The sequence below is a fragment of the Pseudomonas sp. LBUM1646 genome (assembly GCF_059716165.1).
In genome coordinates, this window is record NZ_CP166810.1 from 5,536,029 (window position 1) to 5,593,699 (window position 57,671).

Sequence of the window (57,671 nt, forward strand, 5' to 3'; positions counted from 1 at the left end):
GCGGAAATCAAAAGCCGTTTTCCGCAGTTGCCGGTGATCGTCATGACCGCCTACAGCACGGTAAAAAACGCCGTGCAATCGATGCGCAACGGCGCTTTCGACTACATCGCCAAACCGTTCGATATCGACGAACTGGACATCACCGTCAGCAAGGCCTTGCAATTTCGCGACATCCTCAAAGACAACCAGCGCATGCGCGCCGAACTCGACGAACACCAGCAAATCGACAGCCTGGTGGGCGACAGCCCGAGTTTCCGACGGGTGCTGCAAGCGATCGATTCGGTGCGCGAAAGCAACGCGACCATTTTGCTGACCGGCGAAAGCGGCACTGGCAAGGAAATGGTCGCCCGGGCGATCCACAAACACGGCAATCGCGCCGACAAACCGTTCGTGGCGGTCAACTGCGCGGCGATCCCCGATGGCTTGCTGGAAAGCGAAATGTTCGGCCACCGTAAAGGCGCGTTTACCGGCGCCGTGGCTGATCGGGTCGGGCGCTTCCAGCAGGCGGACAAGGGCACGCTGTTTCTCGATGAGATCGGCGAAATGCCCTTGGCGTTGCAGGCGAAGATTCTGCGGGCCTTGCAGGAACGGGTGATCGAACCAGTGGGCGATCCACGCGAGCGCAAGGTCGATGTACGGGTGATCGCGGCCACCAACAAGAACCTGCTGGACGCGGTGGCCAACAAGGAGTTTCGCGAAGACCTGTATTACCGCCTCAACGTGTTCCCGATTCCACTGCCGGCCCTGCGCGAGCGGGTCGAAGACATTGCCCCGCTGGCCCGGCATTTTGCCAATACGTTGGGTGCGGCGGCGGGCAAGCGCTTTAGCGGTTTCAGCGGGTCGGCGTTGCAGGCGATGGCCAATTATTCGTGGCCAGGGAATATTCGTGAACTGCAGAACTGTGTGGAGCGCGCGACGATTGTGGCTTCGCAGTCCGTGATTGAAGAGGAAGACTTGCCCGCTTATTTGTTTGCCTCACGGCCTGCCGACAGTGGCGTGCCGTTGCTTGAGAACAACGGCGTGCCGGCGGATCTGGAAGCGGCGTTGGCCGAAGTTGAAAAGGCCTACATTCTGGCGGCGCTGCAACAGAGCAACGGCGTGCAGGCTGCGGCGGCGCAGTTGATCGGGATTTCCGAGCGCAGCTTCTGGTATCGACTGAAAAAGTTAGGGATTCATGTGGACAAGATCGTCCGCTAGCCCCCCGCTGATCGTTCCCATGCTCCGCGTGGGAATGCAGACCGTGACGCTCCGCGTCACTGGACGCGGAGCGTCCCTAGAGGCATTCCCACGCAGAGCGTGGGAACGATCCGGTGTCAGTTGTTGACAGTCCCGCCCTTGGCTTCGCTCATGATCTGCCGGATTGCCCCGACAAAGGTTTCCACCGGTTGCCCGCCCGTCACCGCGTATTGCCCGTTGAACACCACTGTCGGCACCGAGCTCACGCCGCGGGTCAGCCACAACTGTTCTTCCTCTTTCACCTCTTTGACGTATTCATCGGACGCCAGAATCGCCACGGCCCGCGCCTTGTCCAACCCCACGCTTTCGGCAATCTGCGCCAATTGAGCGTGGTCCGACGGGTTACCGCCATCAGTGAAATACGCCTTGAACAGCGCCTCTTTCAGATTGAATTGCAGCCCTTCCAGCCCGGCCCAGTAAAGCAGGCGATGGGCGTCGAAAGTGTTGTAGATGCGGCTGTTGCCGTCGGTGCGAAAGGCAAACCCGACCTCGGCGCCACGGGCGCGGATCATCTCGCGGTTTTTCTGCGACTGCTCGGCGGTGGAGCCGTACTTTTCGCTGATGTGTTCGGTGATGTTCTGGCCGTCGGGGCCCATGTTCGGGTTCAGTTCGAACGGCTGAAAGCGGATCTCGGCCTGCACCTCATCGCGCAGCACTTCCAGCGCTTTGGTCAGGGCATACAGACCGACGACGCACCAGGGGCAGGACACGTCGCTGACAAAATCAATTTTCAGGGAATTACTCATCGCCTACCTCGCAGACTGCATCGCACCGGAAAACCTGAACGATACACCCGACGGGCCCGAGCCTGCAGCAGCTCCCTGAACCCACGTCCCCTGTAGGAGCAAAGCTTGCTTGCGAAAGCGGTGTGTCAGTCAGCATTGATTGGCAGGCAGACCGTAATTGCGAGCAAGCTTCGCTCATACACGGGATTGGGGACTACAGGAGGTTCGGCGCCGCCACCGGCTCAATCTGCGCCCAATGCGACGTGTCTTCGCGGTGGGTCTGCAAGTACGGCAACACCGCCGCCAGCAACGGTGCTTTGAACGCTTCCTGGAAACGATGGGCCATCCCGGGAATCAGCTTCAGCTGACTGCCACGAATATGCGCCGCCAGGTGTACACCGTGCATCACCGGCAACAGCGGATCCGCCGTACCGTGGACCACCAACGTCGGCACCCGCAATTGGTTGAGCAGCGCCACCCGGCTCGGCTCGGCGAGGATCGCCATAATCTGACGCTTGACGCCTTCGGGGTTGAACGCCCGGTCGTAGGAGGCCGCCGCCTGCTGCAACAACACCTGCCGATCATCACTCACCGACGGGCTGCTCAGGGCCGCGAGCAAATCGGCTTGTTGCTCCAGCGCCACTTCGCGGTTCGGTGCCCCCCGTCGAGACAATAACTGCACCAGCGCCGCACTCGGCGCCGGCAAGCCTTCGGCCCCGGAACTGGTCATGATCAGCGTCAGGCTCTCGACCCGTTGCGGCGCCATCGCCGCCATATGCTGGGCGATCATCCCGCCCATGCTCGCGCCCAGCACGTGGAATTGCTCGACGTGCAACGCATCCATCAGCCCCAGCGCGTCCTCGGCCATGTCCGTCAACGTGTACGGCGCCGCCACCGGCAAACCGAGTTTGTAGCGCAGCACTTCGAACGTCAGGTTGGCGTCGGCCGGGGCCTGGCGCCAGGTCGACAGCCCGACATCGCGGTTGTCGTAGCGAATCACCCGAAAGCCCTGCTGACACAACGCAACCACCACTTCGTCCGGCCAGTGGATCAGTTGCCCACCCAAGCCCATCACCAGCAGCAACGCCGGATCGGACGCACGACCGATGCTCTGGTACGCCAGGCTGACCTGATCCAGATCGACATGTTCGGTGGGAACATTGACGTCGCAACGTGAGGCAGCAAGGGACGGCAGGCTGAATAACAGCGCCGCCAGGAATAGAAATACACGCATGAAAAACACCGAAACGCAGAACCCCAGTAGAGCGCGAGTCTGATGAAGTTTGTTCAAGCGCGCTGCCACAGTTGCGTGACAGTTTGATGAAGATTGCCGAGCGGTCGTTTCCCTGACCGAAGATCGTTCCTTCGCTCTGCGTGGGAATGCCCAAACGGACGCTCCGCGTTCGGCTTTGGATGGGACGCAGAGCGTCCCGAGCTGCATTCCCACGCAGAGCGTGGGAACGATCAACGCAGAGCGTCGGGACGTTCAGGTCAGGCCAACTGACTGCGCAACTGCCGCGCCGCCGCCACCATATTCACCAACGCCGCTTCTGTCTCTGGCCAGGCGCGGGTTTTCAGGCCGCAATCCGGGTTGACCCACAAGCGCTCAGCCGGAATGCGCTTCACCGCTTTGCTCATCAACTTGACCATCTCGGCCGTGTCCGGCACCCGTGGCGAATGGATGTCGTAGACGCCCGGCCCGATGTCGTTCGGATAGTCGAAGGCTTCGAAGGCTTCCAGCAACTCCATGTCCGACCGCGAGGTTTCGATGGTAATGACGTCGGCGTCCATCGCCGCGATGGACTTGATCACGTCATTGAATTCGCTGTAGCACATGTGGGTATGAATCTGCGTTTCATCCCGCACACCGGAGGCGCTCAGGCGGAACGCTTCCACCGCCCAGTCGAGGTATTCCTGCCATTGTGCCCGGCGCAGCGGCAAGCCTTCGCGGAACGCCGCTTCGTCAATCTGGACGATCTTGATGCCGGCGTTTTCCAGATCGACCACTTCGTCACGCAGGGCCAGCGCCAACTGCTGAGCCTGGATTTTGCGCGACACGTCTTCCCGCGGAAACGACCACATCAGCATGGTCACAGGACCGGTGAGCATGCCCTTCATGACCTTGTCGGTCAGGCTTTGTGCGTAGGTGATCCAGTCGACGGTCATGGCGTTCGGGCGGCTGAGGTCGCCGTAAATGATCGCCGGTTTCACACAACGGGAACCGTAGCTCTGGACCCAGCCGAAACGGGTGAACCAGTAGCCGTCCAGTTGCTCGGCGAAGTACTCGACCATGTCGTTGCGCTCGGCTTCACCGTGCACCAGCACGTCCAGGCCCAGGCGTTCCTGGACTTGCACGGCGTGACGGATTTCGCTGTGCATGGCGTCGGTGTAATCGTTGGCCGACAGCTTGCCTTGCTTGAAGGCTTGGCGAGCAAGACGGATGGAACCGGTCTGCGGGAACGAGCCGATGGTGGTGGTCGGGAACGCCGGCAGTTGCAAGCGAGCGCGTTGTTGTTCGATGCGCTTGGCGAATGGCGAGTGGCGTTGGCTGTCTTTGGCGCCGATGGCATTGATGCGGGCCTGGACTTCAGCTTTATGGATGCGCGGCGACTGGGCGCGGCTGGCTTGAATCTCACGGCTCTGGGCCAATGCGGCTTGCACCTTGGGCGATTGCGGGTCGTTGAGGGCATCACGCAGCACGGCGATTTCACCGCACTTCTGCACGGCGAAGGCCAGCCAGGATTTCAGTTCCGGGTCGAGTTTGTCTTCACGCTCCAGGTCCACCGGGCTGTGCAGCAACGAGCAGGAACTGCTGACCCACAGGTTGTCGCCGAAGCGCTCTTGCGCCGGTTGCAGTTGCGCGAGGACTTGCTCCAGCTCGCAGCGCCAGACGTTGCGACCGTTGACCAGACCGACCGAGAGAATCTTGTAGGTCGGCAGGCGATCCAGCACCTGACCGAGTTGATCCGGCGCCCGCACCGCGTCGATGTGCAGACCTTGCACTGGCAGGCTGACGGCCAGGCCGAGGTTGTCTTCCAGGCCGCTGAAGTAGGTCGCCACCAGTTTTTTCAGCGGCGAGTATTGAAGGATGTGATAAGCGCGTTCGAAGGCACTTTTCCAGGCTTGTGGCAGGTCGAGGGTCAGGATTGGTTCGTCGATCTGCACCCATTCCACGCCTTGCTCGGCGAGGCGACCAAGGATTTCGTTGTAAACAGGCAGCAGGCGTTCCAGCAGTTCGAGTTTGTCGAAGTCGTTGCCTTTGGCCTTGCCCAGCCACAGGTAGGTCAGCGGGCCGATGATCACCGGTTTGACGCTGTGGCCCAGAGCCTTGGCTTCGGCGACTTCGTCGAACAGCTGTTCCCAGCTCAACTTGAACTGTTGATCAGCGGTGAACTCCGGGACCAGGTAGTGGTAGTTAGTGTCGAACCACTTGGTCAGCTCTTGAGCGTATTGCGCTTTCGTGTGTTCACCGCCGCAGCAGGCAGTGGTGGCGCCACGAGCCATGGCGAACAGGGTGTCGAGGGTCGGCAGGCCTTGTGCATTCCTGGTGCTGTCGAAACGCTCGGGCACCACGCCGAAGGCCAGGGAATGGCTCAGCACCTGGTCGTACCAGGCAAAGTCGCCGACCGGCAGCAGGTCGATGCCGGCGTCTTTCTGCAATTGCCAGTGGGTGGCACGCAGTTGGCGGCCGACGGCTTGCAAAGCGTCCTGATCGAGATCGCCCTTCCAGTAGGATTCGAGGGCTTTTTTCAGTTCGCGGTCAGCGCCGATGCGCGGAAAACCAAGTGTGTGGGCCAGAGCCATGGTGTGTTTCTTCCTATGAAAGAGGGTGTGAAAACATGGCGCTATTGTCGACAGGCAACCCAACATGAGACAAACTCAACCTTTTCGTGTTGATCACAAGTTTTCCTCATGGAGCCCCCGGTGCTTGAAATCCGTCACCTGAAGACCCTGCACGCCTTGCGCGAAGCCGATAGCCTGGTGGATGCGGCCGACCGCCTGCACCTGACCCAATCGGCCCTGTCCCACCAGTTCAAGGAGCTTGAGGAACGGCTGGGGATGCCGTTGTTCGTGCGCAAAACTAAACCGGTGCGTTTCACCAGCGCCGGTTTGCGCCTGCTGCAACTGGCCGACGCCACCCTGCCGCTGCTGCGCGGCGCCGAGCGCGACATCGCGCGGTTGGCCGGCGGCACCGCTGGGCGCTTGCACATGGCGATTGAGTGCCACAGTTGCTTCCAGTGGCTGATGCCGACCATCGATCAGTTCCGCGATGCCTGGCCGGAAGTCGAACTGGATCTGGCGTCGGGCTTCTCCTTCGCCCCGCTGCCGGCCCTGGCTCGCGGCGATCTGGATTTGGTGGTGACCTCCGATCCGCTGGAACTGGCCGGGATCACCTACGTGCCGTTGTTCACCTATGAAGCGATGCTCGCGGTGGCCAATCAGCACCGTTTGGCCGGCAAGGCGTACATCGTGCCGGAAGACTTGCTCACCGAAACCTTGATCACTTACCCGGTGGAGCGGGATCGGCTGGACATCTTCACCCGCTTCCTGGAACCGGCTGACGTCGAACCGGCCCAGGTCCGCACCTCGGAACTGACGGTGATGATGATGCAACTGGTGGCCAGCGGTCGCGGCGTGTGCGGCATGCCGCATTGGGCGCTGCATGAATACAGCTCACGGGGTTATGTGAAGGCCAAGCGGCTGGGCGAGAAAGGCTTGTTTGCGACGCTGTATGCGGGGATTCGCGCGGACATGCTGGATGCGCCGTATATGCGCGATTTCTTGCTGACGGCGAAGGACACCTCGTTCTCGACCCTGGATGGCGTCAGCGCCGTTCGCTAACACCGTACGACTGATCGTTCCCACGCTCCGCGTGGGAATGCAGCCCGGGACGCTCTGCGTCCCATCTAGGCCGAACGCGGAGCGTCCGAAGAGGCATTCCCACGCCGAGCGTGGGAACGATCAGGACTGGGTGATTTCACGCCACATGTGGATTTTGTCGAAGTAGTCCTCGCCAACCCGCACGGCCAAAGGCTCCAGACCGTACTGAATGAAGCCGCAGCGCTGGTACAGCTTGAACGCTGCGTCGTTGCCGGCAGTGACGGTCAGCTGGATCAGCCTCAGCCCCGGATGGTCTTGCGCGTCAGCCAACGCCGCTTGCACCAGTTGATAACCCATACCACGCTGGCGAACCTTGCCGGACACGTACATGCCAAACAGCGTGGCCTTGTGCCGGGCCTTTTCCCGGGGCTCGAAGGCCAGGCCGACGATGCCGGACAACTGGCCGTCCTCGAATGCGCCAAACACCACGTCCAGCTTGCTGGTCAAGCGTGATTCCCACCAACTCAGCGGCATCACGGCGCGTTCACGCACGCTGGAGGTGAACGCCTGCGGATGCAAGTCGTAGGCTTCGAGCATCAGCGCCCGATAGTCCAGGGCATGGCTGGCATCCAGTCGTTCAATCCACATGCTCATGCCGTCCTGCGTTGCTCAAGCATCAGCCGCACCGCCAGCGCCGCCAATACGAAGCCCATGAAATAACGCTGCACCGCCAGCCAGGTCGGGTTGTTGACGAACCACGACGCGATGCCCGCCGCGAACACGGCGATCAGCAAGTTGACGCAAAAACTCACGCTGATCTGGGTCAGGCCCAGGATGATGCTCTGGGTAAACACCGAGCCGTGTTCCGGGCTGATGAATTGTGGAAACACCGACAGGTAGAACACCGCGATCTTCGGGTTCAAGGCGCTGGTAAGAAAGCCCATGGTGATCAGTTTGCGCGACGAATCCGGTGGCAACTGCTGGGCTTCGAACGGCGAACGTGCGCCAGGTTTGACCGCCTGCCAGGCCAGCCACACCAGGTACAGGGCACCGGCCCATTTCAGCACTTCATAAGCCATCGGCACCGCCAGGAACACCGCCGTCAAACCCGCTGCGGCGGCGAACAAATGCACGAAGAACCCTGCCACCACGCCGAGTAACGAAGTTACCCCGGCCTTGCGCCCCTGGCAGATCGAACGGGAAATCAGGTAGATCATGTTCGGCCCCGGCGTCAGTACCATCAGCAACGCGGCGGCGGCGAAGATCAGCAAATCTTGAAGCGGGATCATGGGGCAGTCCTTGGTCTTGTTTTGGTCAGGCGATCGCGGTCAACGAGGCTCGATAAAACGGCAGGATCACGTCCCGTGTCAATGGCGCCAGCGTGAGTTGGCCGTCGGTGGCCGGGTCGATCCAGCGTACCTCTTCGATCTCGGCCGCCGGGCATACGTCCGAGTCGATGGTCAGCAGAAAGAGTTCGGCCTGAACGACAAAACCTGGTTCGTTGGCGGCCGGTGCCGAAAACTGCCCCAGAAAAGTCGCCTGCGCCGGTTCGATGACCAGGCCCAGTTCCTCTTCCAGCTCGCGGGCCAGGGCGTGGGCCGGTTGCTCATGGGCTTCGATCTTGCCGCCCGGTTGCATGAACGCTTCGGTGCCGCGTTTGCGCACCAGCAATGTGCGACCGTCGGGGCCAATCAACAGGGCGGCGGCGATATGGATGATGCGGGGGGCAGTTGACATGGATCGAGGTTGGCCTTGATTAAAAGGCGCAAGAATAACCTGTAGGAGCATGGCTTGCCCGCGATGGCGTCCATAAAATCGCCATCGCGGGCAAGCCTTGCTCCTACAGGTTTGCGTCGCGGCGTTTACGAAGTTTCGCGCTCCAACAGCGCTTCGACTTCCTCGGGGATTTTCACAAAGACGCTGTACTTGGCGCCTTCCATGGTTTCGAAGGCGATCAGTTTGTCCACCAGCGGCCCGTTCAGCACTTTACCGGCATTGAGCAACAGCATGCCGTTGTCGGCGTTGAGGTTGCGCGCCAGGATCATGCCCGACGCCAGGTCCCGGGTGGTCAGCACTTTGACCGACGGGTCGGCCAGTGTCACATCACTGAGGTACGCAGAGCAGACCTGAATAAAATCCTCCACCAGTTCGGGATCGTAGAGCCGCCCGGCGTAGCTGCGGATATACACCAGCGCTTCGTCACTGTTCATCTGCCGTTCGAGGATCAACCCGCGCTGCAATTCGATGAAGTCCACCGCCAGTTTCAGCAACCGCGCGCCAAACGGAATCGCCTCGCCCTTGAGTCGGTCCGGGAAGCCGCTGCCGTCCCAGCGTTCCTGGTGATGCAGGATCAGGCGGGCGGCATCCTTCATCGGGTCGAGGGTCATCAGCAGCGACTCGCTCTGCTTCGGGTACTCGCGATAACGGTCGCGATCAATGTGATGCAGCATGTCCGACGGCGTAATCATCATGCTGTCGGTCCAGCTCAACTTCCCTATGTTGTAGAGCGCGGCGGCCATGGTCAGGTCGCGGCTGGTGCCCTCGTCCAGCCCGTGGAGTTTGCAGTACACCCGCACCAGTTCGATGATCTGGCGGTTGGTCTGCTTGGCCGGCGGCAGGCGCAGGTTCGCCAGCAACGAAAACACCTCGGTGCCGGTGACATAGCTGCGTTTGAGCTCTTCATAAGCAAGGTCGAGCATGTCGGCGGTCTGTTGCAACTCGGAAGTGCGCGCCGCGACGTGTTTTTCCAGGGTGGTATTGAGGGTCTTCAGTTGATCGTTCTGCTGCCGGGTCAGTTGCACCAGGCGCCGGCGTTCGCGCTCGGAATGCTGGTGTTCCAGGGCCTGGCGCAAGGTCAGGAGCATTTCCTCGTCGTTCCAGGGTTTGCTGATGTAGCGATGAATCTGTCCGTCGTTGATGGCCTTGATGATGGTCGGCAGGTCCGCGTAACCGGTGAGCAGGATGCGCGTGGTGGTCGGGTAGAGTTGGTGGATGTGGGCCAGCAACGTGGCGCCATCCATATTGGGCATGCGCGCGTCAGTCATCACCAAGTCGATGCTGTGCAGCGCCATGATCTCCAGGGCCTGGGCACCGCTGGTGGCCAGCAGCACGTCGAAGGGCTGGCCGCGTAACAGGCGCCGCAGGCTGTTGAGGATTGATTCCTCGTCGTCGACCAGCAACACCTTGGGTTTATCGGTCAAAGTCGTAGGGAGTTGCTCTTCCATGGCGTCACCTCGAGTGAAACGGGTCTATCGCTGTGTCAGGCCACGACAAACATCCACTCTTGCCGGAGCCTGAGCTACAGGCTAGATGATTTTGCGCAGATGCCGGCAAATCATTCGCCAAATACACCCAAGCGAACTCCAGACAAAGGACTATGCTCTGCTGACTCGGATCCACAATCTGTAACCGTTCGGCCAGGTGATCAGGGAAAGGATGCCCCTATGAACAGACCGTTTCGAACCGCTGTCAGCCAGAGTGCATGCCTATGAATGCGCTGCTGGCACGGACCAACCGGCGAATCCTCATCGTCGACGATACTGCTTCGATCCATCAGGATTTCACAAAGATCCTCAGCCCGCAGTCGATTGAAGACGACGACCTGGACAGCACCGAACGGGCGCTTTTCGGATCAACGGCGGCCATCACACTGCAAAGCTTCACGCTCGAGTCCGCGTTTCAGGGGCTTGAAGCGCTGGACAAGGTCGAAACGGCGCTGGCCAACGATATGCCCTACGCCATGGCCTTTATCGACATGCGCATGCCGCCGGGCTGGGACGGTCTGGAAACCATCGAACGGCTGTGGCAGGTCGATCCCAAGCTGCAAGTGGCGCTGTGCACGGCCTATTCCGACTATTCCTGGGAAGACATCGACGAACGGCTAGAGCTGGGCGATCGCCTGCTAATCCTGAAAAAACCCTTCGATGCCATCGAAATTCGCCAAATGGCCAGCGCGCTCACCGCCAAATGGCAAATGACCGAAGACGCTGCATTAAAAATGTCGCTGCTCGAACAAGCGGTCGAAGAGCGCACCCTGGAGCTGTCCGACGCCAACATCATCGTGCAAAACAGCCCGACCATTCTGTATCGGCTGCGTGGCGAGCCGTCGTTCCCGCTGATGTACATCTCCCACAACATCACCAAATACGGTCACATCGCGGCCAAACTGGTGGCGTCGGCCAATTGGTCGAAGGAGCTGATTCACCCGGACGATCTGCCCAAAGTCGACATCGCCATGGAGCGCGTGCTGGACCGGCATGCCGAGGGCGCTTCCATCGAGTTCCGCATGCGTACCGGCGACGGCGCCTGGCGCTGGGTCGAAAACCGCTATATCCCGGTGCGTGACGCTGAAGGACGGTTACTGGAAGTCGAAGGGATCATCCTCGATATCACTGAACGCCGGCTCGCCGAAGAGAAAATCGCCCTGCTGGCCCGCACCGACGGGCTGACCGGGCTGGCCAACCGCGCGACCCTGATCGAACGGCTGCACCAGGCGTTCGCCGCCAATCGGCGTGGCGCCACTGCGTTTGCGATTTTTTACCTGGACCTGGACCACTTCAAGCGCATCAACGACACCCTCGGCCACCCGGTGGGCGACCTGTTGCTGCAAGAAGTCGCCCGGCGGATCAAGGCCTGTGTGCGCGAAAACGATGTGGTCGCGCGCCTTGGTGGTGACGAGTTCGCGATCTTGCAGCTCGATGTCAGCGACCCGACCCAGTCTGCCGCGCTGGCGGTCAAGGTCCGCGATGCGCTGGTGCAGCCCTACTCCCTGAACGGCAACGATGTCCGGGCCTCGGTCAGCATCGGCATCAGCAGTTGCACCCCGGACATCCTCAGTGCCGACAGCCTGCTGACCCAGGCCGACATGGCGCTCTATCGTTCCAAGGAGAAGGGCCGCAACCAGTACCACTTCCATTCCGAGGAGATCAATCAGGAAGTGGTCGAGCGCATGACCATCGCCAGCGAACTGAAAACCGCCATCGAAAACGAAGAACTCGAGCTGCATTACTGGCCGGAAGTGGACTTGAGCACCGGCAAGATCCTCGGCATGGAAGCCCAGGTCACCTGGAACCACCCCTCGCGCGGGATACTCGAAGGTCCGGCGTTCCTGCCGGCCGCCGAAAAAACCGGGACCATTGTCGCCCTTGGCCACTGGGTGCTGGATCAAGCCTGCCGGCAGATGCGCCAGTGGCGCGACGAAGGCATGGCGCCGCCGGTGATTGCGATCAAGCTTTCGCTGGCCCAGCTCAAGAGCGGCCCGGAACTGATCTATGACGTGCTGCGTACCACCGCGCGCTGGGAACTGTGCCCGTGGGACCTGCGCTTCGACGTCACCGAAGCGACCCTGGCCCAGACCAAGTGGACCCACAACGATGTGCTGCCGCGCCTGCGGGAACTGGGGGTGAAGATCGCCATCGACGACTTCGGCACCGAGTACTCCTCATTCGATTACCTCAAGACCTACCAGGTCAATCACCTGAAACTCGCCCAGGCCTTTATCGACACCGCTGCCCAGGATCCGGCCAGCGCGAACACCTTGCGCGCCATCATCAACTTTGCCCGTGACGTGGGGATCGGCATCATCGCCGAGGGCGTCGAAACCCAGGAGCAACGCAGTTCGCTGATGGCCACCGGTTCGCCGATGAACGCCCAGGGGTATTTCTTCAGCAAAGCGGTCAGCAGCGAACAGGCCGCCGAACTGCTGAAGGCCGGAAGCATCGTACCCTCGGGCAGCGAGCTCGGTCCGGCACTGGACAATCCGTCGCGCTCCACGGAGGACAACGGATGAAAACACCCTTCGTGCGGACCAACCGGCGCATCCTGATCATCGACGACACGCCCTCGATACATCTGGATTTTCGCAAAATCCTCGACCCCGACGCGGAAGAGGAACAGACCCTGGCCGGCACCGAAGAAGCGCTGTTCGGCACCCTGCAACCGGACCGGCTGACCTTTCAGCTCGACTCCGCCTACCAGGGCCAGGAAGCCCTGGAACTGGTCAAGCGCGCCCGGGCCGAAGGTCGCCCTTATGCCCTGGCCTTCACCGACATGCGCATGCCACCGGGCTGGGACGGTTTGGAAACCATCGAAGAACTGTGGAAGGCCGATCCCAGCCTGCAAATCGCGCTGTGCACCGCGTATTCGGATTACAGCTGGGAAGCCATGGCCGAACGGCTCGAATTTGGCGACCAACTGCTGGTGCTGAAAAAACCCTTCGATAGTCTGGAAATCCGCCAGATGGCCAGCGCCCTGACCTGGAAATGGCAGATGGCCCAGGACGCGGCGATGAAAGTCCTGAGCCTGGAACAGACCATCGAAGCCCGGGTTCATGAGCTGCTCAAAGTCTCGCACCTGTTGCAGTACGACATCCTCACCGAGTTGCCCAACAGCACCTTGCTCGGCGATCGCCTGAACCAGTCCCTGGCCCTGTCCCGCCGTCATGACAAACAACTGGCAGTGATGTTTCTCGGGCTCGACCGCTTCAAGCGCATCAACAATGCCCTGGGGCACCCGGCCGGCGACGAAATGCTCAAACGCGTCGGCCAGAGCCTGGTGGCCACGGTGCGTGAATCCGACTCGGTGTTTCGCTATGGCTCCGATGAATTCGTGGTGATCCTGGCCGATATTCGCCACCCGCAGCAAACCAAGGGCATCGCCGAAAAACTCTTGAATGCCATCCGCGCGCCGCAACACATCGCCGGCCACGACCTGAGCGTGACCGCCAGCCTGGGGATCAGCATCTACCCCGAGGACGGCCTCGACGCCATCGTACTGATCAAGAAAGCCGAAACCGCGATGCGCAACGTCAAGGAAAACGGCCCGAACGATTTCAGCTTTTTCATCGACGAAATGAACCAGCGCGCTCGCGAGCAGCAGAGCATTGAGTCGGGGATTCGCCTGGCGCTGGAACGCAATGAATTTGTGCTGCACTACCAGCCGAAAATGGACCTGAGCAGCGGCCAGGTAGTCGGCGCCGAAGCACTGATCCGCTGGAAAAAACCGGGACAAGGCTGGGTCTATCCATCGGACTTTATCGCGGTGGCTGAAGACAGCGGCTTGATTGTGCCGCTGACCAAATGGGTGATGGCCCAGGCTTGTCGTCAGGCGTGTATCTGGAAGACCGCCGGGCTGCCGAAAATCTGCATCTCGGTGAACGTGTCGGCCATCGATTTCCGCCAGCGCGACTTTGTCGAGAGCATCGAGCTGATCCTTAAGCAGACCGGAATGGACCCGACCTTGCTCGAACTGGAGATCACCGAAGGCGTATTGATGCAGAACGTCGATGCCACCGTGACCGCCCTGAACCGGATCAAGGCCTTGGGCGTGCGCCTGGCCATCGATGACTTTGGCACCGGTTATTCCAGCCTGAGTTACCTGCGCCGGTTTCCCATCGATGTGCTGAAAATCGACCAGTCGTTCATCCGCGGCTTGAGCCGTGACAGCAGCGACGCCGCCCTGGTCAGCGCCATCATCAGCCTGGGCAAGAGCCTCAAGCTGACCGTCATCGCCGAAGGGATCGAAACCCTCGAACAGCTGGATTTCCTCAAGGCCCATCACTGCGAGGAAGGCCAGGGTTACTACTTCAGCAAAGCCGTGGCGCCGGATGCTTTTGCGCATTATCTGATGTTAGTGAAGCCGTTGCCTTCAGCCCAGACATGAGCACCTCGCAACGACACGCAGGCCAACCGCCAAGGAATCATCCGATGTCGCCCACCCCTGCCTTTGCATTTGCGGTGTTAGTGTCGGCGATCTGCCTGACCGCCAGCGGCGCACCGCTGGACGAACCGCTCAAACCGTTACCCGCCGTGCCGCAGCAGAACCCCTTGCGGGTCGAACTCGGTCGCCAGTTGTTCAATGAACCACGCTTGTCGGTCAACAACAGCCTGTCCTGCGCCAGTTGTCATCAACTGGAAAACGGGGGCGCCGACAACAAGCCATTTTCCATCGGTTTCAACGGCCAGCCGGTGGCCGTCAATACCCCCAGCGTGTTCAACGCCACCCTGAACTTCCGGCAGTTCTGGAATGGCCGAGTCGGCACCCTGGAAAACCAGGTCCACGAAGTGGTGCAAAGCCCCGCCGAAATGGGCAGCAACTGGGAACACGTGGTGCAGACGCTGAGCGCCGACCCGACCTATAAAGCCGCCTTCGCCAAGGCCTACCCGAACGGCGTGACCATGGGCAATGTGCAAAATGCCCTGGCCAGCTACGAGCGCACGCTGCTCAGCAGTAACTCGCGCTTCGATCAATACCTGCAAGGCAATACCGACATTCTCACCCTCGATGAAAAGTACGGTTATCAGCGCTTCAAGGAATACGGCTGCATTACCTGCCATCAAGGGGTGAACATCGGCGGCAACATGTTCCAGAAATTCGGGGTCATGGGTGATTACTTCCTGACGCGGGGCAACCCCATCGAATCGGACCTGGGGCGCTATCTGGTGACGAAGGATGAAGAGGACCGCAACGTGTTCAAGGTTCCGAGCCTGCGTAACGTCGCCGTGACTGCACCGTATTTTCACGACGCCTCGGCAAAAACCCTCGAAGAGGCGGTGGATGTGATGTTCAAGTTCCAGCTCGGCCGTGTGCCCTCGGACGACGACACGGCCCTGATCATCCTGTTCCTCAAGACCCTGACCGGTGAATGGGAGGGCAAGCCGTTATGAAAATGTCCCGCCGTCGCAGCATGGCGCTGCTCAGCCTGGTGGCGCTGGTCCTGGCCTCGACACTGCTGTTCCTGTACCTCAAATCCAGCTCCGACCAGACCTCGACCTACACCGAATCCCGGGACGTGATTGCCCGGATGAAACAACTCAACGCGCAGTGGGAAACCGAGATCCTCAAGGCAAGGGTCGCCATCAGCCACAACTACGATCCGCTGGTCTCGCCCCTGACCGAGATGACCCAGCTGTGGGAGCGGTTCGACAGTATGGAGTCGAACCATGGCCGTAACGACTCGCCCGCCTGGAACAACAGCCATGATGCGTACCTGGCCGCCATCCAGGAAAAAACCCGCCTGGTGGAGCAGTTCAAGTCCCACAACGCGGTGCTGCGTAACTCGTTGGCGTTTTTGCCGACCGCCGAGGACGACATCCAGCAACCCCTGACCCAAGTGGTGGATGGCGACCAACTGCAACTGCACAACATCGCCACCGACACCTACGACTTGCTGCTCAGCGCCCTGGAGTTCGCCCAGGTCACCTCGGACGACAAGGCCGCCGACATCCTGTTGGGCCTGAACAAACTGGGGGTGAACAAGCTGCGGCTACCGGACCCGTTCCACAGTCCCATCGACATTCTGAGCAACCACGTTGCGCTGATCCTTCGTGAACAACCGATCGTCAACCGCCTGCTGGAAAACATCGAAGCCATCCCCGTGGCCGAACGCCTGGACGACATCACCAGCCTGCTGAACGAGGATCAGCAGCAGTCCGATGCGGTCTACCAGCGCTACCACTTCTATATGCTGGTGTTTTCGGTGCTGCTGGTCCTGGTGCTGGTGTATCTGGCAATTCGGCTGATGCGCAGTTACTCCGAGATCAGCCGCGTCAACAAAGCCCTGCAAACGGCTAACGACGACCTGGAATTGCGGGTCGAAGAGCGCACCCGGGAACTGCGCGACACCCAGAGCGAACTGCTCGACACGGCGCGTCAAGCCGGCATGGCCGAGATCGCCACCAATGTGCTGCACAACGTCGGCAACGTGCTCAACAGCGTGAACATCTCCGCCGACCTGGTCACCCGCAAACTGCGCAGCAGCAAGGCCTTGGGCCTGGGCAAGGCGATGCAGTTGATCAACGAACATACCGAGGATCTGGGTAGTTTTCTGAGCGAGGACACCAAAGGCAAATTGCTGCCCGGCTACCTCAATCAACTGGTGGACGCTATTGCCCTTGAGCAACAGGGCATGACCGACGAGTTGGCGCAACTGACCAAAAGCGTGGACCACATCAAGGACATCGTCGCCACCCAGCAATCCTACGCGGGTGCCAACAGCCTGATGGAACCGGTGCACATCAGCGAACTGCTGGAGGACGCCCTGCGCATGAACTCCGGCGCCCTGACCCGGCACCACGTCACGGTGGTCAAGGAGTACGGCGAAGTACCACGGGTCATGGGCGACAAGCACCGCTTGCTGCTGATTCTGATCAACCTGATCAGCAACGCCAAATATGCGATGTCCGATCTCAGCGACCGTCCACGACAGATGACCCTGGGGGTGAAAATCGTCGACGAGACGATTCTGCAAGTCAGCGTCAAGGATGACGGCGAAGGCATCCCCGAGGAAAACATGACGCGAATCTTTGCCCACGGTTTTACCACCCGCAAGGAAGGCCATGGTTTCGGCCTGCACAGTTGTGCCCTGGCCGCCATCGAGATGAACGGCCACCTCACTGCCCATAGCGACGGGCCGGGCAAAGGTGCACAGTTCACGCTACAGATCCCCCTGAAAACCGTAGCAGGTGACGCATGAGCGAACTTTCGAATCGACGCATTTTGTTGATCGATGACACACCGTCCATTCATGTCGACTTTCGCAAGATCCTCACCCCGAACCCGGTGCAACACGTGGAACTGGATGAGATGGAGGCCGCGCTGTTCGGTGCCGAAGCGAAATCCGCCAGCGCGCTGTTCGAGCTGGACTCGGCTTTCGGTGGCCAGGAAGGCCTGGGCAAACTCAAATTCGCCATGAAGGAAAACCGTCCCTACGCCATGGCCTTCGTCGACATGCGCATGCCCGATGGCTGGGACGGCGCGCAGACCATCGAACACCTGTGGCAGGAAGACCCGCGCCTGCAAGTGGTGGTGTGCACCGCTTATTCCGACTACTCGTGGGATGAACTGCTCGACCGTTTGCAGGCCCATGACCGGCTGCTGATCCTGAAAAAGCCATTCGACAATATTGAAGTGCAGCAGATGGCCAATACCCTGCTGACCAAATGGGACATGACCGAACGCGCCTCGGTACAAATGCACCACCTGGAGCACCTGGTGGACCAGCGCACGACTCAGTTCAAACAGGCCAGCGAAGCCTTGCAGCGGGAAATCGACGAGCGCAAACAGCTTGAATCGCAACTGGTGCAATCGGAAAAACTCGCCTCCTTGGGGCAACTGGCGGCCGGCGTCGCCCATGAAATCAACAACCCCATCGGCTTTATTTCGTCCAACCTCGGTTGTCTGGAAGGCTACTTCAAGCAACTGCAGGAAATGCTCGACGCCTATCGCAGTGCCGAAGAGGCGATTACCTCAACCGAGGTGATGGAGCGACTGGGCGTGCTGCGCGAACGCATCGAGCTGGAGTTCCTGCGCGAGGACATTCCACTGCTGATCAAGGAGTCCAAGGACGGCATCAGCCGCGTCGGGCAGATCGTCAAGGATCTGAAGGATTTCTCGCGGGTCGACTCCAACCAGGAATGGCAGTGGGCCAATCTGCAACAGGGCATCGAATCGACCCTGAACATCGTCGCCAACGAACTCAAGTACAAGGCCGACGTGGTGAAGGCCTATCAAGTGCTACCGGAAATCGAGTGCCTGCCGTCGCAAATCAACCAAGTGATCATGAACCTGATCGTCAACGCCTCCCAGGCCATCGGGGCGGAACGGGGCACCATCACCCTGAGCACCGGGCTGGCGGGTGAAACGGTGTGGATCGAAGTCGCCGACACCGGCTCGGGCATTGAACCGCAGACGTTGCAGAAAATATTCGACCCCTTTTTCACCACCAAACCGATTGGCCAGGGCACCGGGCTGGGGCTGTCACTGTCGTACGGGATTGTGAAAAAGCATCACGGGGATATTTCGGTGCGCAGCGTCGTCGGGAGCGGCACGACCTTCAGGGTTGAGTTGCCGGTGCGCCAGACCAAGTTGGCAGGCTGAACACTCACCCTCCTGCATTGAGACGGCATAACGGGTGTGGCGACGAAACAGAAAAGAAGAATTAACCACTTACAAATCCGGAAAATTCCCACGCGCGAGTTTGGTAGTTTGCCCGGCACCGCGGTTCAGCGGTCACTTGGCAACCCAGCCCCTCATTGGAAAACCGGAATGTCCGACATCTCTGCACTTAAAGAAAGAAACAACCTCAAGACGCTTCATCTCTTCCTGTTGGCGCTGATCACGCTAGGCCTTTACTTCATTGTTTGGATGCATAAAACCCAGGCATCTCTGGAGGAAGTCACAAAGATCAAAACCATGAGCCCCTGCTATTTCATCTGGTACTTGTCCTTGATGGCAATCGGTGGACTTTTCGTGGATACGGGCCATTTGTCCGTGATGCTATTGGGTAGCGTCATGCTGATTACTTCAAACATACTCGTGATTATCTGGGCTTTTCGTGCACGTAACGCATTGAGAGCTTATGCGCTGGCCGAACACAATTTCGAGCTGCGAATGAAGGGCGTTTATACCCTGCTTTTTATAAATTATTACGTTAATTACTGCATCAACGACTTGCCTGACGCCAAACAAAAAAGCCAAGGAAAAATGCAGTCGGTCGACAATACTATTCAAGCCTGAAATATAAAAAGGTAGAGAACCTGAGTTCGCTACCTTTTGCCTGCCTTCCAAATTAGAAGCCCTGCTCATCACACGTTCGGCTGCTTGTTCCCGAACGAAGCAAAGCGCTTGTTGAAACCGGCGATCCGGCCTTCGGATTGCGTCTTGCGTTGCTGGCCGGTGTACACCGGGTGGGAAGCACTGGAAACGTCCAGGGCCACGTACGGGTAAGTGTTGCCGTCGCTGTGCTTGTGCTCGCGATCGGAGTCCACTGTGGACCCGATCAGGAAGAACGTATCGGCCGCAGTGTCGTGGAAAAGCACGGTGCGGTAGGCGGGATGGATGTTCGGTTTCATGTTGCCTCCGGGGTTTGGGTGAGAACTTAAGCGTTATACAGTAACACTTAATTCGCACCCAAACGAGAACCGATTGCAATAAGAACAGAAGCAGATCGTCTATCTTGAACCCCTGTAGGGTTTACGCGGGCTACGTGGTTTCCTGGAAATCCATCTCCGGCGGCTGACGACGGAACCCGCCCGTCAACACCGCCAGGTACACAACGCCAATCGCCAGCCAGCTCAGGCCCAGGTAAATCGCCAGGTGATCGAGGCTGACCATCAGCCACAAATCAGCGACCAGGCCAATAAACGGGAACACCAGGAACAGCACCAGTTCCCGTAGGCCTTTCTTCTCGCCGCCGATCCAGTAATGGAAGATCACCGACAGGTTCACCAGGCTGAACGCGAGGAACGCGCCGAAGTTGATGAACGAGGTCGAGGTGGTCACGTCCAGTTTCAGGGCGAGCAAGGCCACCACCGCGCACAGCAGGATGCTGTTGACCGGCGTGCCGAACTTCTCATGCAAGGTGCCGAAGAACGACTTGGGCAGCACGCCGTCGCGGCCCATGGCAAACAGCAACCGCGAACCACTGGCCTGAGCCGACAACCCCGAGGCGAACTGGCCGACGATCAGACCGATGAGGACGATCGACACGAACAGGTCGCCACCGATATTGCGGGCAATCTCATAAGCCGCCGAGTCGACACTGTCGAACTGGAACGACGGGTGGGCGATCTGCACGAAGTACGACACACCGACAAAAATCAAACCGCCGATCAGGGTAATCAACATGATCGCCCGTGGGATGGTGCGGCGTGGGTCGCGGGTTTCTTCGGTCAGGGTGCTGACCGCGTCAAAGCCCAGGAACGAGTAACAGGCGATGGCCGCGCCGCTCATGATCAGCGGCATTTGCATGTCGCCATTGAAGAACGGTTTGACCGTCCACAATGGTGTACTCGCATCGCCGCCGATGTAGTGGATGCACAGCGCGACGAAGGCGATCAGCACCAAAGCTTGCACCAGCATCAGCAAGGCGTTGATGCCGTTGGCCAGTTTCAGGCCGACGATGTTGATCGCGCTGGTGATGCCGATGAACGCCAGGACCCAGATCCACTGCGGCACGGCCGGGAATGCGGAGTTGAGGTAAGCGGCACCGATAAGCCAGATCGCCATGGGCAAGAACAGGTAATCGAGCAACACCGCCCAACCGGCGATGAACCCGAGTTTCGGGCTGATGGCTTTGCGCACATAGCTGTAGGCCGAACCGGCGACCGGGAACGCGGCGGCCATGCGCCCGTAGCTCATGGCGGTGAAGAACATCGCCACCAGCGCCGCCAGGTAAGCGGCCGGGACCATGCCGGCGGTGGATTGCGCGAGGATGCCAAAGGTGCCGAGCACAATGATCGGCGTCATGTAGGCGATGCCGAACAGCACCACCGAACCCAATGACAGGGTGCGTTGTAAACGAGCCATGAGCGACTACTCCGAATTTATTAGATTTATGGCAGAGCCGAGTTCGGCGCAAGGTACGGGTGTTGCGTGATCGTTCCCACGCTCTGCGTGGGAATGCCTCAATGGACGCTCTGCGTCCGCTCGTGGGACGCGGAGCGTCCCGGGCTGCATTCCCACGCAGAGCGTGGGAACGATCGGTACAGCGCAATCGCTGTTCGGCGTAGAAGCTGCCGAAGGCTGCGATCTTTTGATCTTCAGTTTTTAGGGATCAGTAACTCCCGCAGTCCATTGGCATGCTCGACAATCTTCCCCGGCAACTTCAGCCGCTGATCATCCAGGTACCGATAATCCTGCCGCGCCGCCGTCAGCTGGTTCAGGTCCAGCTCAACCGCAAACTGCCCCTCCTCCCGCCCGGCTTCGAACAGCAACGTGCCCAGCGGATCCACCAGCGCACTGCCGCCGGCAAACAACAAGCCGCCATCGCCCGCTTCCACCCGGTTGACCATCAGCGCGAACGCCTGGTTTTCCTGGGCGCGGGCCATGATCGCGGTGCGGTGCGTCGGACCGTACGGGTCCATGTTGCCGTTGGTGACCAGCAGCACTTCGGCGCCCAGTTGCGCCAGGGCGCGGGCGGTTTCGGGGAATTCGATGTCGTAGCAAATCAGCAGACCGACCCGCACTCCGTTCCACAGGCAGGTGGCATAGCGATCACCGGGCTCGTAGACGCCGCGATCCGACGCCCACAAATGCGTCTTGCGATAGCGCAGGGCAATGCCTTCGGGAGTAATCAGCAGCGTGGTGTTGTAGAAACGGCCGTTGTCGTTCTCGGCCATGCCGACGACCACCGCAATATTGCGTTCACGCGCCGCATCAATCACCGCGCTGACGGTCGGACCGTCCAGCGGCTCGGCGACCTGGGCCACGGTCTCTTCCGACGCAAAGCCCATCAAGTGGCCTTCCGGGAACATGATCAGCTGGGTGTCAGCGGCGCAGCCGGCAATCGCGACCAGGGCGCGTTCGAGGTTGTAAGCCGTGTCGTTGTCACGGCCTGCCAATTGGGCGAGTTCGACCTTCATGGGTATTCCTTGTTAAGAGCGCCGGGGATGCAGAAAGATTGCCCGGTCGGTGTCTGTGCGCCAGTATGCGCAGCAAGCAACCGGCCAGGGAATTACGCGGCTGGGGTAACCCGATAGGGGTAGATGCATGACACTCTCGCTGGATGACATCGCCTGGCACCGCTCGGTGGGGCAACTGATCGATGCCCTGGACAAGCCGAACTTCTGGACGCAACTGGTCCGATTATTGGATCAGTACGTGGATTTCGACAGCTGGGTGGCGCTGCTATTCAGTGCCGATCAGCATCCACTGGTGTTCGCCGAATGCCCTGGCGAGGACGGCAGCCCCGATCAACTGTTCCAGGATTACCTGCGCGGCTTGTACCTGCTCGACCCGTTCTACATCGCCTGCCGCGAACAGTCGCGCACCGGGCTCTATCGCCTGTCGGAAGTGGCGCCCGAGCATTTCGAGCTGACCGAGTATTACCAGCGCTACTTTCGTCTGAATGTGGTGGCTGACGAAATCCAGTTCAATTGTCAGCTCGAAGGCGACCGCACGCTGTGCCTGTCACTGGGCAGCAAGCAGCGTTTCAGTGGCCAGCAGATTGCCTTGCTGTCGCTGATCCAGCCGTGGGTGCTCGGCCTGTTGCGCCAGCGCCTGCCTTATGAAATCAACGAAGTCGTAGCCCTGGCCCCCGCACCACCGCAGGTCGACTGGCGCGTGCAGCTGGAAGCGTCGGTGCAGCAACTCAAAGGCGCGCAATTGACCGCCCGGGAGCTGGACGTCGGGCGGTTGATGCTTAGCGGTTGCTCCAGTAAAGAAATCGCCCGTAAGCTGGAAATCTCCGTAGAAACCGTGAAAGTCCATAAGAAACACATGTACAGCAAGCTGGGGATCAAGTCCCAGTCCGAGCTGTTTTCGATATTTCTGCAGGCGCAAAACGCCTGACACACCGCTTTCCTGTAGGAGCGAAGCTTGCTCGCGAAGGGGCCATCCAATTCAACATTGATGCTGGCTGACACACCGCTTTCGCGAGCAAACGTCGCGCCTACAGGGATAGCGTGTTGCACATAACCGAGTCCGAACCCAGGGAAACCGTATGAGCCTGTCACTCCTGAGCCGCTACGCCTTCTTTGCCGTCTGCGTGATATTCACCCTCGCCAGCCTGCCCTTTCTGGAGCACGACTGGCTCTGGCCGATCACCGCTGTCACCGGGGTGCTTAGCCTCGTAGGTCTGTTTGACCTGCTGCAAAGCCCCCACGCCGTGCGCCGCAACTACCCGATCCTCGGCAACATTCGTTATCTGGTGGAAGGTATTCGCCCGGAAATCCGCCAATACCTGCTCGAATCCGACAGCGATGCCCTGCCCTTCTCCCGGGCCCAGCGTTCGCTGGTCTATTCCCGAGCCAAGAACGAAAGCGCCGACAAGCCATTCGGCACGCTGATCGACGTGTATCAATCGGGCTTCGAATTCATCGGCCACTCCATGCGCCCGGCGCCATTAAGCGACCCGAGCAGTTTTCGCGTCATGGTCGGCGGCCCGCAGTGCATCCAGCCGTACTCGGCGTCGGTGTTCAACATCTCGGCCATGAGCTTCGGCTCCCTTAGTGCCAACGCCATTCGCGCGTTGAACCAGGGTGCCAAGCTCGGCAACTTCGCCCACGACACCGGTGAAGGCAGTATCAGCGCCTATCACCGGGAAAACGGCGGCGACCTGACCTGGGAACTCGGCAGCGGCTACTTCGGTTGCCGCACCGCCGACGGTCGTTTCGACCCGGAACGCTTCGCCGCCCAGGCGCAAACGCCGCAAGTGCGGATGATCGAAATCAAGATGAGCCAGGGCGCCAAACCCGGTCATGGCGGGATCCTGCCCAAGCACAAGGTCACCAAGGAAATCGCCGAAACACGCGGCATCATGATGGGCGAAGACTGCATCTCGCCGTCACGCCACAGCGCATTTTCCACCCCCATCGAACTGATGCACTTCATCCAGCAACTGCGTGAGCTGTCAGGCGGCAAACCGGTGGGTTTCAAGTTCTGCCTGGGTCACCCGTGGGAATTCATGGGCATCGCCAAAGCCATGCTGGAAACCGGGATTCTCCCGGATTTCATCGTCGTCGACGGCAAGGAAGGCGGCACCGGCGCCGCGCCCGTGGAATTCACCGACCACATCGGCGTGCCGATGCGTGAAGGTTTGCTGTTCGTGCACAACACGCTGGTCGGCCTGAACCTGCGCGACAAAATCAAACTCGGCGCCAGTGGCAAAATCGTCAGCGCCTTCGACATCGCCAGCGTCCTGGCCATCGGCGCCGACTGGGCCAACTCGGCGCGCGGCTTCATGTTCGCTATCGGCTGCATCCAGTCGCAAAGCTGCCACACCAACAAATGCCCGACCGGCGTTGCGACCCAGGACACGCTGCGCCAACGCGCCTTGGTCGTCCCGGACAAAGCCCAACGCGTGTTCAACTTCCATCGCAATACATTGAAGGCTCTGGCCGAAATGCTTGCGGCTGCCGGGCTGGAACATCCTTCACAGTTGTCGGCCAAACATCTGGTACGACGGATGTCGGCGACCGAAATCAAATTGTTCTCGCAGTTGCATGTGTTTTTGAAGCCGGGGGAATTGCTCACCGGGGAAGTGAATGGCGAGTTTTACTCGCGGATGTGGCAGATGGCGCGGGCGGACAGTTTTGAGCCGAGCGAAGTGGCGGCTGCATAAGGAATGTTTGAGCGCCAGCCTCATGGAGAGGCTGGCGAATATCAAGGAAGAACACCATGCTGAAAGTGATCGCCGAAGACTTCATCCAACCCGAACACATTGAAACCGTTCGACCGTGGTACGCCGAACTGGTCGAGAAAACCCGGCTGGAGCCTGACTGTATCGCCTACGACCTGTTCGTCGATCAGAAAAACCCCGGGCACTTCATCTTCGTCGAACAATGGCCGAACCGGGCAGCGCTGGATGCTCATTGCCAGACCGAGCACTTCCGACGCCTGGTGCCGCAGATCAACCATTTCCAGGCCAGGGATTGCATTGTCTTGCTAATGGATGCCTTCTGACACACCCACAATGTTCAACACGCCATAGCGGACCACCGACGGCAAACAAACACTGCAAGGAGCCGCAGCATGCCGTTATTGTCTTTCGATTCACTGGCCCGCCAACTTCCGACCACCTGGAAATCATCGGTGGTCGGTCATATAGGCCCATCCCGCATTAAGGTTTTGCGCATGGACGAGCAAGCCTATGAGCAAGAGTCCCACGACTACAACGAAGGATTACTGGTCATTTCCGGATGCTTGCACCTGGACGTTGCCGGGCAAGCCGTAAAGGTTCAGAGCGGTGAAATGTACCTGGTGGAAGCCGGGGTCGCTCACTCGGTGCTGCCGGGTAGTCACGGAACGCTGATGATTATTGACGTATAACGATGGAACACGAGCGCCCTATTCAAGCCTCACGGCCACGAAACAACACGAACTTCGAAAAGAAAAACCCGCACACCAGGCTCAATAACGAAAACGACGTCACTGTCACCAAACCTTGTAGCCGCCACACATCGCCCAGACGCCCGATGCCGTAGCTCGTGATCCCCATAAAACCAATGAACAGCAGATAGCCGAACACCGATACCTTGCCATCGAAGGTATAAAGCGCGTTCACGTAAAAGGAAAAGGACGCAGCAACACAAAACGCCGCGAAGTTGCTCGCAGCCTGCGTGAGTTCAGCGCCGGAGTTGAGTACAAAAAAAATCTGCCAATGAATGATCGCATTGGCCACCCCGACCACTGTGTAAGTGGAGAATTCCTTCCAAAAGGCTTTCATCCCGGCTCCTTCCTGCGTCGCCGCTTCAGGTGCCTGTCAAACTAAAATCATGTCCGGGTACCGTCTACTGTCAGAAATTACAGGTTGGCCACTATTCTCGACGAACGGCCAAGTCTCACCATTGGAGTTCAGTCACCGGCCTTGGCTCTTTCATGACAATAAAACCGTAATCGCCCAGCAGATAAATGCGGTAGTACTGGCTATCAACCAATGGCACAAACCCTTGGTAACCGACCCGGGTCGCGTTGCGTCGCTCCCTCTCTGCGACCACATTGGTGATGCCTGCCTTCGGCAGGTTTTCGGCCAGCATGTAGTAGTCGGTGTTGAGCAAGTAGTGCAGCACCGGCAGGTGTTTGAAAGAACCGGCTGCACCGCTCAGCCAGTGATCGGAGTAGGTCACCGACAGGTAGATGCGTTTGGCATCGCGCAAGGCAGGACGCGATGCAATGTCGTAGCTCAAGGCATTCAGCGCGGAGTTGGCGAAGGTCTTCTGCACCACCAGCACCCGGCCATAGGCGAAGGACAGCGAGAGCATGGCCAGCAGCGGAATCAGCAACAACAAGGGCAGTCGCTCATGCACATCCGCCAGCGCCAAATGACTGAGGTAGAACAGCAGCACCAGCAGCACGGAAAAACCCATCAAGGTCCGGGCGCCTTCATTGAAGTCGCGAAAAAACAGCGCGGCGCCGGGCACCAGCAGCGCCGCGATCGGTAAGGTCAGTAAGCACAGAAGGCCGACCAGCGCTTTCTTCGGCCCGACCTCACGTCGTTCATGGATGCGTCGTCCCACCTCGACGCTACCGGCAACGGCACATAGCAACAACGCCGCAAACACCCAACCGAATCCGCCGTGAAACAGCAGCACGACCTTTTCCAGCACTCTGCCGACATTGGTTTGGACTTGCAGCAGTGGATCCGCCGCCCAGTTCAAAAACAGGGTGCGGCTCTGATTCATGTAGGCATAAGCCGTGGCGCCGTAGATCAGCCAGGCCAGCACCATCTGCGCTACTTTCCAACCGACCAACCGACACCACTCGGGCCAGGGTAGCCGATCCTTTGCCCACCGCAGCAGCTCCAGACAACACAGCCCCAGAAACACATTGATGCTGACCTGATACAGCCCCAGGCCCAGGGCAATCAGCACCGCGGGAACAACCAGTTGCTGGACGCGAGAGGCGCTGCGAAAGGTGATCGCAAAGATGACCGCTACCAGGCTCAGCGCCATGGCCGGCCCGTCATATTGATAGGACAGGTTTTGCAGCAGGAACGGGTTGTACCAAAGCGCGAGCACCACCAGACAGTGGGATAACCTTGGCTCGGCAAAATAATGGAAAGTCAGGCGGGTCAACGCCCAAGCCATGGCTAGCGTGGCAAGCAACAATGGCAGCGGGAAGATGTTCGGCGCAGCACCGGTGAAGGTCAGCCAGTTGTAAAACAGCTGCGTGAATAAACGGCCCTCCCCGGCCCAACCCATGCCAGCGGCCAATGAACGCCAGTTGTCATCGATGTACGGATAGTCGGCAAGGATCAGCGGCAGGACATAGGCAAAGGTCGCAATGAGAAACCACAGCCAGATCCGCCGACCGCCGAGCTCTCTGTCGAGCCAATCGCCCATCCGCATGTCGGTGCCCCTTGGGGTTACTACGTTCAACCCATGAAGCTTTGAACCTGTCGCGGGGCATAATTCCCCCGGTTTTAGACAAACGGCGATCACGGGCAATATCCCGTAATATCCCGACTTTGCAATTACCGGCCAATCACGCCACCCTGCGCGCCGCCGAAGTGCGGCATGCACCTTTTGCGCAGCGCACCGCTCCTTACTCAATACCGTTCAAGAGCCCTCAGTCATGACGTCTGAACGCGATCACCGAATCGACTTTTTTCGAGGCCTGGCCCTGATCTTCATTTTCTGGGATCACGTGCCTCACAACCCCCTCGGCCAAATCACCCCGCGTAACTTCGGTTTCAGCGACGCCGCCGAAATCTTCGTATTTCTCGCAGGCTACGCAGCTGTTCTGGCCTACGGAAAAATCCTTGCGCGCGACGGTTATCTGGTCGCCTGCGTGAAAATCCTGCGCCGCACCTGGGTGCTCTATGTGGTGCATATCTTTCTGCTGGCGATGCTGATGGGCATCGTGTTCTTCGCCAACAGCCATGTGGAAACCCGTGACTTGGTGGAAGAAATGGGCATGCACCACTTCATCACCAATCCCCAGCAAGCGTTGACGGATGAGTTGTTGTTGCGCTTCAAACCGAACCTCATGGATCCGCTGCCGCTGTACATCGTGTTGCTGGCGGGCCTGCCGCTGGTGCTGCCGCTGCTGGTGCGCGCGCCATGGGCGGTGGTGGCGGTGTCGTTGACGGTCTACTTGCTGGCGCCGTGGTTTGGCTGGAACCTCGCCGCGATCAAGGACGGCGTCTGGTACTTCAACCCGGTCGTCTGGCAGCTGCTGTTTGTGCTCGGTGGTGCGACGGCGATTCACGGGCAGCGGCCACGATTGCCCGACACTCGATCACTGATGCGCCAGCCGCTGTTTGTCAGTGCCGCGGTGTACGTGGTGCTGGCCGGGGTGATTACGATCTCCTGGCGCTGGCCGGAAATACACGACGCGGTGATGCCAGCCTGGCTGAGTAACCTTCTGTACCCGATCAGCAAGACTGACCTGTCGCCAGTGCGCCTGCTGCACTTCCTCGCGCTGGCCTATGTCACCGCCAAGTTGTTGCCCGACAGCGGCTGGACGCACAACTGGCTGGCGCAGCAAAGCTGCCGCATGGGGCGTTATTCGCTGGAAATCTTCTGCCTGGGCGTGTTGTTGGCGCCTTTGGCGGACATGGTCAATGCCATGACCGACGATGTGTTTGCCATGCAGATTTTCACCGCGCTGGTGGGTGCCGGGTTGATGGCGTTGTTGGGGGCCTGGCTGGATTTCAATAAGCGCCTGACCCAACCCATCAACAGATCGCAGCCTTCGGCAGCGCCTACAAAAGCAGACCGCGTTCCCCTGTAGGAGCTGCCGCAGGCTGCGATCTGTTGATCTTCAAAATGCAAAAGCCCCGGCCAATTGACCGGGGCTTTTTCATTTCAGGCGTTACGACTCAGGAAGCCGAACGCACCGCACCTTGCGCAACATTGGTCGGTTGCAGCTTGAACACGTAGAACAACACCGTCAGCAGCACCAAAAATGCTGGGCCGACATACAACGCCACGCGGGTATCCGGGAAGTACGCCATCAGCCCAACCACCAGCACCAAAAATGCCAGCGCCAGGTAAGAGCTGACCGGGTACAGCCACATCTTGTATTTCAGCCCGGCCCGTTCGCTGGCGCTCAGGCCTTTGCGGAATTTCAGCTGGGCCAGCAGGATCATCACCCAGGTCCAGATCGCGCCGAAGGTGGCAATCGCGGTGACCCAGACGAAGACTTTTTCCGGAACCATGTAGTTGAGCAGCACGCCCAACAACAGCACGAAGATCGACAGCAGCAACGCGCGACGCGGTACGCCGTTGCTTGAAGTCGTGGCGAAACCGGCCGGGGCCTGGCCGTTCTGCGCCAGACTGTAAAGCATACGGCCGGTGCTGAAGATGCCGCCGTTGCACGACGATAGCGCGGCGGTAATCACCACGAAGTTGATGATGCCGGCGGCGGTCTTGATGCCCAGACGCTCGAAAGTCATCACGAACGGGCTGCCCTGGGTGCCGATTTCGTTCCATGGGTAGATCGACAGGATCACGAACAACGCGCCGACGTAGAACAACAGGATCCGCCAGAACACCGAGCCGATCGCATTGGGAATGGTCTTCTGCGGGTTCTTCGCTTCACCGGCGGTCAGGCCGATCATCTCGACGCCGAGGTAGGCGAACATCACCATTTGCAGGGACATCAACACGCCTTGCACGCCGTTGGGCATGAAGCCGCCGTGAGCCCACAGGTTGGAAATCCCCAGTGCCACGCCGTCGTTACCAAAGCCGAATGCGATCACGCCGATACCGCCGATCACCATCGCAATGATGGTGACGATCTTGATCAGGGCGAACCAGAATTCGAATTCACCGAAGGCTTTCACCGCGATCAGGTTGATGGTGCCCATGCTGATCAACGCCGACAGCGCCCAGATCCAGCGCGGCACCTCGGGGAACCAGACGCCCATGTACACCGCCACCGCGGTGATTTCCGCGACGCAGGTCACCAGCCACAGGAACCAATAGTTCCAGCCGGTCAGGAAGCCTGCCAGTGGGCCGAGATAGTCTTGAGCGTAACGACTGAAGGAGCCGGCGACCGGGTTGTGCACGGCCATTTCGCCGAGGGCGCGCATGATCACCAGGATCGCCAGACCGCCGATGATGTAGGACAGCATGATCGCCGGGCCCGCCATTTCGATGGCCTTGGCCGAACCGAGGAACAGGCCGACGCCGATACAGGCACCGAGTGCCATCAAGCGAATATGCCGTTCGCCCAGTTCGCGTTTAAGCGGGCCGCCCTGAGCGGTCTCGCCTTGGGGCAGATGATTGCCTGCTGGCATAGGGGTACAACCTCGTCTTGTTATTGGATGTGACCACCGAGCATCGAAGCGTCGACCGATAAGCCGTTGCTTGCCTGAAACCGGGTCTGCCTTTTGGGCAAACCCGTCTTGTAGGACAAAACCTGCAAGATCAGCGGGGCGTGCAGTATAAAAAGCTTCCGACAGGGTTTTTCACTCTATAAACCACAACATTCAGCGAGAATCCCCGCTAAAAGCCCGGTTTACGGAGTGCATTTATCGGCCTTAATAGAATTATTCACTGTTAAAACGCCGGCGAGTATTGCACAGCAATGGTGCACCGTCATGTTCACCCGGTACGGGTGACCGGTTGAACTGGGCGACTCGGTGTTCTCTTTTCTCAGGACAATCGCGATCACGCTTCCAGGCTTACAGCGCAGCCACCGTCTTCTCGGTCTGAGTTGGGCGGGCACGATTCACACCTACACCTGTGTCGACCGTGACAACTTGTTTGGCCATGCTCTTTCTGACTATTGATGTTTCATACGCTTTTATGTACGAGTCGGGTTGTCCAAAAAAACCCGGTTTGGCTGTGGAATACTTACTGATGGACGGAGCCCCTTGAATAGACTGGTAGTGAATATTCCATACCCGGGTTTTTCGGTCGTATTTCATATAGGCAAAGCCTGCCAACAGCGAGTCGACATTGCCGTTTTGATCAACATCGACTCCATAATCCAGGAACTCCATGGCAGCAGCGAGGCCCCACCCATGTTCGTGAGCGGGTAATTTATTGTATTGGGCGTCTTCCTTACCGCCCTCGACATGCCGGACCCGCAATACATTGTCCTCAAGCTGATCCACCAGCAGCGAGCAGCCACTGAAACCGGGGGTAAAAACGTGGTCGGGGTCCGTCCACTCGGGGTGAACCGGTATATCGACGTAGCCACCCTGAGCCGCCCAGTAACCGGAAACGGCATTGGATTGGTCAGGCACTTCACCGGCATCAATATCGACGACTTTAATGGCATTGAACTCACCTTTCACCACACCGGAATAGCTCATCCGCTGCATGGAATAGATAAAGCTACTTCCCCCCCCTTCACTGTTGCGCAGTTGCGCAGAAACGCTTGCTGAATAACGAGCCTTTACTGGATCAAACAGATTAGTGTCGATTATTACTCGACTGAATTCGGGTACCGACAGTGCTTTACGGATGTCGATAGGCCCGGCTGTAAACGGCACGTTATGGTGATACTCGCCCCATTCGAAACCTACATCCGAGAAGTTTCGCTGCTCACCCACCGCTATCACGGGCTCCCACAAACCATTCGGTAGTTTTTTGCGCGTAATGCCCGGGCCGGTCATTGCCGGGTCGGCAGTGGCTTCAAACAACAGCTGACCGAGTCCGGAAGATGTAAAGGGTGCCTCCTCGTTGATCAGCTCCTTTGCCGTCGAGCCAAGCGTGCCATCCTGATTCACATAGTTCATGAAATCCGCGGCATCGAGCCTGTGCCTGTTGGCAAACCCTTCACGCGTCAATTCATGACGCTCGCGCGCCGACAGACGCTCCCACTCCACAAGATGTTCTGCCTTGATGCTTTGGCGCGGGGTTTTATCGATTTCAAGAAACTCGAAGCCTTCGGCAGTCAGGGATCCGTCTGCCCGCACGTATCGTTGCAATGTCGAAAGGAAAAGCCCGCGATCCGTGGCAAATTTACGCAACGTGTAGGTTTCAGGCACTTGGGATGACAAGCGATTCCAGTCCAGAAGATCCCTTGCAGAAATAAGGCTGCTGTTTCTGAAGCCCCCCTTCAAGGAAAGCGGATGCCATTGATCAGGCTTGATCTGCCATAACCTCAATTCCGTAGCTCGATTGTTTGCGGGGTCAACGATGTTGACGTCCACGAGGTCTGCATTGAAATTGAATGAATCTCTGACCTGGTACACCGCAACCGTCCCGGTCTCATCGATGTTACGGATGTAAAACCGCTGCCCTTCAATGCTTCGATAAATCCCTTTCGAGGAACTCAGCCCCTCTATAGACGATTCAGCGACGGCATACCGGTTATTGGCGACGTTGCTGATTCCCTTCGTGGACACCGGCAATGGATGTACAGATACAACATCGCGCTCACCGTTCACATTGCCGGAAGCGCTTTGGTCAGTCACCTCATCAGGTATCTGATTGATGGACGAACCCACCGAAGGCTTACTCAACGAACGATCCAGAGTGTGACGCCATTGGCCGTCAATGGAATCTTCCAGGATCGGTTGATACGCCTGCGGGGTTTTCGGGTGCTGGATTCGCCACTTGCCGATCACCGGATCAAAACGCTTCTCGAAGACGTCACCCGCCACGCGAACATAGTGCCGATCCGCGATTTGATACTGCCCACGGGCATTGGGCTGGATGCTTTCCAGTGACACTTCACTGCGGTAAGCGCGAAGGTCAGGCTTCCACAATCGCGCCTGTCCGTCAGCCAGTTCTATCGGTGTGAAGTCCGTGTGAAGAACGCCAAATACTGCAACGGTCGCAGCACCCGTACTGAGGTTCTCCACCACATCGACGATATGTCGCCAGCCAACTTCTTTATCTCCCAAACTCAGATCCTCGACACCCTCCAATACCTCGTACATCAACTGCACTGCGGTGACGCTCAGCATCACCAAGCCCACTGCCGGTACCAGGAAAGAGGCCACATTCAGCAATACAAAGGCGTCCTCGAACAGCTCTGCGATTAACCCACGGCGACCTTTTGCATCGGCCTCCTCGGAGGGAACAGCCTGGCTGCGGGCGTCGAGCAATAGTCGCGTTTTGTGTTCCTTGTAAAGCGTTGTCCAGATATCAAACTCTTGAAGCCATGGCTTTCCTGAAGGATCCAGCACCCGCAACTGAAGCAAAAAGTCAGGCGCCTGCTTTTGGCGACGCTTGGGTTCCCTGCGCCGGTCCTCCAACAACTCTCGGGGAACCTGTTCCGTGAAGCTGGTGAAATACTTTGCAAGGTCTTTGCATTTCACAAAGCGACTGAAGAATTTCTGGTAGTCAGTGGCCGCCTCCAACGAGCGAAGGGCACTTGGATTTTTCCGCACCAACTGGCTGATCAGTCGAGCCTTGAGTGCGGCCAGTGATGCGTAATATTTAACGGGATGATCGGGGTCGTCCGGAATGTAGGCGATAAGGCCGCTCTGTGAACCGACATTCACGGATGTCAAAAATTTATCCAGTAAGCTTTCGTCTGGCTCGGCAATCTCAAAAATGACGCATCCGTGCAACGCCATCCCCATGAAACTCAGGCTGCGGTGCCAGATGGCCTTACCGTCAACCCGTGCGGTTTTTTGGCCGCTTATGATGTCCAACAGTGCGTTGTGGTGCTTCGACTCAATATTGCCCTTGATCAAGGCAATAGTACTCGCCGCCTTTAATGCCGCTTTTTGATAGCCCACGAAGACTTCGTTCAATCGGGCCTGGGCAGCAACATCATCCCACTTCAACATCTTTTTTATATGGGCTTGATACTGTTGCCCCAGATCGAGTTCCCGGCACATATTGATGAAACGCTCTGCGCTGAGTGAAACTCGTTTGCGGATTCCTTTCTTTGGCCCATAGGTGAAAATTTCAGCACCGAAAAAATGTCCTCGGTCGGTTTCCTTTTCCTCGAAGTTATTCAGGGCCGCCTGCAGCAGCGTAAAGTATTCGATTTTTTCTGTGGTGCCTATTAATGAAGCGTGGGGTGTTAGCTCGATCCATGTTTCATTTACATTGAGATCCAAAGCAAATACTTCACTGATTTTTTGTTTCAATAACGGTTCAGCAAACGCCTGCAGTGGCTTGACTCCGGCCATGACATCAGTCAATTGCGTGTGTGCGATTACACTCGATTCAACGACTCGCCTTGCTTCAGCGCGCTGTTCCTGCGAAGCACTTGTTAGCCAGCCGGGGAGGGTCGGCACAAAACTTTTCAACATATCCAGATTCTGTTTTGACATATTCAACAGGTACGCAGGAACTGCCGTTTTTACGATCTCAAAATATTTATCAACTTGGCTTTCCTCTTTGTTATCGACAGCCTTTTCAGAATTCGTAACCGTATTTTTAAGTTCAATCATCACATCATCCCTGATATAAAAAAGCGAGAGCGCAATAAATATCAGAGCGGCCAAAACAAACAACTCAGGAGTTATTACCAATCATTCGCAACACCCTTCCCTCTATTAAGACAAGCGCCCCTATTCCAAGTCAGATGTTAAGAAACGTTCCCAAAGGCAGGTCGAACCCATCGTCATCCAGTCATTGCTATACGAAAAATGTCCTGCCGAGTGCCCCGCCGCTTCCACGGACACCCCAAAGCCCCCCCCCGACTCGATCGACCGCTAAAGACGTTCACAATTTTTTCACCATCGCCAACCACCGTCTAAGCTTCAGACAAGTCCGATCAATCTGCGTGAATGGATCAGTCGACTATGGGCGCGTTATGGCAAAGCGATTCGAGTAAAACCGTGGTTCCGACTGAACGTGTGGATGATGCGCCTTTACCTGAAAAATCCCGTCGTACCAAACACGGCTGGAAGGCGTTCTGGCTGTTGCTGCTGATTATCCTGATCGTGCTGGGCCTGGCCGCCGCCAAGGAAATGCGCACGTCAAAGTTTCAGGCCCGGGAAGTCAGCAAATTTGCCGCGTCCCTGAGTTATGAGGTGCAACCCGGCCCGAGCGATGCGATTCGTTACCCCGGTGCCGGTCCGTTCGATTTGCGTTTGGGCTACAGCGCCATGGGGGATTTTCTTCCGCGGCTGCTCAAGCGCAATTATGTGATTGCCTCGCAAACCCGCTTTTCACCGGCGCTGATGAGCTACAGCGACAAGGGCTTTTTCGTACCGTATTCGGAGAAAATCCAGGCCGGGCTGTCGATCACCGATTGCCGCGCGGCGCCGCTGTATCGGTTCAATTACCCGCAGCAGCTCTATTCAAGCTTCGAGTCGATCCCGCCCGTGGTGGTCAACAGTCTGTTGTTCATCGAAAACCGTTTCCTGCTGGATCCCAAACAGCCCCTGGCCAACCCGGCCGTGGACTGGCCGCGATTCGGTATGGCCGCGTGGTCCCAAGTGGCGAAGCTGATGCACCTGCCGGGGCAGTCGGCGGGCGGCAGTACGTTGGCGACGCAACTTGAGAAATACCGCCACTCCCCCGATGGCTTGACCGTGTCGGGCGCGGAGAAGATCCGGCAGATGATTTCCGCCAGCGTGCGTGCCTATCAGCCCGGCCCGCAAACCTTGCAGGTGCGGCAAAATGTGGTGCGCGACTACCTCAACAGCGTGCCGCTGTCGGCGGTCCCCGGCCACGGTGAAGTGCATGGCATGGCCGAAGGTTTGCGCGTCTGGTACGGCGCCGATTTCAACAAGGCCAATGAAACGTTGGCCAGTACCGCCACGGATCCAAAAACCATGGCCGCAAAAGGCCTGGCCCTGCGTGAAATGCTGTCCTTGATGATCGCCCAGCGCCGCCCTTCCCACTACCTGACCAAGGGTCACGAAGAACTGGCTGATCTCACCGACAGCCATGTTCGATTGCTCGCCCTGAACAACGTCATCGATGCACCACTGGCCGCCGCCACACTGGCCAGTAAAGTGACGTACCGCGACTGGCAGACCCAGCCGACCATTCAGCCGATCGAAACCAACAAGGGCATCAGCACCGCCCGCAGTCGCTTGGCGTCCATGCTTAACCGTCCGCTGTATGACCTTGACCGCCTCGACCTGTCGGCCACCAGCACGTTGCAAAGTGACTTGCAGGCCCAGGCCACCGAGTACCTCAAGCATCTGGCCGACCCAGTGTTTGCCGGGCAGATCGGCCTGATCGGCGAACGCCTGCTGACCCCCACCAGCACCACGGCGGTGCGCTACAGCTTCACCCTGTTCGAACTGACCCCGGACGGCTCCCGCGTGCGGGTGCAGACCGACAGCACCGATCAACCCTTCGACATCAATGAAGGCAGCAAACTGGAGCTCGGCTCCACCGCCAAGATGCGGGTGCTGACCACGTACCTGCAGATCATCTCCGAGCTGCACGATCAATACGGCGACAAGACCGTGGCCGAGCTGAAGAAAACCGAGGTCCCCGACCAGGATCGCCTGAGTCGCTGGGTCGTCGATTACCTGATCCAGAACACTGACCGCAGCCTCCCGAAAATGCTTGGCGCAGCCCTTGATCGCAAATACTCGGCCAGCCCCGGCGAGGCGTTTTTCACCGGTGGCGGCCTGCACGTATTCCACAACTTCCGCAACGAAGACAACGGCCGCATACCAACCCTGCGCGATGCCATCCGTGAGTCGATCAACCTGCCGTTCATTCGGCTGATGCGTGACATCGTGCGCTACACCACCTATTCCGGCCCCAACAACAGTGCCGAATTGCTCAAGGACGACCGCGACCCTCGGCGTCAGGAGTACCTGGCGTCGTTCGCCGACAAAGAAGGCACATCGTTCCTGCTGAAGTTCTGGAAAAAGTACAAAAACAAGGACACCGACGCGCGCCTCGAAACCTTCCTCGACAGCATGCGCCCGACCCCGATTCGCATGGCCGCCGTGCATCGTTATCTCTACCCGGACGCCGAGCAGGCCGCTTTCAACACCTTCGTGCGCGCGCACCTCAAAGGCGCCAAGCTCACCGAAAAACTCACCGACGAACGCCTTGAGCGCCTCTACCTGAGCTACGGCCCCGGCTCTTATGATCTGCCGGACCAAGGCTTTATCGCCAAGGTCCACCCACTGGACCTGTGGCTGATCGGCTACTTGCTGACCCACCCCGATGCCAAGTGGAGCGAGATCGTCAAAGCCAGCCAGTTCGAACGCCAGGAAGTCTACAGCTGGCTATTCAAGAGCAAGCACAAGGGCGCCCGCGACAGCCGCATCCGCACCATGCTGGAGATCGAGGCGTTCCTCGACATTCATCAGCGCTGGCAGAAAGTCGGCTACCCGTTCGACCACCTCGTGCCTTCGCTGGCCACGGCCATCGGCAGCTCCGGCGACCGCCCCGCCGCACTGGCCGAACTGATCGGCACCATCCTTAATGATGGCGTGCGCATGCCCACCCTGCGCATCGACAGCCTGCATTTCGCCGCCAATACGCCATATGAAACCCAGGTGATCAACGACCCCAATGTCGGCAAACGCGTCATGCCTTCCGAAGTCGCCTCAGCCATGCGCGAAGCCTTGTCGCACGTGGTGGACGCCGGCACCGCCAAACGAGTATCCGGCAGTTTCAAAACGCCGGACGGCACACCGTTGGCCATGGGCGGCAAGACCGGCACCGGGGATAACCGCATCGAAGCCATTGGCGCCGGTGGGCGGATCCTCAGTTCCAAATCGATCAACCGCACCGCGACCTTCGTGTTCTACATCGGCGATCACCACTTCGGCACTTTGACCGCCTTCGTGCCGGGCCGCTCCGCCGAAACCTTCAAGTTCACCTCGGCGTTGCCGGTGCAGGTGCTCAAGGGCATGGCGCCGATCTTGACGCCGTATTTGCAGCCGGGGCGTAACACGGAGTGTCTGGCGCCGGTGGTCGTGCAGCAATGATGACTACGGCTCACCGGGGAATTTCCTACAACGCAAACAGCAATAGTTACAACGGTGGTAGATACCTATTTTCGACATTTCAATTTTCAATTGTTAACCCGTCAATACGGGGTTTCGGGGCCAGTCATTTCGGCTTTTTTTATTGACGTTCGTGGGTAGCCTGATGCTCTCCAACTCACGTTAAGAACCGTCAAATGTCGCCGTTTCAGCCAGTCATAAACCCGCACCACTCCCATGACGCTCCCGATAGCAAGGGCCGGCATTACGCCCTGATCAAGGACAGTATCGGGACACGTTTTACCGGCATGTCTTTAACCCGAATGCAAACCCTAAGCAATGCCAGCCTGCGGCGGGAAGCTTGGTACACGTCAGTCGACAAAACGCTTGAAAACGCCAATGTAAAGGCCTGGAACTCGCAAAACGATGTCGACCGAATGCTCAATGAAATTCGGGACATCTCTACGTTTGCCGAACCGTTGCTCAAAGCCGCATTGAAAAAACAATACCGCATCGACCTTGATGTAAAGGCGACTTATCTACGGCTCTACATACCGAAGGAACTTCCTTGGTATGCGATTGATACCTCGAGAGGCGTGATCACCCGAACGGTGTCAATACTGGACGCTGCACTGCATAACTTCGCACGCTCCGAAACATTCGAAGCGGAGTCCGATTTCATTACCCGGCCCGATGACCGTGGGCACTTCGATGTTGTGCCGATCAAACAAAAAATGAGCATCGGCCAGTTCCAGATACTGTGTCGCGAACTGGATATCGGTGCCCGTTACAAACGCCACCTTGAAAACATCCTGCTGCCTGCCAGTCCAGAGGCTGCCGGCATCCTGCGTAAAAAGGTTACCGTCAATCAGAAGGCCGCGTTCAAAGCTGCCGCGCACCTGGCTCTTGCGAAAAAAGACATCAGTCGCGCGGCCCATGACGTGGTGATGGGCATGGTGATCGGGCAGCGGGGCCTGACCCTGGACGGCAAGGTCATGCAGGCGTGTGACTTGACCATGATGGATGCCACTCTCACCGGCATCGTGATGTTCACTACCGTCGAACAGCAAAGTCGCGGCACCGACAAGGTGATTGTGTACGTCCCTCATGATCCCGAGCACCCACTGAGGGAATACTCGTCGACCAGCGAATTCATGACAGAGATCTCTCGCCAACTGCGCGAAAACAGCACACTGCCATCGACCGGAATCACTTATCAGCAATTCTTCAGCCAGTTCGTCGACCAGCAACAACGCGGGCATTTTTTCGTCGGTTTGGCACAGCGCCTCAGCATCGTGAAATGGCATGAGAAGCAGCCGCTGGACCCGCGCCCGACATGGCGCGAAACACCGGTGGAAAACCCCAAACTACTGTTTTGCGTGTCGGTCATCACCCGTCCGTTATGGGAGCATCTTTATCAACAAACGCTCAACAAGGTGCTCAATGACGCCCGAGAAATCGCCGTCTCCACCGCCGATACGGACAGCAAGGCACGCTGGGCCTGGTGGGACAACTTCAAGAAAATCATCTCGGATATTTTCAATGTCGCACTGATGGTGGTGACGCCATTCGTGCCGGGCCTTGGCGAACTGATGCTGGCTTATACCGCGTATCAACTGACCACTGACGTGGTGGAGGGTGTGGTAGATCTGGCAGAAGGCCTTTGGGCCGAAGCGGCTGAACACGTGATCGGTGTGGTGACGGACGTGATTCAACTGGCGGTGTTCGCTGCCGGCGCCGCTATCGGTAAAGAGTTTCGCCTCAAGCTCTCCCCCGTCATCGAGGGGATGAAACTGGTGCAACTGCCCAACGGTGAAACCCGCTTATGGAACCCTGACCTTGCTCCCTATGCGCAACAAAACGTCTCACTGGCCAAGGACTCCACGTCGGATGCAACAGGGCTGCATCGTCACGGTGACGGTTACATCCTGCCGTTGGGCGAACATCTTTACGCGGTAAAAAAAGACCCCGACACCGGTGAATATCGCCTCCAGCATCCACAACGAGCTGACGCCTACGCCCCGAAGCTGAGCCATAACGGTCGCGGCGCCTGGGTGTATGAAGGCGAAAACCCGCGGCTCTGGGACACCGCGACACTGATGAAGCGAATCGGCCACAGCACCGACGGTTTCAGCCCTGAAAAACTGGAAAACATCCGGGTGATCAGCGGTGTCGATGAAGGCTCGCTGCGCCGGATGCACGTCGAACATGCGCCACCGCCGTTACTCCTGGAAGATACCCTCAAGCGCTTCAGGGCGCCCGGCGAACAAACCCACAGCACCGATCCAAACGCCCGACGACTACAGAGCCGCTATCCGATCTTGTCCAGCAACATCGCCGAAGCCTTGCTGACCCTGTCAAATAAGACCGAGCTGGAGGTGTTTTCCAAACAACAGCGTCTCCCCCTGCACCTGGAAGTCCAGGCCCGCGAATGCGTTTTTGAAATTCGCCTGATGCGCGCGTTCGAAGGTGTCTACGAAAACAATCGGCTGACCGTCGATACCGAACGCTTGGTGCTGAACGTGCTGCGTTTGCATACCGACACCTATAACAATCTGCGCATCGAAATACGCGGACGCTCGTTCGAGGGCGAATTGCGTTGCAGTGTCGGGCCGGACGATGCTTCGACCATCAGGGTGCTGGTGCGCGACGAACAGGGCCGCTACGAAATACGCGATACCGACAACCGACAACGCCACGAAGCGGCTGATCTGTATGAGTCGATCCTGCGCGCCATGCCTGCCGCCGTGCGCTGGGAAATCGGCTATCAAACAGGCCAGGGTGAGTGGTTCAAGGAATGGCTGATCGCCAAGGCCGAACCGCCCGCCGAACGCCGGACAGCACTGTTGGAGCCGCCGATCCGGCCTGTCATTGAGCCGCAACTGGCGTTGCTATTGCGGGGGCCGGCGCTAACCCGGGAAGGGTTGAGCCTGCACGAACGCGTATCGGATCTTTACCCCCACATGGGCGAACGGGAAGTCGACGCGTTTGTGCAGTCGCTGAATGCCAGACCCGACCCTTTGCAGGCGATCAAGGTGCTCGAAGATGAGCTCGATCAATTACGCAATACGCTGCAATGGTGGCAGGAAACCATCAGCCAAACCTTGCCCGATGAGCCGGTGATTCCCCACGGGGCAGCCGTGCATATCGCCGACCGGCTGCTGGAGTGTTTCGAGAGAAAGTCGCGGGTGTTTGGCGAGCGCAGCAGCCTGGAGGACGGTTATGTGTTGGACCTGTCCTCAGAGTTGCTGCACCGCACTATTGATCGGGAGTGGCAAGCGCTGCCCGATATCAAAAGCTATCTCGATCAGGTCAGCACCCTGTCCCTGGATAATCTGAGCGTTGCCGAAGGCTCCGATGGCCTGTTGAAAGACTTCCGTCAGTTGCGCCAGTTCAGCGCAAGGCATTGTGGTCTCACGCACCTGCCCGAGGTCGTGGGCAAGATGCATTTACTGGAGACCCTGCGCCTGACCGACAACCGCATCGAGCTGACGACCGAGGCCGTGGAGCACTTGCGCAACCTGACTCGGCTGGAAATCCTGCGGCTCGACAACAATCCGCTGGGACGCGTGCCGAACGTCGAACGCATGCCGCGCCTGAAAGTGCTGAGCCTGATCAACACCGGCATCGACACCTGGCCGGACGGCCTTTTCAGCAAGCCTCGCCCGCGAGGTTTTCTCCTGGATTTGCAGGACAATCCGATCGCCAATGTCCCCAACGTAGTGCCCGGTTCGCAGAGCGCGAAAGTCATTGCCCGCACGCGCCTGTCCGCAGCGCACCTGTCGGAAACCCACCAATCCATCATTTACCAATACCGGCAATCGGTGGGAATGCCCCCCCGAACCCCATACGTCCCAGCCGCAGAAAACGCGCGACAAAAATGGCCGGTCGTCAACGATTCAAGCCTGTGGAGTTCGGCACCGGGGCTAGGGACATTCAGGGCGGAGGCCTGGGACCGACTGATTATGGAACCGAACGCCGAAGGCTTTTTCAGCGTCATCGACAATCTAACCCAGTCGTCCGACTTCATGGCTGGCGGCGAGTGGCGTAAACAGCTTTCCCGGCGCGTCTGGGACATGATCGATGCGATCGACCTCGACACCCCGCTTCGCGAAGAACTGTTCACCATGGCGACAGCGCCTACCAACTGTGCCGATGCGGGGGCGCAGTTGTTCAACAACATGGGGGTCAAGGTGCTCGCCTCGCGGGCGTACTCCTACTCGACTTATCGGGCACCCTTGGAGAAAGCGCTGGTCACCTTGGCCAAAGGTGCCTCGCGCCTTGATCGCGTCGACGAAATCGCCAGCGCCGATGTCATGGAGCGCGGCGGCAATCCGGATGTGGTCGAGGTATACCTCGCTTACGAGACCGCGCTGGCGGATCGTCTGCAATTGCCCTGGCAATCAGAAAGCATGCTCTTCCGACCGGTTGCCGGCGTCAGTGACAGCGCTATCGACCAGGCTTTCGACACGGTGATTGCCCGGGAGGAAGGCGATGGACTGGTCAACGCCATGCTTGAGCAGCCGTTCTGGGACAAGTACCTGCATGAAACGTGGCCCAGTGAGTTTCACGCCAACGCGCAGCGCTTTGAAAACCGATCAGCACAGATTGAAGCGTTACGCGAGGCTCAATCGGCCTGGGCACATGCAGGGGATTTGCCTGAAGCACAAAAAAATCAACTGAGGGAACCGCTGCGGGACCTGGCGCAACAGCTGTCCGTTCCCGAAAGCCAGGTCTTTACCGGGAAAGAAATGACCGACCAACGCTATGCAGATTTGTATAGCGATCAGGGTTACCAAAAGCAGGAACTGGCCCGGCAAAAAACCCGTGAGGCATTGGAACAGGCCGGGGCTTGAAACGCGGGTGTCAGGACCCTGGCGCCCTGGCATTGAACAATAAAAGCACATTGCCGTAATAATCCCCGGCCCGATATCCCCCGGCAGGTGGTAGCGGTTCTATCTCCAATAGCACCCGCGAACCCACCGCTGCGTCGGCGGCCGATACCACTAGCCGGGGCTCGACGGCATGACTCAACTCGACACCGTTGAAGCTGACCCGCAACGCAATATCGTCTGCCGGGCGGCCATTGGACAGGTAGGCCTGCGTGTCGAGGCGCGCCTCGATCGCGCTGGTATCGTGCCGCACATCAAAATATTTGCGCAGATTACCTAGCTTTGAGGTCGCAACAATCCAGGGCAGTATCTGCTCGCGGTGAATCCAGCCAGGGTCCGCCGGCAGAATGTAAAAAGAGCGTGTCGGAACCGTCACGGACACTTCAAAAGCGTGCTCCTCGCGAGCCCCGAAGACCGTCAGGCTTGCCAACCCCGTTGCAGCCAACAGCGTGGCGACAGTGCATTGCTTGATCATGTTTGTTACCCACTGCGTCAATTAAAAGCAGCCACTATCGACTCGCTATCTTCAGCACTTTCTTGCTGTCGCCCTCAATCACAATGAAGCGGTGTTCACGGCCCTTTTCCTTGTCGAAACCAAAGGTTTTCCCGGCCAGCAGATGGTGTTTGGTGGTCGGCCGACAATCGCTTTCATCGCTGAGCGAGCAGCTTTTGAACTCATCGACCACCACGACCGTGTTGCCGTTATTGTGAAGTTCATACCGGGTGGCGGTGTCATTGATAACCGTATCGAAACGGGCGTTTTTGGGACGGACAAAAAAGATCGTGCCAAACCCGGTCATTACGTTGACCCCCGCAGACAGACTCTTTTTATAGTCTTCACGCTCTTCGCTGGAGAGCACGAATTCATCTTCCTTTTCCGGTACTACCGGCACGAAACGCACACGAAAATAACGCTCGGTATCGCGCTCGCCCATGTACAGCAAACGCGTGCCCTGCATACCCTTGGCCGGTACGATCAATCGGGCCGGACTGGCCATGATGCCCTTGCGCGAAGCGCCGTCCACCGTGCTCTCGATCGGCACTTCCCGGGAAGTACCGTCGGTGTCATAGAGGATTTCCAATACATTGATTTTGACGAAAGCGGTGCTGTCGCCACTGTTAAATACCCGTTTGAGGTACGTACTTTTATCGCCATCCAGATAGTCGTACACCGTGCCGACATTAATCTGCGGACCGGCCTGCGCCGTCAGACAAAACACGCTGGCAACCCACATCAACAACAGATGTTTCATTGTCTTCAACCTCAAAAAATAGCGAGTGTTCGTACGGTCAGACTTCCGAATCCCAGACCACCGTCATGGTGCCCACGTAATTACCCGGAACACCTGGCTGGAGCATGGCGTCGGTCCAGAACTGCCCGATTTCGAAATGCAGGATTCCCTGCCCGCGGTCCACATAGAAGTTCGGAGCGAAGCGCAGGGCCGCCGAGTTACCGATCTTCAGCGGCAGCCGGTTGACCGGTCGCCCGTATTGATCCGTCAGCCCATTGGGCAGCGTCACACTCAGATCCACCCTGCTATAACGGCCCGTGGCCAAGTCGTTAATGACGCAGCTGTCGCTTATGCTGCTCGAGCAAAACAAGGTCATCTTGAACCTCGATGAGGCCGAGATATGGAACATCTGGTCGCGAAACAATCGATTGGGTTTGCGGCCTTCGTTGATCCAGCTCTGCCAGCCACCTTGCGGTACCAACTCGACTTTGTTGCCGCCCGGCGGCAGAGTCACTTTGAGGGTGTGTTGCACGTCGAGGACGAAGTCCAGGGTCAGGTTGCTGTCATTCGCATTCAGCCCCCCGATATCGAAATCCCGGCCCGGGCCAAGCAAATAGTTGATCGAACCGGTGTAAAGCCCGCTCGACATTCCCAAGGGGTCGGGCGTGCGTAGCTCATAGGCAAAGTCCAGAGTGTCCCAAGACATGTGCGGAATCTGGAAATGCGCCACTTTGGTACAGGGCGCTTCTACCGGGGTTTTCCAGAAAAACCGATAGGTGGTGCCTAAATAGGCTCCTACGCCGCTGTACACACAGGGAGGCGCCGCATACACCCAGGATTGACCGCCCCAAAGCTTTGTATGGCCTTCAAGTAGATCGTTTACCCCTACCAGATTGGCGGCGGTATCGCTGAGGATGTAGTTGGAGCCAATACCGGTTATGCGAACTTCAACGATTTCCGATTCCCGGGTTTCGCGATTCGTCACCGTCAGTTGTCGCCAATTGGCCGGTACCTTTACCGAAATGCTGGTTCCAGGCTGAATCGGGGAACTCGGCCCGAAACGAACCGGCAGCCGAATACTGAACATGTTTTGTTGCTTGCAAATCTCGGGATAAGTACCGCAATAACCACTGTTCAGGGTCTTGTTGAGAAATACATTTTTTTGCGGCTGAGCCGGATCAGGTGTGAACAGCGCCCTGATTTCCTGATTCACCGCTTGCGCTGAAGGCACCACCAACGCCATCACCAGCCCCAGCCCCAGCCCCAGCCAACACGTGGACATTTTCATACGCTTAACCTGCCTTCAGATCAGTAGGGGTGACGTCGGCCAGCGTGTCCGGCGTGCACCGCAGGTCACCGATCATCAACACGTTGTTTTCACTGCGATGTCGACTCGCATCGAGGCGGAACTGGCAGAGCAACTGATCGCCTCGCCGCACCTCCAGCGTGGGTGAACCGGCGTTCATTTCCATAGAGAAGAACCCATCCACTTCAGTCACCCCGCGACTGGCGTGGTTGATCACGTGATGGCCCTTGAGCGGCCGGCCTTGCGGGTCGACCAGACGGCCCAGCACGGTCAGGGTTTTCATCACCCTGACCTTGCGATACTCCACGCCGCCCTTGTTCAGGTGATAGCGGGTGCGTGGTGGGTCGATGCTGGCGGCAGGCACGTGATTGCCTTCGAAGTCGAAACTCACCGAGCTGTTCTGGTACGCGGTAATCGGTATGAAGTTGCGCCCCGGTTTCAACGCTGCGCTGCCGCCGCTGAAGTCGTCGGCGCGCAAAGCGATACCGTCAATATCGGATTCCACATCGACGATCAGCCCCGCGCCCCGCACCTCCTGTTGACTGGTCAGGACCATTTGCTGGCCGCCGATGGCCAGCGTGCTGTCGAGGTTCAAGCCACCGGTAAATTTGTTGTTGTAGGAGGAGCGCTGAACAAACCCGTCGCCACTGAGCGCCTCGGTGCGAAAACTGGCCAGGCTGGAGAGACCGACGCCATAGGTGTCGGTGAGTGCGGTGACCGAGACGTTTTGCAGCACATGGTCCTTCAAGTCTTTGCGCCAGCCGAGGGAGGCGTTGTTGTCGCGACCGCCCTCGCGCGCGGTCCGCGAACCAATGCTGCCAGTGAACTGTTGGCCGGGTGTACCCAATGCCAGGTTGATGCTCAGGTCAACACCGCGATTGCGCGCATCGCCGCTGCTGAAACTGCCTGGCCGGTCGAACAACGCCAGCCGCCAGTTGGCATCGCTGCCGAACAGCACGGTGCGCTGGGTCCAACCCAGATCCACGCCCAGGCCTTCGGTGTTGCCCTCGCTATGGGAAACCCGCGCATTCACCGAGCTTTTGCTGCTGACTCGATGATTGAGCGCCAGGGATGAGTTGCTGGTCTCGCCGACAAAGACATTGCGTTGCCGTACCCGGGTACCATCCGGCAGGGTGTCGTACGTATTGGTGGTATCCAGCCAACTGCGGTTGTGGCTGATCACCACGCTGCCGGAGCCGTAGCTGTACAGGCTTTGCAGATCGACACCGGTGCCGTGGTCTTGCGTCTGGTAGACGTTGGCATACAGGCTGATGTGATTGGCCAGGGTCCAGTCGATGGACGTGCCGTATTGCAGTTTTTCGCGAATCTGTCGCGCCGACAGCCCGAGAATCACCCGAGGATGCATCAAGTAATTGAGCGAAGCCCCGGCCGTGGCGCTGCCGCTGGCCTGTTGGTCCCAATTACTCAGCAGCTTGGTTTCTTGCCCGGCAAACACGTTGTAGCGCCAGCGCTCATTGAGGTTGCGCCAGTTGTTGGGCTTGTAGACCAGTTCCTGAGTGGTACTGGTGATCTGCCCGTCTTCGATCAGGCGCACTTCCACTTCGTAAATACCGCCCGGCAGCGGACGGGTGTCGAGGGTCTGCAGGCCGGCGGGCACCGATTGGGTATTGATCAGCAAACCGTCGCGCAAAATCTCCACCGAGGCCTGGCGATTGGCCGTGACGTAGATCGGATAGACGCTGGGCATCGGGCTGTTGATTGCCAGGCTGTCGGAGCTGCCATACATGGCGCCGACCGCCGTGTCGGGGCTGGTGCCAAACGTTCGCGGTTGGCGAGTCAGCCCTTCTGAATTGGGGGTGAAATAACCCAGGCGAACAAATCTGCCCTGTAATTCGCGCTGGGTGTAAAGCTCATGCACCGCGTGATAGAGCTGGTCATCCGGACCACCCAGGCGGGCCAGTTGCATGTTGAATGTCTGGCTCCAACTGCCGAGGCTGCCACTGGCTTCCAGGCCAAAGCGACCGCCCAGGTCCTGATCCTGACCGCCGTTGAGGTTGATCTGATTACGTACCATCAGGCCGCTGCTGCCACCCTCGGGTTGGTCGAAGTAGTGCTTGACCTCTGTGTCGCGCTCAGCATTTTCGGTGAGGATCGACACCAGCGAGTTTTCCAGGTTGTAGTGCACCGCCAGCATCTGTTCCGGGCATTGTCCGGTGCAGTTACCCAGCGCTATACCCGGCTTGAGATAAGTGGCCCAGACCTCACGCTCGGCGGCGCTGAAGCGGCTTTCGCTGGTGTCGGTAAATTCGAGCAGGGTGATGCGGTCATCGCGAGACAGCACGATCATCGCCTCCCCCAGCGGTTGTTGATCGAGTTCCACGCGAACCGCCAGCGGCACATCAAAAAAATGCTCCTCGAATTCCGCCGGTAAACCTTTGGCCTGAGCCAGCAGACTTCGCGGTGTAGAACCGGCGGGAACCGGAGCCGCCACCGCGCTGGCACAAAACAACAGCGCAAGCGCAGCCGCGATGGGTGTCATCGGGAACATGAACACGTACTCTGATTACAAACAAATGGAAGTCCGGCGGGCAGGCAAAGTTGCTTTTCCGCCGGTTGATGCCAAGTAGGGAAACGTTAGCGACTGCCACCAACTGGGGTCACGGCATCGAACATCATTGCCACCGCACCGGTATAGTCGCCGGGGGCAAAAGTTGTCCCTTTGGCGCTGATCAGCAGCGGTGCACGGTAGTTCACGTCGGACTCGGCCTCACCCACAACCATTTGCGGTGTAGTGGTCAGCTCCTTGCCGTTGATTTCGACTTTCAAGTCAATGGTATTGGGCCCGGAATACAGTTTCGGGACCGTCAGGACACTGGCATGTACCGAGCCATTGTTGTTGCGCATATCAAAAAAACCAGTGACGTCTTTCGGCTTCCCTGTGCTCGGCAGCAAGTCCATATTCTGATCCTTGTTGATCAGATCCGGATCGACAGGCACAACATAGAAACCATTGGTCGGCACATGGGCGACGATATTGATGGAGTGACGCGCTTCACCCGCAGCGAAGGCAACAGAAGAGGTCAGCGCCAGCACAGCCAGAGGAGCAGCCAAAGTCATTTTCTTGAACATCTTTAAATACCTGTCTTGTTAAATAAGTGGCTTATTAAAAGTTCAAACCCTGCCTCACCTGCGACAGCACAAGACGTAAGGGTTTGAATTGTTAACGCCAACGAATGATCCACTACCACCACCGGCAAGTAAGCAGGCAACTTCCGACGATCACGTAGTTAGACACCCTTGTAACAGGCCAGAAAAAAGATCAAAAAAGCCAATTCGATACGAGTAACTGTCAGCACTTACCTACAGACAGTTTTATAAAAAAAACCATACAGGACAATCAACTGAAAACACGGCGCGAAAAGCACTTCAAGACTATAAGACCAAGGATTAATAGAGTGATAACTTTAACTTCTAAGTTACACGCGCTTGAGTTGAAAAATACTCATTTCTGGATTAGCGACCGTGATAAATCACGGCGCGCGACGTACCTGACCGCTCGTCGGGGCGCCGAAGCGGTCTCCGGATAGGGTCTTGCTTTTGTCTTAAGATATATCTTAAGTTGTATCTAAACACGACAAGAGAAAGCAAAAATGAGAGACCATCATTCCCACCGCGAACACGGTGACGGCCGCGACGGCTTCGAGAAACGCCCTGGTCGCGAACGCGGCGGCCGCGGCCCACGGGTTTTCGCCCCCGGCGATTTGAAACTGCTGCTGCTGGCGCTGATCGCCGAACAGCCGTGCCACGGCTACGACCTGATCCGCCAGATCGAAGGCATGTTCGACGGTGCCTACAGCCCCAGCCCCGGGGTGATCTACCCGACCCTGACCTTTCTGGAAGAAAGCGAAATGATCACGGGCGATGCCGAGGGCGGGAAAAAACGCTACAGCGTGACCGACGCCGGGCGCCTGTCCCTGGGTGACCAGGCGATTGCCCTGGAAGGTGTGCGGATGCGCATCGACGTCAGCAAACGCTCGCTGCGCGGGCATGATCGCCCGGCGGAAATCCACGAAGCGGTGCATAACCTGCGTCATGCATTGCAACTGCATCACGGGCGCTGGAGTGCGGAAGAAATCATCCGCGTCGCCGCCCTGCTCAACAACACCGCCAAAGCCATCGTCGACGGCCCCGCCGTTCAAGCCCCGCAGGAGAACGCCGAATGAATGTCGTTTTTGAAAACCAGACCATTCACCGCGTCATGCACGAAATCAAACGCCGTCGCCTGGAAGTGTTGCGAGTGACCGACCTGACCCCTCGCATGCGCCGGATCACGTTAGGCGGGCCAGAACTGGCAGGCTTCGTCAGCCTCGGAACGGACGACCACGTAAAACTCCTTTTCCCACAGAACGCGGCGCAAATGGCGGCGCTGGAAACGCTGGTGCTTGGCGCCGGTAAAACCGACCAGCCGATGCCGGAAATGCGCGACTACACACCGCGCCGCTATGACCTGGACACCCTGGAACTGGACATCGATTTTGTCCTGCACGGCGACGGCCCCGCCTCGACCTGGGCCGAGCAGGCCAAGCCTGGGCAGTTCCTGCACATCGGCGGGCCACGGGGTTCGATGATCGTGCCGGACATCTTCGACAGCTACCTGCTGATCGGCGACGAAACCGCCCTGCCCGCCATCGCCCGCCGCCTGGAAGGCCTGGCAGCCAATCGCCACGCGCTGGTGATCATCGAGGTGGAGAACGGCGCTGAGCAACAGAAACTGCAAAGCGCTGCGCAGGTGAATGTGATCTGGGTCTTGCGCGAAGGCGGGAAGAACAACTTGCTGAACACCGTGAAAGAGCTGCAAGTGCCGAGTGGCAATCTGTACGCGTGGGTGGCGACCGAAACCAAAGTGTCACGGCAGATCCGCCGGGTGTTGCTCGATGAGCATGGGCTGGATGAGCAGTTGGTCAAAGCGGTGGGTTACTGGCGGCTGGATGAAAGCGACGAGGAATAACCTCTTAAAAGATCGTAGCCTGCGGCGGCTCCTACAGGGGGAAATGCCTACCTCTGTAGCTGCCGCAGGCTGCGATCTTTGCTTTCCCCGTCAACGACGAAGGTATCGATCCACTCCCACGATCAGTAACGCAATCGCGACAAACCCCGCCAATATCCCCCCGGCATTGATAAACACCTGTGGATAACCCAACGTGCTCACATCTATGAACGGGTACGGATAAGCCCCCAGCAGATGCCCGCGCAGCAGCACGTAAGCGAAATACACCAGTGGATAAATCACCCACAAGGCAATGTGCCCCAGGCGCAACGTGCCTTTGGGTACGCAGCACCACCAATAAACCAGAAACAGCAGCGGCATGATGTCGTGCAGTAACTCATCGGCGAGCAGTTGCCAGCCCTCGGGATGCCACAGATGGCGCAACAACAGGCTGTACGCGAGCCCGACCACGGCGATGCTCACGGCAATGCCGCTGCTGACCGATGGCCGTAAAAACCAGCGCCGCGCCGCCGACTCCCGCGATGTCAGCTCGCAGGTCAGTACCACGGCCACCAGGGTATTGGTCAATACGGTGAAGAAACTGAAGAAACTCATCAGCCCACCCAACAGGCTGGCGCCCATGCTCCAGCGTGTGCCGAGAATCAGGTACAGCTGAACACTCAGGGCAAACCAGCCCAGCACCGCAGCCACGGCAACACAACGACGCCTCGCGGCAGACCCCGGCGTCGAGAGGTTGAGCATGTTCAGACCGGTCGCTTGGTGCGCATCAGCTTCACGTAGAGGCGTTCGACCTTTTCCCGCGCCCACGGGGTTTTGCGCAGAAAAGTCAGGCTCGACTTGATGCTCGGATCGCTCTTGAAGCAGCGAATATCGATGCGCTCGGCCAGCCCCGCCCACTCGTAGTGTTCAACCAGGGCGTTGAGGATCTGTTCCAGGGTCACGCCGTGCAGCGGGTTGTTGTTCTGTTCGGTCATGCCGGGCCTTTGCGCGAAGAAAGAATAAAGAAGCCGCGCACCTTAGCCGAGGGTTTCGTTGGGTGGAAGCGCTCAGTTAACTGTAGGCCAACAACGCCTTTTCGCAGGAGCAAAGCTTGCTCACGGTGACTGCGGGTCATCCCGGAACGCTCGGCCTGGAACTGGGTGCCGCTGAGCACCAGCACGCCATTGGCCCGGGCCAGCAATACGTGCCGGGCATGGCGGTGTTGCGCACCTCGGGTTACAACACGCCGGCGCGCTCGATCATTTCGGTCACCGCGATTGGCTCGATCCTGATGGCGCCGTTTGGCTCCCACGGCTTCAACCTGGCAGCGATTACGGCGGCGATCTGCACTGGACGCGAAGCCCACGAAGACCGTGACAAATGCTACATCGCCGGGATCGCCTGCGGAGTTTTCTACATTCTGATGGGCACCTTTGGCACGACCCTGGCCTCAGTGTTTTCCGCCCTGCCCAAAGAATTGATCGCCTCGCTCGCCAGCCTGGCCTTGTTCGGCGCGATCAATGCCGGACTGACCGACGCCATGGCGGATGAGAAACAACGGGAAGCGCCGCTGATCACGTTCCTGGTGACGGCGTCGGGCATGAGTTTCCTTGGCTTGGCTGCGGCGTTCTGGGGTTTGATCTTCGGTCTTGTGGCGCACGTTGTGTTGACCTGGACGCGGGAAAGCAAAGCCGCTGCTGTCGCCACCGGCAACTGACCAATATTTAGGCACTGCAATAACGGTGGGAGCGAGCTCGTTCCCACCGTTTTATTGCCTGTTAGAACCCCTGCGGCGACAGGTCGCAGCATACTGTTACAAAATCCGAAAGGATCCATGTCAATAAAAGCACTTTCTCTCTTTGTAACAGATCATTATCCTGCCGCCCTTAAGCTGAAACGCTTCACTGCCCGTTCCACCTCGTAGCGTTCAGTTCACCCCCAGAAAAAGATCAAGAATTTTTACTTTATGCCCGACTTTCCAACTCTGCGAGACAGCGCTGTCTTACCCCCTGTGGCCCAGCGAAAAACCCTGAACCTGATCGGCGGCCTCAGCGCCTTCGGCCTCGCCACCTGCGTTCACGCGGCTACTGCCTTCGATAGCGACTCACCGTGGATGCTCGGTGACTGGAACGGCACGCGCACCGAACTTTCGGAAAAAGGCTACGACTTCAAAGTCGATTACACCGGCGAAATGGGCAGCAACCTGCACGGCGGCTATGACCACGACCGCACCGCGCGCTACAGCGACCAGTTCGGCTTCGGCACGCACCTGGATTTGCAGAAGATCCTCGGTTGGGACGACGCCGAATTTCAGCTGACCATTACCGAACGCAACGGCAACAACATCAGCAACGACCGGATCAACGACCCACGGGTCGGCGGCTTCACCTCGGCTCAGGAAGTCTGGGGCCGTGGCCAAACCTGGCGCCTGACGCAGATGTGGTATCAGCAGAAATTCTTCGACCAGAAGCTCGACATCAAGGTCGGCCGCTTTGGCGAAGGCGAAGATTTCAACAGCTTCCCCTGCGACTTCCAGAACCTGGCGTTCTGCGGCTCACAGGTCGGCAACTGGGTCGGCGGCATCTGGTACAACTGGCCGGTCAGCCAATGGGCGATGCGGGTCAAATATCACCTGACGCCGGAGCTCTACGCGCAAATCGGCGCCTATGAGCAGAACCCGTCGAACCTTGATCGCGGCAACGGCTTCAAGCTCAGCGGCAGCGGCACCCAAGGCGCAATTTTGCCGGTGGAGTTGGTGTGGTCGCCGAAGCTCAACGGCCTGCCGGGCGAGTACCGCGCCGGTTATTACTACAGCAACGCCAAGGCCACTGACGCCTACAAGGACAGCAATGGCCAGCCCGCCGCCCTCAGTGGCGAAGCCTATCGCAGCGCGTCGAGCAAGCACGGGGTGTGGCTTGGGGTGCAGCAGCAGATCACCCGCCGCGCCAGCGACAACTCCCGTGGTTTGAGCGTGTTCGCCAACGGCACGATGCACGACAAGAAGACCAACGCCATCGACAACTACGTCCAGGCCGGCGTCGTTTACAAAGGCTTGTTCGATGCCCGGGCCAAGGACGACATCGGTTTCGCCCTGGCTCGCGTCCACGTCAACCCGGCCTATCGCAAGAACGCCGAGGCGACCAATCAGGCCCGCGCCGTTTATGACTACGACGATCCGTCGTTCCTGCCGCCGCAAGACACCGAATACAGCGCCGAACTCTATTACGGCGTGCACGTCACCAATTGGCTGACCGTGCGCCCGAACCTGCAATACATCCGCCACCCCGGTGGCGTGGACAAGGTCGACGACGCGCTGATTGGCGGGATCAAGATCACCTCGTCGTTCTAACCAACACCACAAAGCCCTTGTAGGAGCGAGGCTTGCCCGCGAAGACGGATCAACATTCAACAATGATGCTGATCCATAGGTCGCCGTCGCTGACACAGCGTCATCGCAGGCAAGCCAGTTCCCACAAAAGATTGCATCAAACATACAAGCGCTAACCAAGTTTCACTTTTACAACTGAACCATGCCCACGCCAGATCGTCATCTACAGTGAACTTGCGCGGGACTACTTAAAACGTCACGGAGAACCACACTATGAGCACTGATGGTGCTTTGAGTCGAAGCCGTCTGCTGCCGAGCCTGCTCGGTATCCTGCTTCTGCTAATGGGCCTGGCCATGCTGGCCGGGGGGATCAAGCTGAGCATGCTCGGCGGCTCGCTGTATTACCTGCTGGCCGGTATCGGCTTCGCGCTGAGCGGCGTGCTGCTGATTGCCGCCCGCCGCGCTGCACTGGCCCTGTACGCACTGGTGCTGTTCGCCAGCACCGTTTGGGCGTTGTGGGAAGTCGGCCTCGACTGGTGGCAACTGGTGCCGCGTCTGGCGCTTTGGTTTGCGCTGGGTGTGGTCCTGCTGTTGCCGTGGTTCCGCCGACCGTTGCTGCGCGATGGCGCCGCACCGTTGGGCACCGCGGCGTTGAGCGTGGCCGTGGTTCTGGCCGGCGCCACCGCCGTGGCCAGTCAATTCACCCATCCGAATGAAATCTTCGGCGAGTTGGGCCGCGACACCACGGACCTGACCAGCACCGCCCCGGCCATGCCCGACGGCGACTGGCAGGCTTATGGCCGTACCGAGTTCGGTGACCGCTACTCGCCGCTGAAGCAGATCACTCCGGCTAACGTCGGCAAGTTGCAGGAAGCCTGGCGTATCCAGACCGGCGACCTGCCGACCGCCGATGATCCGGTGGAGCTGACCAACGAAAACACCCCGCTGAAGGTCAACGGCATGCTCTATGCGTGCACCGCCCACAGCAAAGTGCTGGCGCTGGACCCGGACACCGGCAAGGAACTCTGGCGCTTCGACCCGCAGATCAAGAGCCCGGTGGGCTTCAAGGGCTTCGCCCACATGACCTGCCGCGGCGTCTCTTACTACGACGAGAATGCTTACGCCAAGGCTGACAATGCCTCGGCCGCCGTTGTCTCCGAAGCTGGCAAAGCTGTTGCTCAAGCCTGCCCGCGTCGTCTGTACCTGCCGACCGCCGATGCGCGCCTGATCGCGATCAACGCCGACACCGGTAAGGTCTGCGAAGGCTTCGGCACTAACGGCACCGTTGACCTGACCCAAGGTATCGGCCCGTTCACTGCCGGCGGCTACTACGCCACGTCCCCGGCCGCGATTACCCGTGATCTGGTGATCATGGGCGGTCACGTCACCGACAACGAGTCGACCAACGAGCCTTCCGGCGTGATCCGCGCTTACGATGTGCATGACGGTCATCTGGTCTGGAACTGGGACAGCGGCAACCCGGACGCTACCGAGCCTTTGGCACCGGGCAAGACCTACACCCGCAACTCGCCGAACATGTGGTCGCTGGCCAGCGTCGACGAGAAACTGGGCATGGTCTACCTGCCTTTGGGCAACCAGATGCCTGACCAGTACGGCGGCGACCGCATGCCAGGCGCCGAGAAATTCAGCGCCGGCCTGGTGGCCTTGGACCTGGCCAGCGGCAAGGTGCGCTGGAACTACCAGTTCACTCACCATGACCTGTGGGACATGGACGTGGGCAGCCAGCCAACCCTGCTGGACCTGAAAACCGCCGACGGCGTGAAGCCGGCGCTGATCGCGCCGACCAAACAGGGCAGCCTGTATGTGCTCGACCGTCGCGATGGCACGCCGATTGTGCCGATTCGTGAAATTCCGGTGCCACAAGGCGCGGTCAAGGGCGACCATACTGCCCCGACCCAAGCCCGTTCGGACCTCAACCTGCTGGCCCCGGAACTGACCGAAAAAGCCATGTGGGGCGCCAGTCCGTTCGACCAGATGCTCTGCCGCATCCAGTTCAAGGAACTGCGTTACGAAGGCCAGTACACCCCGCCGTCGTTGCAGGGCAGTCTGATCTACCCGGGTAACGTTGGTGTGTTCAACTGGGGCAGCGTGTCGGTCGATCCGGTCCGCCAACTGCTGTTCACCAGCCCGAACTACATGGCGTTTGTCTCGAAAATGATCCCACGCGCCGAAGTCGCGGCGGACAGCAAGCGCGAAAGCGAAACGGCTGGCATCCAGCCTAACGCTGGCGCGCCGTACGCCGTGACCATGCACCCGTTCATGTCGCCGTTCGGTGTACCGTGCCAGGCCCCGGCCTGGGGCTATGTCACCGGTATCGACCTGACCACCAACAAAGTGGTGTGGAAGCGCAAAAACGGCACCAGCCGCGACAGTTCGCCAGTGCCTATCGGTCTGCCGATTGGTGTGCCAAGCATGGGCGGCTCGATCGTCACCGCTGGCGGCGTCGGCTTCCTCAGCGGCACCCTCGACCAGTACCTGCGCGCCTATGACGTCAATAGCGGCAAGGAACTGTGGAAGTCGCGCCTGCCGGCCGGCGGCCAAGCCACCCCGATGACCTACACCGGCAAGGACGGCAAACAATACGTGTTGCTCGTCGTTGGTGGCCACGGTTCGTTGGGCACCAAAATGGGCGACTACGTGATCGCTTACAAACTGCCCGATTAAGTTTTAGCGGCAGTTGAACGAAAGGCGACTCCTGTGAAGGGGTCGCCTTTTTTGTGGCCGCCATTTCTGCCCCACCGATGAACCACTGTGTGAGCGAGCTTGCTCGCGAAAGCGGTATGCCAGTCGACTTCAATACTGAATATTAAACAGCCTTCGCGAGCAGGCTCGCTCCCACATTGGATCGAGATCGGCCGAGAAATCGGGCGTGGGGTCCTACAACGGTGGCTGTTCTGGTGGAGATTTCCGACAATCTCTATCGGTTGTCGTGTCAGAAGCCCAAACGATAGGCTTTCGTTGTCGCTGAAAAAATCAGCGACCAGGCTTGGTCGCCCGGGTTTAGAATGGCGCACTTTTCAAGCATGCTTGACGGCGAGCTGTGCGTGGGAGGGCCTTGGCCCTGCCGGGTTTCCATTCCCTGGTCGACCAACCTGCGTACGGTTCGCCACCCTATCGTTTGGTCGCGGTAGCGGCGAACTCCACATACTTGAATGGAGTTTCACCATGTTCAAAGTAACGCCGAATCCCCCTCATACCGAAAGCTCTGCCCTTGATCCCAAAAAGCTCAAGGAAGCCGCCGACCGCGCGCTCAATTTCCACCTCAACCCCTGCGCCGTGAAAGCCCCCGCCCCGCGCAAACCCAGCACGATGTTCATAGTCGCGCCGGATATCGCAGACGAAGACCTTTTCGCGCACACCTGTGAGTCCTTGGCCTCGGCGAGCATCATGGCCAGCGATTTCGCCAGTCATCTGGAAGGACCCAACCGGCACACGGCATTGGCTATCCAGCAAATCATCATGCTGGCCGAACTGGCGGTGAATCGAATGCTGGATAACGTCGAACGACCTAAACCTTCGCCACACAGCTAACCCCCTGTGGGAGCGAGCTTGCTCGCGATGAGGGACTGACATTCAACATTGATGTTGCCTGACACTCCGCCATCGCGAGCAAGCTCGCTCCCACAATTGAGCCAAGTACATCCGAGAGAGATGGGTCCGCTGTCAGGCCGCCTTCGCGGGCAAGCCTCGCTCCTACAAAAGCAAAAGCAAACGCAAACGCAAACGCAATAACGATGTACACCGCCCCGCCCCTCACCACTCATTAGGCCGAGCGTTAGCTCGCCTGCCCTTGATCTTGCTCCACCCGCCCCTTCGGGAGGCTGAGTGGAGGTGTTCATCCGGGGACTGGCGCGCAGCGCCGTTCGACGCAGTCGAACACATTGCATGTAGGTCGTAGCGAAGCAGACCGGAGGGCAATGCCCCCGGATGGATGCCGGAGCGAAGGAACGCC

Annotated in this window: 41 protein-coding genes and 1 pseudogene (1 of these 42 only partly in view); 21 read left to right on the top strand and 21 right to left on the bottom strand. The window is 58.7% G+C overall.

What is annotated here, in order from left to right; all coding sequences use genetic code 11:
- Positions 1 to 1,197: the 3' portion of a sigma-54-dependent transcriptional regulator gene (locus ACA071_RS25185; protein WP_497641587.1), read on the top strand. It extends 195 nt beyond the left edge of the window; the window shows 1,197 of its 1,392 coding nt (coding positions 196–1,392); its start codon lies beyond the left edge, outside the window; the stop codon is at positions 1,195 to 1,197.
- A 116-nt stretch (positions 1,198 to 1,313) separates the two neighbouring features.
- Here the strand turns inward: ACA071_RS25185 and ACA071_RS25190 are convergent, their stop codons facing one another.
- From ACA071_RS25190 to metE, 3 genes are all read right to left on the bottom strand, one after another.
- On the bottom strand, positions 1,314 to 1,982 hold the full coding sequence (locus ACA071_RS25190) for a DsbA family oxidoreductase (RefSeq protein ID WP_497641588.1): 669 nt from the start codon (positions 1,980 to 1,982) through the stop codon (positions 1,314 to 1,316).
- Between the two features lie 193 nt (positions 1,983 to 2,175).
- Entirely contained in the window at positions 2,176 to 3,195 is a 1,020-nt protein-coding gene (locus tag ACA071_RS25195; protein ID WP_497641589.1) for an alpha/beta fold hydrolase, read from the bottom strand.
- A 257-nt stretch (positions 3,196 to 3,452) separates the two neighbouring features.
- Positions 3,453 to 5,765 (bottom strand): 5-methyltetrahydropteroyltriglutamate--homocysteine S-methyltransferase, encoded by a 2,313-nt coding sequence (gene metE / locus ACA071_RS25200; protein WP_497641590.1) that lies wholly within the window; start codon positions 5,763 to 5,765, stop codon positions 3,453 to 3,455.
- A gap of 120 nt (positions 5,766 to 5,885) precedes the next feature.
- On the opposite strand from metE, the gene metR reads away from it, so the two are divergent.
- Positions 5,886 to 6,803, top strand: coding sequence for a transcriptional regulator MetR (metR, locus tag ACA071_RS25205; protein ID WP_497641591.1), 918 nt, complete (start codon positions 5,886 to 5,888; stop codon positions 6,801 to 6,803).
- Between the two features lie 120 nt (positions 6,804 to 6,923).
- On the opposite strand, the gene ACA071_RS25210 is transcribed toward metR, so the two are convergent.
- From ACA071_RS25210 to nosR, 4 genes are all read right to left on the bottom strand, one after another.
- On the bottom strand, positions 6,924 to 7,430 hold the full coding sequence (locus ACA071_RS25210) for a GNAT family N-acetyltransferase (RefSeq protein WP_497641592.1): 507 nt from the start codon (positions 7,428 to 7,430) through the stop codon (positions 6,924 to 6,926).
- 2 nt (positions 7,431 to 7,432) lie between these two features.
- Positions 7,433 to 8,071, bottom strand: coding sequence for a LysE family translocator (locus tag ACA071_RS25215; protein ID WP_497641594.1), 639 nt, complete (start codon positions 8,069 to 8,071; stop codon positions 7,433 to 7,435).
- A gap of 25 nt (positions 8,072 to 8,096) precedes the next feature.
- A complete protein-coding gene (locus ACA071_RS25220; protein WP_497641595.1) occupies positions 8,097 to 8,519 on the bottom strand; it encodes an NUDIX hydrolase in 423 nt (140 codons plus the stop codon).
- A 125-nt stretch (positions 8,520 to 8,644) separates the two neighbouring features.
- Positions 8,645 to 10,006 carry a response regulator c-di-GMP phosphodiesterase, NosR family gene (nosR, locus tag ACA071_RS25225; protein WP_497641596.1) on the bottom strand — a complete coding sequence of 454 codons (1,362 nt, stop codon included), beginning with the start codon at positions 10,004 to 10,006 and terminating at the stop codon, positions 8,645 to 8,647.
- Positions 10,007 to 10,263: 257 nt separating this feature from the next.
- Between nosR and ACA071_RS25230 the strand changes: the two genes are divergently transcribed.
- From ACA071_RS25230 to ACA071_RS25255, 6 genes are read left to right on the top strand one after another with little or no spacing between them, the layout of a single operon-like run.
- Complete coding sequence (locus ACA071_RS25230) at positions 10,264 to 12,570, top strand: putative bifunctional diguanylate cyclase/phosphodiesterase (protein ID WP_497641597.1); 2,307 nt, start codon at positions 10,264 to 10,266, stop codon at positions 12,568 to 12,570.
- Positions 12,567 to 14,441: a putative bifunctional diguanylate cyclase/phosphodiesterase gene (locus ACA071_RS25235; RefSeq protein WP_497641598.1), complete on the top strand. Its 1,875-nt coding sequence runs from the start codon at positions 12,567 to 12,569 to the stop codon at positions 14,439 to 14,441. Before ACA071_RS25230 ends, ACA071_RS25235 begins: the two co-directional genes overlap by 4 nt.
- 44 nt (positions 14,442 to 14,485) lie before the next feature.
- Positions 14,486 to 15,445: a cytochrome-c peroxidase gene (locus ACA071_RS25240; protein WP_497641599.1), complete on the top strand. Its 960-nt coding sequence runs from the start codon at positions 14,486 to 14,488 to the stop codon at positions 15,443 to 15,445.
- Complete coding sequence (locus ACA071_RS25245) at positions 15,442 to 17,253, top strand: DAHL domain-containing sensor histidine kinase (protein WP_497641600.1); 1,812 nt, start codon at positions 15,442 to 15,444, stop codon at positions 17,251 to 17,253. The genes ACA071_RS25240 and ACA071_RS25245 overlap by 4 nt, the downstream gene beginning before the upstream one ends.
- Positions 17,250 to 18,656 (top strand): ATP-binding protein, encoded by a 1,407-nt coding sequence (locus tag ACA071_RS25250; protein WP_497641602.1) that lies wholly within the window; start codon positions 17,250 to 17,252, stop codon positions 18,654 to 18,656. The genes ACA071_RS25245 and ACA071_RS25250 overlap by 4 nt, the downstream gene beginning before the upstream one ends.
- A gap of 36 nt (positions 18,657 to 18,692) precedes the next feature.
- On the top strand, positions 18,693 to 19,295 hold the full coding sequence (locus tag ACA071_RS25255; protein ID WP_497641603.1) for a DUF4234 domain-containing protein: 603 nt from the start codon (positions 18,693 to 18,695) through the stop codon (positions 19,293 to 19,295).
- A 68-nt stretch (positions 19,296 to 19,363) separates the two neighbouring features.
- On the opposite strand, the gene ACA071_RS25260 is transcribed toward ACA071_RS25255, so the two are convergent.
- From ACA071_RS25260 to ACA071_RS25270, 3 genes are all read right to left on the bottom strand, one after another.
- Positions 19,364 to 19,630 carry a type B 50S ribosomal protein L31 gene (locus ACA071_RS25260; protein ID WP_497641604.1) on the bottom strand — a complete coding sequence of 89 codons (267 nt, stop codon included), beginning with the start codon at positions 19,628 to 19,630 and terminating at the stop codon, positions 19,364 to 19,366.
- Positions 19,631 to 19,760: 130 nt separating this feature from the next.
- Positions 19,761 to 21,086: an APC family permease gene (locus ACA071_RS25265; protein WP_497641605.1), complete on the bottom strand. Its 1,326-nt coding sequence runs from the start codon at positions 21,084 to 21,086 to the stop codon at positions 19,761 to 19,763.
- 233 nt (positions 21,087 to 21,319) lie between these two features.
- Complete coding sequence (locus tag ACA071_RS25270) at positions 21,320 to 22,141, bottom strand: carbon-nitrogen hydrolase family protein (protein WP_497641606.1); 822 nt, start codon at positions 22,139 to 22,141, stop codon at positions 21,320 to 21,322.
- Positions 22,142 to 22,268: 127 nt separating this feature from the next.
- On the opposite strand from ACA071_RS25270, the gene ACA071_RS25275 reads away from it, so the two are divergent.
- The 4 genes from ACA071_RS25275 (at position 22,269) to ACA071_RS25290 (ending at position 25,547) form a co-directional block, all read left to right on the top strand.
- Complete coding sequence (locus tag ACA071_RS25275; protein ID WP_497641607.1) at positions 22,269 to 23,069, top strand: helix-turn-helix transcriptional regulator; 801 nt, start codon at positions 22,269 to 22,271, stop codon at positions 23,067 to 23,069.
- 151 nt (positions 23,070 to 23,220) lie between these two features.
- Positions 23,221 to 24,840, top strand: a complete 1,620-nt coding sequence (locus tag ACA071_RS25280) for an FMN-binding glutamate synthase family protein (protein WP_497641608.1) — start codon at positions 23,221 to 23,223, stop codon at positions 24,838 to 24,840.
- Positions 24,841 to 24,896: 56 nt separating this feature from the next.
- Positions 24,897 to 25,181, top strand: a complete 285-nt coding sequence (locus ACA071_RS25285) for a putative quinol monooxygenase (RefSeq protein ID WP_497641609.1) — start codon at positions 24,897 to 24,899, stop codon at positions 25,179 to 25,181.
- Positions 25,182 to 25,250: 69 nt separating this feature from the next.
- The gene (locus tag ACA071_RS25290) at positions 25,251 to 25,547 is read left to right on the top strand and encodes a cupin domain-containing protein (RefSeq protein ID WP_497641610.1); all 297 of its coding nucleotides are present in this window, start codon (positions 25,251 to 25,253) and stop codon (positions 25,545 to 25,547) included.
- A gap of 22 nt (positions 25,548 to 25,569) precedes the next feature.
- On the opposite strand, the gene ACA071_RS25295 is transcribed toward ACA071_RS25290, so the two are convergent.
- Together ACA071_RS25295 and ACA071_RS25300 are read right to left on the bottom strand one after the other, a co-directional pair.
- Entirely contained in the window at positions 25,570 to 25,944 is a 375-nt protein-coding gene (locus ACA071_RS25295; RefSeq protein ID WP_497641611.1) for a GtrA family protein, read from the bottom strand.
- A 115-nt stretch (positions 25,945 to 26,059) separates the two neighbouring features.
- On the bottom strand, positions 26,060 to 27,565 hold the full coding sequence (locus ACA071_RS25300) for a glucosyltransferase domain-containing protein (protein WP_497641612.1): 1,506 nt from the start codon (positions 27,563 to 27,565) through the stop codon (positions 26,060 to 26,062).
- A 226-nt stretch (positions 27,566 to 27,791) separates the two neighbouring features.
- Between ACA071_RS25300 and ACA071_RS25305 the strand changes: the two genes are divergently transcribed.
- Entirely contained in the window at positions 27,792 to 28,952 is a 1,161-nt protein-coding gene (locus ACA071_RS25305) for an OpgC family protein (RefSeq protein ID WP_497641613.1), read from the top strand.
- Positions 28,953 to 29,040: 88 nt separating this feature from the next.
- Here ACA071_RS25305 and ACA071_RS25310 read toward each other — a convergent pair whose 3' ends face one another.
- The gene (locus ACA071_RS25310) at positions 29,041 to 30,462 is read right to left on the bottom strand and encodes an amino acid permease (RefSeq protein WP_497641614.1); all 1,422 of its coding nucleotides are present in this window, start codon (positions 30,460 to 30,462) and stop codon (positions 29,041 to 29,043) included.
- Positions 30,463 to 30,849: 387 nt separating this feature from the next.
- Positions 30,850 to 34,530: a dermonecrotic toxin domain-containing protein gene (locus ACA071_RS25315; RefSeq protein WP_497641615.1), complete on the bottom strand. Its 3,681-nt coding sequence runs from the start codon at positions 34,528 to 34,530 to the stop codon at positions 30,850 to 30,852.
- Positions 34,531 to 34,884: 354 nt separating this feature from the next.
- Here ACA071_RS25315 and ACA071_RS25320 point away from each other — a divergent pair, with 354 nt between their 5' ends.
- Entirely contained in the window at positions 34,885 to 37,995 is a 3,111-nt protein-coding gene (locus tag ACA071_RS25320) for a transglycosylase domain-containing protein (RefSeq protein WP_497641616.1), read from the top strand.
- 434 nt (positions 37,996 to 38,429) lie between these two features.
- Entirely contained in the window at positions 38,430 to 42,848 is a 4,419-nt protein-coding gene (locus ACA071_RS25325; protein WP_497641618.1) for an NEL-type E3 ubiquitin ligase domain-containing protein, read from the top strand.
- A gap of 10 nt (positions 42,849 to 42,858) precedes the next feature.
- Here ACA071_RS25325 and ACA071_RS25330 read toward each other — a convergent pair whose 3' ends face one another.
- The 5 genes from ACA071_RS25330 to ACA071_RS25350 form a co-directional block, all read right to left on the bottom strand.
- Positions 42,859 to 43,359 (bottom strand): CS1 type fimbrial major subunit, encoded by a 501-nt coding sequence (locus ACA071_RS25330; RefSeq protein WP_497641620.1) that lies wholly within the window; start codon positions 43,357 to 43,359, stop codon positions 42,859 to 42,861.
- A gap of 34 nt (positions 43,360 to 43,393) precedes the next feature.
- Positions 43,394 to 44,137 (bottom strand): molecular chaperone, encoded by a 744-nt coding sequence (locus ACA071_RS25335; RefSeq protein ID WP_497641621.1) that lies wholly within the window; start codon positions 44,135 to 44,137, stop codon positions 43,394 to 43,396.
- A gap of 37 nt (positions 44,138 to 44,174) precedes the next feature.
- The gene (locus ACA071_RS25340) at positions 44,175 to 45,404 is read right to left on the bottom strand and encodes a hypothetical protein (RefSeq protein ID WP_497641622.1); all 1,230 of its coding nucleotides are present in this window, start codon (positions 45,402 to 45,404) and stop codon (positions 44,175 to 44,177) included.
- A 4-nt stretch (positions 45,405 to 45,408) separates the two neighbouring features.
- Entirely contained in the window at positions 45,409 to 47,931 is a 2,523-nt protein-coding gene (locus ACA071_RS25345) for a CS1-pili formation C-terminal domain-containing protein (RefSeq protein ID WP_497641623.1), read from the bottom strand.
- A gap of 86 nt (positions 47,932 to 48,017) precedes the next feature.
- Complete coding sequence (locus ACA071_RS25350; protein WP_497641624.1) at positions 48,018 to 48,512, bottom strand: CS1 type fimbrial major subunit; 495 nt, start codon at positions 48,510 to 48,512, stop codon at positions 48,018 to 48,020.
- A 521-nt stretch (positions 48,513 to 49,033) separates the two neighbouring features.
- On the opposite strand from ACA071_RS25350, the gene ACA071_RS25355 reads away from it, so the two are divergent.
- Both ACA071_RS25355 and ACA071_RS25360 read left to right on the top strand, forming a co-directional pair.
- Complete coding sequence (locus tag ACA071_RS25355) at positions 49,034 to 49,606, top strand: PadR family transcriptional regulator (protein WP_497641625.1); 573 nt, start codon at positions 49,034 to 49,036, stop codon at positions 49,604 to 49,606.
- Positions 49,603 to 50,391 (top strand): siderophore-interacting protein, encoded by a 789-nt coding sequence (locus ACA071_RS25360; protein ID WP_497641626.1) that lies wholly within the window; start codon positions 49,603 to 49,605, stop codon positions 50,389 to 50,391. The genes ACA071_RS25355 and ACA071_RS25360 overlap by 4 nt, the downstream gene beginning before the upstream one ends.
- A 90-nt stretch (positions 50,392 to 50,481) precedes the next feature.
- Here ACA071_RS25360 and ACA071_RS25365 read toward each other — a convergent pair whose 3' ends face one another.
- Both ACA071_RS25365 and ACA071_RS25370 read right to left on the bottom strand, forming a co-directional pair.
- The gene (locus ACA071_RS25365; protein ID WP_497641627.1) at positions 50,482 to 51,132 is read right to left on the bottom strand and encodes a Pr6Pr family membrane protein; all 651 of its coding nucleotides are present in this window, start codon (positions 51,130 to 51,132) and stop codon (positions 50,482 to 50,484) included.
- Between the two features lie 2 nt (positions 51,133 to 51,134).
- The gene (locus ACA071_RS25370; protein WP_427628326.1) at positions 51,135 to 51,365 is read right to left on the bottom strand and encodes a VF530 family protein; all 231 of its coding nucleotides are present in this window, start codon (positions 51,363 to 51,365) and stop codon (positions 51,135 to 51,137) included.
- Positions 51,366 to 51,568: 203 nt separating this feature from the next.
- Here ACA071_RS25370 and ACA071_RS25375 point away from each other — a divergent pair.
- The 4 genes and pseudogenes from ACA071_RS25375 to ACA071_RS25390 all read left to right on the top strand — a co-directional run.
- Positions 51,569 to 52,087 (top strand): annotated as a pseudogene (locus tag ACA071_RS25375) (benzoate/H(+) symporter BenE family transporter); the annotation flags it as partial.
- Positions 52,088 to 52,336: 249 nt separating this feature from the next.
- Positions 52,337 to 53,719, top strand: coding sequence for a carbohydrate porin (locus ACA071_RS25380; RefSeq protein ID WP_497641628.1), 1,383 nt, complete (start codon positions 52,337 to 52,339; stop codon positions 53,717 to 53,719).
- A gap of 252 nt (positions 53,720 to 53,971) precedes the next feature.
- Positions 53,972 to 56,383: a glucose/quinate/shikimate family membrane-bound PQQ-dependent dehydrogenase gene (locus ACA071_RS25385; protein ID WP_497641629.1), complete on the top strand. Its 2,412-nt coding sequence runs from the start codon at positions 53,972 to 53,974 to the stop codon at positions 56,381 to 56,383.
- Positions 56,384 to 56,884: 501 nt separating this feature from the next.
- Positions 56,885 to 57,250: a DUF6124 family protein gene (locus ACA071_RS25390; RefSeq protein WP_497641630.1), complete on the top strand. Its 366-nt coding sequence runs from the start codon at positions 56,885 to 56,887 to the stop codon at positions 57,248 to 57,250.
- Positions 57,251 to 57,671: the final 421 nt, after the last annotated feature.

Bases quoted from the DNA above. Each gene is read 5' to 3' on its own strand.
- ACA071_RS25190 (WP_497641588.1), bottom strand. From the start codon at position 1,982: ATGAGTAATTCCCTGAAAATTGATTTTGTCAGCGACGTGTCCTGCCCC.
- ACA071_RS25195 (WP_497641589.1), bottom strand. From the start codon at position 3,195: ATGCGTGTATTTCTATTCCTGGCGGCGCTGTTATTCAGCCTGCCGTCC.
- metE (WP_497641590.1), bottom strand. From the start codon at position 5,765: ATGGCTCTGGCCCACACACTTGGTTTTCCGCGCATCGGCGCTGACCGC.
- ACA071_RS25210 (WP_497641592.1), bottom strand. From the start codon at position 7,430: ATGTGGATTGAACGACTGGATGCCAGCCATGCCCTGGACTATCGGGCG.
- ACA071_RS25215 (WP_497641594.1), bottom strand. From the start codon at position 8,071: ATGATCCCGCTTCAAGATTTGCTGATCTTCGCCGCCGCCGCGTTGCTG.
- ACA071_RS25220 (WP_497641595.1), bottom strand. From the start codon at position 8,519: ATGTCAACTGCCCCCCGCATCATCCATATCGCCGCCGCCCTGTTGATT.
- nosR (WP_497641596.1), bottom strand. From the start codon at position 10,006: ATGGAAGAGCAACTCCCTACGACTTTGACCGATAAACCCAAGGTGTTG.
- ACA071_RS25230 (WP_497641597.1), top strand. From the start codon at position 10,264: ATGCCTATGAATGCGCTGCTGGCACGGACCAACCGGCGAATCCTCATC.
- ACA071_RS25235 (WP_497641598.1), top strand. From the start codon at position 12,567: ATGAAAACACCCTTCGTGCGGACCAACCGGCGCATCCTGATCATCGAC.
- ACA071_RS25240 (WP_497641599.1), top strand. From the start codon at position 14,486: ATGTCGCCCACCCCTGCCTTTGCATTTGCGGTGTTAGTGTCGGCGATC.
- ACA071_RS25245 (WP_497641600.1), top strand. From the start codon at position 15,442: ATGAAAATGTCCCGCCGTCGCAGCATGGCGCTGCTCAGCCTGGTGGCG.
- ACA071_RS25250 (WP_497641602.1), top strand. From the start codon at position 17,250: ATGAGCGAACTTTCGAATCGACGCATTTTGTTGATCGATGACACACCG.
- ACA071_RS25260 (WP_497641604.1), bottom strand. From the start codon at position 19,630: ATGAAACCGAACATCCATCCCGCCTACCGCACCGTGCTTTTCCACGAC.
- ACA071_RS25265 (WP_497641605.1), bottom strand. From the start codon at position 21,086: ATGGCTCGTTTACAACGCACCCTGTCATTGGGTTCGGTGGTGCTGTTC.
- ACA071_RS25270 (WP_497641606.1), bottom strand. From the start codon at position 22,141: ATGAAGGTCGAACTCGCCCAATTGGCAGGCCGTGACAACGACACGGCT.
- ACA071_RS25275 (WP_497641607.1), top strand. From the start codon at position 22,269: ATGACACTCTCGCTGGATGACATCGCCTGGCACCGCTCGGTGGGGCAA.
- ACA071_RS25280 (WP_497641608.1), top strand. From the start codon at position 23,221: ATGAGCCTGTCACTCCTGAGCCGCTACGCCTTCTTTGCCGTCTGCGTG.
- ACA071_RS25285 (WP_497641609.1), top strand. From the start codon at position 24,897: ATGCTGAAAGTGATCGCCGAAGACTTCATCCAACCCGAACACATTGAA.
- ACA071_RS25290 (WP_497641610.1), top strand. From the start codon at position 25,251: ATGCCGTTATTGTCTTTCGATTCACTGGCCCGCCAACTTCCGACCACC.
- ACA071_RS25295 (WP_497641611.1), bottom strand. From the start codon at position 25,944: ATGAAAGCCTTTTGGAAGGAATTCTCCACTTACACAGTGGTCGGGGTG.
- ACA071_RS25300 (WP_497641612.1), bottom strand. From the start codon at position 27,565: ATGCGGATGGGCGATTGGCTCGACAGAGAGCTCGGCGGTCGGCGGATC.
- ACA071_RS25305 (WP_497641613.1), top strand. From the start codon at position 27,792: ATGACGTCTGAACGCGATCACCGAATCGACTTTTTTCGAGGCCTGGCC.
- ACA071_RS25310 (WP_497641614.1), bottom strand. From the start codon at position 30,462: ATGCCAGCAGGCAATCATCTGCCCCAAGGCGAGACCGCTCAGGGCGGC.
- ACA071_RS25315 (WP_497641615.1), bottom strand. From the start codon at position 34,530: ATGATTGAACTTAAAAATACGGTTACGAATTCTGAAAAGGCTGTCGAT.
- ACA071_RS25320 (WP_497641616.1), top strand. From the start codon at position 34,885: ATGGGCGCGTTATGGCAAAGCGATTCGAGTAAAACCGTGGTTCCGACT.
- ACA071_RS25325 (WP_497641618.1), top strand. From the start codon at position 38,430: ATGCTCAATGAAATTCGGGACATCTCTACGTTTGCCGAACCGTTGCTC.
- ACA071_RS25330 (WP_497641620.1), bottom strand. From the start codon at position 43,359: ATGATCAAGCAATGCACTGTCGCCACGCTGTTGGCTGCAACGGGGTTG.
- ACA071_RS25335 (WP_497641621.1), bottom strand. From the start codon at position 44,137: ATGAAACATCTGTTGTTGATGTGGGTTGCCAGCGTGTTTTGTCTGACG.
- ACA071_RS25340 (WP_497641622.1), bottom strand. From the start codon at position 45,404: ATGAAAATGTCCACGTGTTGGCTGGGGCTGGGGCTGGGGCTGGTGATG.
- ACA071_RS25345 (WP_497641623.1), bottom strand. From the start codon at position 47,931: ATGTTCCCGATGACACCCATCGCGGCTGCGCTTGCGCTGTTGTTTTGT.
- ACA071_RS25350 (WP_497641624.1), bottom strand. From the start codon at position 48,512: ATGTTCAAGAAAATGACTTTGGCTGCTCCTCTGGCTGTGCTGGCGCTG.
- ACA071_RS25355 (WP_497641625.1), top strand. From the start codon at position 49,034: ATGAGAGACCATCATTCCCACCGCGAACACGGTGACGGCCGCGACGGC.
- ACA071_RS25360 (WP_497641626.1), top strand. From the start codon at position 49,603: ATGAATGTCGTTTTTGAAAACCAGACCATTCACCGCGTCATGCACGAA.
- ACA071_RS25365 (WP_497641627.1), bottom strand. From the start codon at position 51,132: ATGCTCAACCTCTCGACGCCGGGGTCTGCCGCGAGGCGTCGTTGTGTT.
- ACA071_RS25370 (WP_427628326.1), bottom strand. From the start codon at position 51,365: ATGACCGAACAGAACAACAACCCGCTGCACGGCGTGACCCTGGAACAG.
- ACA071_RS25380 (WP_497641628.1), top strand. From the start codon at position 52,337: ATGCCCGACTTTCCAACTCTGCGAGACAGCGCTGTCTTACCCCCTGTG.
- ACA071_RS25385 (WP_497641629.1), top strand. From the start codon at position 53,972: ATGAGCACTGATGGTGCTTTGAGTCGAAGCCGTCTGCTGCCGAGCCTG.
- ACA071_RS25390 (WP_497641630.1), top strand. From the start codon at position 56,885: ATGTTCAAAGTAACGCCGAATCCCCCTCATACCGAAAGCTCTGCCCTT.